General features: G+C 68.7%; 47 protein-coding genes and 3 tRNA genes (2 of these 50 only partly in view). 16 read left to right on the forward strand and 34 right to left on the reverse strand.

Going from position 1 to position 57408, the window contains the following annotated elements:
* From HEP74_RS07625 to HEP74_RS07740, 24 genes are all read right to left on the reverse strand, one after another.
* On the reverse strand, nucleotides 1-297 hold the 5' end (the start) of the coding sequence (locus HEP74_RS07625; protein ID WP_185815906.1) for a tetratricopeptide repeat protein. Its footprint begins 462 nt before the window's first position; only the first 297 of its 759 coding nucleotides appear in the window; it begins with the start codon at nucleotides 295-297; the stop codon falls past the left edge of the window.
* Nucleotides 298-321: 24 nt separating this feature from the next.
* Nucleotides 322-1281: an acetyl-CoA carboxylase carboxyltransferase subunit alpha gene (locus tag HEP74_RS07630; RefSeq protein WP_185815907.1), complete on the reverse strand. Its 960-nt coding sequence runs from the start codon at nucleotides 1279-1281 to the stop codon at nucleotides 322-324.
* Between the two features lie 196 nt (nucleotides 1282-1477).
* Nucleotides 1478-5068, reverse strand: coding sequence for a DNA polymerase III subunit alpha (gene dnaE / locus HEP74_RS07635; protein WP_185815908.1), 3591 nt, complete (start codon nucleotides 5066-5068; stop codon nucleotides 1478-1480).
* A 151-nt stretch (nucleotides 5069-5219) separates the two neighbouring features.
* Nucleotides 5220-5915, reverse strand: coding sequence for a ribonuclease HII (rnhB, locus tag HEP74_RS07640; RefSeq protein WP_185815909.1), 696 nt, complete (start codon nucleotides 5913-5915; stop codon nucleotides 5220-5222).
* Nucleotides 5912-7198, reverse strand: coding sequence for a lipid-A-disaccharide synthase (gene lpxB, locus HEP74_RS07645; RefSeq protein WP_185815910.1), 1287 nt, complete (start codon nucleotides 7196-7198; stop codon nucleotides 5912-5914). The genes rnhB and lpxB overlap by 4 nt, the downstream gene beginning before the upstream one ends.
* 23 nt (nucleotides 7199-7221) lie before the next feature.
* The gene (gene lpxA, locus HEP74_RS07650) at nucleotides 7222-8013 is read right to left on the reverse strand and encodes an acyl-ACP--UDP-N-acetylglucosamine O-acyltransferase (protein WP_185815911.1); all 792 of its coding nucleotides are present in this window, start codon (nucleotides 8011-8013) and stop codon (nucleotides 7222-7224) included.
* 19 nt (nucleotides 8014-8032) lie between these two features.
* On the reverse strand, nucleotides 8033-8488 hold the full coding sequence (fabZ, locus tag HEP74_RS07655; protein ID WP_185815912.1) for a 3-hydroxyacyl-ACP dehydratase FabZ: 456 nt from the start codon (nucleotides 8486-8488) through the stop codon (nucleotides 8033-8035).
* Nucleotides 8485-9507, reverse strand: a complete 1023-nt coding sequence (gene lpxD / locus HEP74_RS07660; protein WP_185815913.1) for a UDP-3-O-(3-hydroxymyristoyl)glucosamine N-acyltransferase — start codon at nucleotides 9505-9507, stop codon at nucleotides 8485-8487. The genes fabZ and lpxD overlap by 4 nt, the downstream gene beginning before the upstream one ends.
* A gap of 502 nt (nucleotides 9508-10009) precedes the next feature.
* A complete protein-coding gene (gene bamA, locus HEP74_RS07665) occupies nucleotides 10010-12376 on the reverse strand; it encodes an outer membrane protein assembly factor BamA (RefSeq protein ID WP_185815914.1) in 2367 nt (788 codons plus the stop codon).
* An 86-nt stretch (nucleotides 12377-12462) separates the two neighbouring features.
* The gene (gene rseP, locus HEP74_RS07670; protein WP_185815915.1) at nucleotides 12463-13827 is read right to left on the reverse strand and encodes an RIP metalloprotease RseP; all 1365 of its coding nucleotides are present in this window, start codon (nucleotides 13825-13827) and stop codon (nucleotides 12463-12465) included.
* Nucleotides 13828-13853: 26 nt separating this feature from the next.
* A complete protein-coding gene (gene dxr / locus HEP74_RS07675) occupies nucleotides 13854-15041 on the reverse strand; it encodes a 1-deoxy-D-xylulose-5-phosphate reductoisomerase (RefSeq protein WP_185815916.1) in 1188 nt (395 codons plus the stop codon).
* A 2-nt stretch (nucleotides 15042-15043) separates the two neighbouring features.
* Nucleotides 15044-15868 carry a phosphatidate cytidylyltransferase gene (locus HEP74_RS07680; RefSeq protein WP_185815917.1) on the reverse strand — a complete coding sequence of 275 codons (825 nt, stop codon included), beginning with the start codon at nucleotides 15866-15868 and terminating at the stop codon, nucleotides 15044-15046.
* The gene (uppS, locus tag HEP74_RS07685; protein ID WP_185815918.1) at nucleotides 15865-16623 is read right to left on the reverse strand and encodes a polyprenyl diphosphate synthase; all 759 of its coding nucleotides are present in this window, start codon (nucleotides 16621-16623) and stop codon (nucleotides 15865-15867) included. Before uppS ends, HEP74_RS07680 begins: the two co-directional genes overlap by 4 nt.
* A gap of 17 nt (nucleotides 16624-16640) precedes the next feature.
* Complete coding sequence (gene frr / locus HEP74_RS07690) at nucleotides 16641-17198, reverse strand: ribosome recycling factor (RefSeq protein ID WP_185815919.1); 558 nt, start codon at nucleotides 17196-17198, stop codon at nucleotides 16641-16643.
* A 202-nt stretch (nucleotides 17199-17400) separates the two neighbouring features.
* Nucleotides 17401-18123: a UMP kinase gene (gene pyrH, locus HEP74_RS07695; RefSeq protein ID WP_104558608.1), complete on the reverse strand. Its 723-nt coding sequence runs from the start codon at nucleotides 18121-18123 to the stop codon at nucleotides 17401-17403.
* A 92-nt stretch (nucleotides 18124-18215) separates the two neighbouring features.
* On the reverse strand, nucleotides 18216-19721 hold the full coding sequence (locus HEP74_RS07700) for a sensor domain-containing diguanylate cyclase (protein ID WP_185815920.1): 1506 nt from the start codon (nucleotides 19719-19721) through the stop codon (nucleotides 18216-18218).
* 114 nt (nucleotides 19722-19835) lie between these two features.
* A complete protein-coding gene (gene tsf, locus HEP74_RS07705) occupies nucleotides 19836-20714 on the reverse strand; it encodes a translation elongation factor Ts (RefSeq protein ID WP_185815921.1) in 879 nt (292 codons plus the stop codon).
* Nucleotides 20715-20862: 148 nt separating this feature from the next.
* On the reverse strand, nucleotides 20863-21666 hold the full coding sequence (gene rpsB / locus HEP74_RS07710; RefSeq protein ID WP_185815922.1) for a 30S ribosomal protein S2: 804 nt from the start codon (nucleotides 21664-21666) through the stop codon (nucleotides 20863-20865).
* Nucleotides 21667-21947: 281 nt separating this feature from the next.
* Nucleotides 21948-22658, reverse strand: coding sequence for a fimbrial biogenesis chaperone (locus HEP74_RS07715; RefSeq protein WP_185815923.1), 711 nt, complete (start codon nucleotides 22656-22658; stop codon nucleotides 21948-21950).
* Nucleotides 22659-22976, reverse strand: coding sequence for a hypothetical protein (locus HEP74_RS07720; RefSeq protein WP_185815924.1), 318 nt, complete (start codon nucleotides 22974-22976; stop codon nucleotides 22659-22661).
* Between the two features lie 82 nt (nucleotides 22977-23058).
* Complete coding sequence (locus HEP74_RS07725) at nucleotides 23059-24075, reverse strand: Csu type fimbrial protein (RefSeq protein ID WP_185815925.1); 1017 nt, start codon at nucleotides 24073-24075, stop codon at nucleotides 23059-23061.
* Nucleotides 24072-26435 carry a fimbria/pilus outer membrane usher protein gene (locus HEP74_RS07730; RefSeq protein ID WP_185815926.1) on the reverse strand — a complete coding sequence of 788 codons (2364 nt, stop codon included), beginning with the start codon at nucleotides 26433-26435 and terminating at the stop codon, nucleotides 24072-24074. Before HEP74_RS07730 ends, HEP74_RS07725 begins: the two co-directional genes overlap by 4 nt.
* The gene (locus tag HEP74_RS07735) at nucleotides 26389-27126 is read right to left on the reverse strand and encodes a fimbrial biogenesis chaperone (RefSeq protein ID WP_185815927.1); all 738 of its coding nucleotides are present in this window, start codon (nucleotides 27124-27126) and stop codon (nucleotides 26389-26391) included. The genes HEP74_RS07730 and HEP74_RS07735 overlap by 47 nt, the downstream gene beginning before the upstream one ends.
* A gap of 13 nt (nucleotides 27127-27139) precedes the next feature.
* The gene (locus HEP74_RS07740) at nucleotides 27140-27643 is read right to left on the reverse strand and encodes a Csu type fimbrial protein (RefSeq protein ID WP_185815928.1); all 504 of its coding nucleotides are present in this window, start codon (nucleotides 27641-27643) and stop codon (nucleotides 27140-27142) included.
* A gap of 226 nt (nucleotides 27644-27869) precedes the next feature.
* Between HEP74_RS07740 and map the strand changes: the two genes are divergently transcribed.
* From map to asnB, 6 genes are all read left to right on the forward strand, one after another.
* On the forward strand, nucleotides 27870-28646 hold the full coding sequence (gene map, locus HEP74_RS07745; RefSeq protein WP_255423717.1) for a type I methionyl aminopeptidase: 777 nt from the start codon (nucleotides 27870-27872) through the stop codon (nucleotides 28644-28646).
* 29 nt (nucleotides 28647-28675) lie between these two features.
* Nucleotides 28676-31282 carry a [protein-PII] uridylyltransferase gene (locus tag HEP74_RS07750; RefSeq protein WP_185816545.1) on the forward strand — a complete coding sequence of 869 codons (2607 nt, stop codon included), beginning with the start codon at nucleotides 28676-28678 and terminating at the stop codon, nucleotides 31280-31282.
* Complete coding sequence (dapD, locus tag HEP74_RS07755) at nucleotides 31282-32292, forward strand: 2,3,4,5-tetrahydropyridine-2,6-dicarboxylate N-succinyltransferase (RefSeq protein ID WP_185815930.1); 1011 nt, start codon at nucleotides 31282-31284, stop codon at nucleotides 32290-32292. The genes HEP74_RS07750 and dapD overlap by 1 nt, the downstream gene beginning before the upstream one ends.
* Nucleotides 32293-32454: 162 nt before the next feature.
* Complete coding sequence (locus tag HEP74_RS07760) at nucleotides 32455-32811, forward strand: Spx/MgsR family RNA polymerase-binding regulatory protein (RefSeq protein WP_185815931.1); 357 nt, start codon at nucleotides 32455-32457, stop codon at nucleotides 32809-32811.
* 155 nt (nucleotides 32812-32966) lie between these two features.
* On the forward strand, nucleotides 32967-34094 hold the full coding sequence (dapE, locus tag HEP74_RS07765; RefSeq protein WP_185815932.1) for a succinyl-diaminopimelate desuccinylase: 1128 nt from the start codon (nucleotides 32967-32969) through the stop codon (nucleotides 34092-34094).
* Between the two features lie 297 nt (nucleotides 34095-34391).
* Entirely contained in the window at nucleotides 34392-36083 is a 1692-nt protein-coding gene (gene asnB / locus HEP74_RS07770) for an asparagine synthase B (protein ID WP_185815933.1), read from the forward strand.
* Between the two features lie 149 nt (nucleotides 36084-36232).
* Here asnB and HEP74_RS07775 read toward each other — a convergent pair whose 3' ends face one another.
* From HEP74_RS07775 to HEP74_RS07785, 3 genes are all read right to left on the reverse strand, one after another.
* The gene (locus tag HEP74_RS07775) at nucleotides 36233-36688 is read right to left on the reverse strand and encodes a hypothetical protein (RefSeq protein ID WP_185815934.1); all 456 of its coding nucleotides are present in this window, start codon (nucleotides 36686-36688) and stop codon (nucleotides 36233-36235) included.
* Between the two features lie 73 nt (nucleotides 36689-36761).
* Complete coding sequence (locus tag HEP74_RS07780; protein ID WP_185815935.1) at nucleotides 36762-37802, reverse strand: right-handed parallel beta-helix repeat-containing protein; 1041 nt, start codon at nucleotides 37800-37802, stop codon at nucleotides 36762-36764.
* Nucleotides 37803-37909: 107 nt separating this feature from the next.
* A complete protein-coding gene (locus HEP74_RS07785; protein ID WP_185815936.1) occupies nucleotides 37910-40288 on the reverse strand; it encodes a penicillin acylase family protein in 2379 nt (792 codons plus the stop codon).
* Between the two features lie 221 nt (nucleotides 40289-40509).
* Between HEP74_RS07785 and bfr the strand changes: the two genes are divergently transcribed.
* Nucleotides 40510-41004: a bacterioferritin gene (gene bfr / locus HEP74_RS07790; RefSeq protein WP_185815937.1), complete on the forward strand. Its 495-nt coding sequence runs from the start codon at nucleotides 40510-40512 to the stop codon at nucleotides 41002-41004.
* A gap of 130 nt (nucleotides 41005-41134) precedes the next feature.
* On the opposite strand, the gene HEP74_RS07795 is transcribed toward bfr, so the two are convergent.
* On the reverse strand, nucleotides 41135-42028 hold the full coding sequence (locus HEP74_RS07795) for an SDR family oxidoreductase (RefSeq protein WP_185815938.1): 894 nt from the start codon (nucleotides 42026-42028) through the stop codon (nucleotides 41135-41137).
* A 98-nt stretch (nucleotides 42029-42126) separates the two neighbouring features.
* Here HEP74_RS07795 and HEP74_RS07800 point away from each other — a divergent pair, with 98 nt between their 5' ends.
* Nucleotides 42127-42999, forward strand: coding sequence for a helix-turn-helix transcriptional regulator (locus tag HEP74_RS07800; RefSeq protein WP_185815939.1), 873 nt, complete (start codon nucleotides 42127-42129; stop codon nucleotides 42997-42999).
* An 85-nt stretch (nucleotides 43000-43084) separates the two neighbouring features.
* On the opposite strand, the gene parC is transcribed toward HEP74_RS07800, so the two are convergent.
* Both parC and HEP74_RS07810 read right to left on the reverse strand, forming a co-directional pair.
* Nucleotides 43085-45328 (reverse strand): DNA topoisomerase IV subunit A, encoded by a 2244-nt coding sequence (gene parC, locus HEP74_RS07805; protein WP_185815940.1) that lies wholly within the window; start codon nucleotides 45326-45328, stop codon nucleotides 43085-43087.
* Nucleotides 45329-45385: 57 nt separating this feature from the next.
* Nucleotides 45386-46273 carry an AraC family transcriptional regulator gene (locus HEP74_RS07810; RefSeq protein WP_185815941.1) on the reverse strand — a complete coding sequence of 296 codons (888 nt, stop codon included), beginning with the start codon at nucleotides 46271-46273 and terminating at the stop codon, nucleotides 45386-45388.
* A 140-nt stretch (nucleotides 46274-46413) separates the two neighbouring features.
* On the opposite strand from HEP74_RS07810, the gene HEP74_RS07815 reads away from it, so the two are divergent.
* The 5 genes from HEP74_RS07815 to HEP74_RS07835 all read left to right on the forward strand — a co-directional run bounded on the left by HEP74_RS07815 (nucleotide 46414) and on the right by HEP74_RS07835 (nucleotide 52825).
* Nucleotides 46414-46863: a MarR family winged helix-turn-helix transcriptional regulator gene (locus HEP74_RS07815; protein ID WP_185815942.1), complete on the forward strand. Its 450-nt coding sequence runs from the start codon at nucleotides 46414-46416 to the stop codon at nucleotides 46861-46863.
* An 8-nt stretch (nucleotides 46864-46871) separates the two neighbouring features.
* Entirely contained in the window at nucleotides 46872-48356 is a 1485-nt protein-coding gene (locus HEP74_RS07820; RefSeq protein WP_185815943.1) for an efflux transporter outer membrane subunit, read from the forward strand.
* A 10-nt stretch (nucleotides 48357-48366) separates the two neighbouring features.
* Nucleotides 48367-49548, forward strand: coding sequence for an HlyD family secretion protein (locus HEP74_RS07825; protein ID WP_185815944.1), 1182 nt, complete (start codon nucleotides 48367-48369; stop codon nucleotides 49546-49548).
* Between the two features lie 8 nt (nucleotides 49549-49556).
* Nucleotides 49557-51134, forward strand: coding sequence for a DHA2 family efflux MFS transporter permease subunit (locus tag HEP74_RS07830; RefSeq protein ID WP_185815945.1), 1578 nt, complete (start codon nucleotides 49557-49559; stop codon nucleotides 51132-51134).
* Nucleotides 51135-51268: 134 nt separating this feature from the next.
* The gene (locus HEP74_RS07835) at nucleotides 51269-52825 is read left to right on the forward strand and encodes a GDSL-type esterase/lipase family protein (RefSeq protein ID WP_185815946.1); all 1557 of its coding nucleotides are present in this window, start codon (nucleotides 51269-51271) and stop codon (nucleotides 52823-52825) included.
* Nucleotides 52826-52954: 129 nt separating this feature from the next.
* Here HEP74_RS07835 and relB read toward each other — a convergent pair whose 3' ends face one another.
* A complete protein-coding gene (gene relB / locus HEP74_RS07840) occupies nucleotides 52955-53299 on the reverse strand; it encodes a type II toxin-antitoxin system RelB family anti-toxin (RefSeq protein ID WP_185815947.1) in 345 nt (114 codons plus the stop codon).
* Nucleotides 53300-53595: 296 nt separating this feature from the next.
* Here relB and HEP74_RS07845 point away from each other — a divergent pair, with 296 nt between their 5' ends.
* Nucleotides 53596-53793, forward strand: coding sequence for a hypothetical protein (locus HEP74_RS07845; protein ID WP_053834605.1), 198 nt, complete (start codon nucleotides 53596-53598; stop codon nucleotides 53791-53793).
* A 191-nt stretch (nucleotides 53794-53984) separates the two neighbouring features.
* Here the strand turns inward: HEP74_RS07845 and HEP74_RS07850 are convergent.
* The 3 genes from HEP74_RS07850 to HEP74_RS07860 all read right to left on the reverse strand — a co-directional run bounded on the left by HEP74_RS07850 (nucleotide 53985) and on the right by HEP74_RS07860 (nucleotide 55137).
* A tRNA-Leu gene (locus tag HEP74_RS07850) sits at nucleotides 53985-54071 on the reverse strand.
* Between the two features lie 431 nt (nucleotides 54072-54502).
* Nucleotides 54503-54589 (reverse strand) — tRNA-Leu (locus tag HEP74_RS07855).
* A 113-nt stretch (nucleotides 54590-54702) separates the two neighbouring features.
* Nucleotides 54703-55137, reverse strand: coding sequence for a VirK family protein (locus HEP74_RS07860; RefSeq protein ID WP_185815948.1), 435 nt, complete (start codon nucleotides 55135-55137; stop codon nucleotides 54703-54705).
* A gap of 435 nt (nucleotides 55138-55572) precedes the next feature.
* Between HEP74_RS07860 and HEP74_RS07865 the strand changes: the two genes are divergently transcribed.
* Together HEP74_RS07865 and rnr are read left to right on the forward strand one after the other, a co-directional pair.
* Nucleotides 55573-55659 (forward strand) — tRNA-Leu (locus HEP74_RS07865).
* A gap of 136 nt (nucleotides 55660-55795) precedes the next feature.
* Nucleotides 55796-57408, forward strand: partial view of a ribonuclease R gene (gene rnr / locus HEP74_RS07870; protein ID WP_185815949.1) — the 5' portion only. It continues 856 nt past the right edge of the window; only the first 1613 of its 2469 coding nucleotides appear in the window; it begins with the start codon at nucleotides 55796-55798; its stop codon lies off the right edge, out of view.

Below are 57408 nucleotides of genomic sequence, written 5' to 3' on the forward strand. Positions count from 1 at the left end.
CAGGTGCACCTCGGCCAGTTGCCGGCGGTTGTCCACGGTGTCGGCCAGTTCCAGGCGATTGCCGGCGGTGCGCTTGTCGCGGTTCGGATCGAGCGTGGCGCCGACCTTGCGTAGGTGGCGGCGTGCGCGCGGATCGTTGCGCCATTCCGGCAGCAGTTCGGCGATCACGTAGATCAGGATCCCCAGATACGAAAAGATCAGCAGGATGAAGATCCAGTACAGCGGGCGGCCGCTGCGCACCACGTGCACGCAGCAGGCCAGCTGCAAGGCCAGCGACAGCAGGACGATGGGATTCATGGACAACGCTTCCTTGTGTCGCGATCAGGCCGCTTCGTACGCCCCGTAGCCGCGCAGGCGCTCGTAGCGCTTCTGCAGCAGTTGCTCGACCGGCAGCTTTTCCAGCGCGTCCAGTTCGTTGAGCAGCACCGCCTTCAGGCGCTTGGCCATCTGCGTGGGGTTGCGGTGCGCGCCGCCGATCGGCTCGCGCACCACCTTGTCGACCAGGCCCAGCGCGGACAGGCGCTTGGCGGTCAGGCCCAGTTGCTCGGCGGCGTCCTTGGCCTTGCCGGCGTCCTTCCACAGGATCGAGGCGCAGCCTTCCGGCGAGATCACCGAATAGGTGCCGTACTCCAGCATCAGCGTGCGGTCGCCGACGCCGATCGCCAGCGCGCCGCCGGAGCCGCCTTCGCCGATCACGGTGCAGATCACCGGCACTTTCAGTTCGGCCATCTCCAGCAGATTGCGCGCGATCGCCTCGCTCTGCCCGCGTTCTTCCGCGCCGATGCCCGGATAGGCGCCGGGGGTGTCGATGAAGGTCAGCAGCGGCAGCTTGAAGCGCTCGGCCAGCTTCATCAGCCGCAGCGCCTTGCGGTAGCCCTCCGGACGCGGCATGCCGAAGTTGCGCGCGACCTTGGTCTTGGTGTCGCGGCCCTTCTGGTGGCCGATGATGACCACCGGGCGCCCGTCGATGCGGCCCAGGCCGCCGACGATCGCCTTGTCGTCGGCGAACGCGCGGTCGCCGGCCAGTTCCTGGAATTCGTCGCAGAACACGTTGATGTAGTCCAGCGTGTACGGACGCTGCGGATGCCGCGCCAGCTGCGAGATCTGCCACGACGACAGGTCGCGGAAGATCTGCGCGGTGCGCACCCGCAGCTTGTCCTGCAGCGCGCGCACCTCGGTCTCGACGTTGACCGCCGGGCCGGTGCTGGCGTTGCGCAGTTCCTGGATCTTGGCTTCCAGATCGGCGATGGGTTGCTCGAAGTCGAGGTAGTTCGGATTCATTGGAGGCCGTCGTGAACGTAAGGGGCGCAGTTTAGCCGAACCGATGTCCGGCACCCGTACGGGGCCGTGCGGTTTGAGTGCCGGGATTGGGGATTCGGGATTGGGGATTCGTGGGAGCGGGATCCGCGCTGTCCGCAGCGGCAAGAGTTGCCCGGCTTTTTCGAATCCCGAATCCCCAATCCCAAATCCCGGCCGTTCAAGCCCACGGCGGGTTGTACTTGACCTTCACCGCGCGCACGCCCGGATCGGCGCGCAGGGTGTCCAGCAGTTGCGGGTCCACGCGCACCGCGTGGTTGCCGTTGAGGTCGAGCATGCCGGCGACGGCGCCGTGTTCGGATTGCAGCAGCAGGTCCAGGCGCAGCGGCGTCTTGCCGGGGCGGTGGCGCGCCAGCAGCGCGTCGATGCGCTGCCAGGTGCTGCGCTGGCGCAGATCCAGGCGCAGCGACAGGCGCTGCGCGTGGTGGGTGCAGATCTGTTCGTAGTCCCAGCACTGGCGGATGCGCATCGCATAGCCGCCGTTGAATTCGTCCTCGCGCACGCCGCCCTTGACGATCAGGATGCGGTCGCGGGTGAGCAGGTGGCCGAACTCGGCGATGGCGTCGGTGAACGCGCTGCACTCGACCCGGCCGCGGCCGTCCTCGAGTTGCACGAACACCTGGCTGTCGCCCTTGCGCCGCACGCCGACCACCTGGCCGGCGAGGATCGCGCTGGTTTCCGGGCGCCAGGCGCGTTTTTCGCCGTCGCCGCCACCGCCGCGCCCGCCGCCGAATTGCGCGCAGATCTTTTCCAGCGCGCTCAGGTCGCAGCCGACCAGCTCGCGCACTTCCTCGCGGTAGGGATCGAACGGATGGCCGCTGAGGTAGAAGCCCAGCGTCTCGCGCTCGCCGGTCAGCAACTGGCCCAGCGGCCATTCCTTGCTTTCCGACAGATCCAGGTGCAGCGCCGGGGCGCTGGTGTCGGCGCCGCCGAACAGCGAGTTCTGCCCGGAGGCGCGCTCGCGCGCCATCTGCTCGGTGGCCTTCATCACCTCCGGCAGCTGCAACATCAGCGTGGCGCGGTTGCTGCCCAGCCCGTCCATCGCGCCGGCGTTGATCAGCGCTTCCAGGGTGCGCTTGTTGAGCTTGGCCGATTCCACGCGGGTGCAGAAATCCAGCAGCGAGGCGTATTCGCCGCCGCGCTCGCGCTCGGCCACGATCGCCTCGCAGGCGCCGCGGCCCACGCCCTTGATCGCGCCCAGGCCGTACTGGATGGTGTCCGGCGTGGCCGCTTCGAACATGTACGCCGAGGCGTTGAGCCGCGGCGGCAGCACTGTCAGGCCGAGGTTGCGCACCTCGTCGAGGAAGCCGACCACCTTGTCGGTGTTGTCCATGTCCGAGGACAGCGTCGCGGCCATGAACTCGGCCGGGTAGTGCCGCTTCAGCCACGCGGTCTGATAGCTGACCAGCGCGTAGGCGGCGGCGTGCGACTTGTTGAAGCCGTAGCCGGCGAACTTCTCCATCAGGTCGAAGATTTCGTCGGCCTTGGCCTCGCCGACGCCGCCCTTGGCCGCGCCCTCGCGGAAGATCTCGCGGTGCTTGGCCATCTCCGCCGGCACTTTCTTGCCCATCGCGCGGCGCAACAGGTCGGCGCCGCCCAGCGAGTAGGCGCCGACGATCTGCGCCATCTGCATCACCTGCTCCTGGTACACCATGATGCCGTAGGTGTCTTTCAGGATCGCTTCGGTGCGCGGATCGGGGTAGATGATTTCCTGCTGGCCGTGCTTGCGCGCGTTGAAGTCCGGGATCAGGTCCATCGGGCCGGGGCGGTACAGCGACACCAGCGCGATCAGGTCTTCGAAGCGGTCGGGCTTGGCATCCTTCAGCAGCCGGCGCATGCCCGAGGATTCGAACTGGAACACCGCGCCGGTGTTGCCCGAGGCGAAGATGCCCTTGTAGGTGGGCGCGTCGTCGAGCGGGAGCGCGGTGATGTCCACCGGCGGGATGCCGGCGCGCGCATGGCGCACGTTGATCGCCTTCACCGCCCAGTCGATGATGGTCAGCGTGCGCAGGCCGAGGAAGTCGAACTTGACCAGGCCGACCTGCTCGACGTCGTCCTTGTCGAACTGGGTGACCGGGTTCTTGCCCAGGTTGTCGACGTCGTGTTCGGCGAACAGCGGGCAGAAGTCGGACAGCGGCGTCGGCGCGATGACCACGCCGCCGGCGTGCTTGCCGGCGTTGCGGGTCAGGTCCTCCAGCTGCCGCGCCAGATCCATCAGGTCGCGGACGTCGTCCTCGCTCTGGTAGCGCTGGATCAGCTCCGGCGAGGCCATCTCGCTGTCCTTGCCTTCGCCCATCGCGTCCTTCAGCGTGATGCCGAGGATGTTGGGGATCAGCTTGGCCACGCCGTCGACCAGGCCGTACGGGAAGCCGAGCACGCGGCCGCAGTCGCGCACCACCGCCTTGGCCGCCATGGTGCCGTAGGTGATGATCTGGCTGACCCGGTCGCGCCCGTACTTGCGCGCGACGTAGTCGATGACCTCGTCGCGGCGGTCCATGCAGAAGTCGATGTCGAAGTCGGGCATCGACACGCGTTCGGGATTGAGGAAGCGCTCGAACAGCAGGTTGTACGGCAGCGGATCCAGGTCGGTGATCTGCAGCGCCCACGCCACCAGCGAGCCGGCGCCGGAGCCGCGGCCCGGGCCGATCGGGATGCCCTGGTTCTTGCCCCACTGAATGAAGTCGGCCACGATCAGGAAGTAGCCGGGGAAGCCCATCTTGATGATCGTGTCCAGCTCGAACTCGAGCCGGTCGACGTAGTCCTGGCGGGTCTTGCCCGGCGCCAGCGGATTCTTCTCCAGGCGCGCGGCCAGGCCGTCGCGCGACTGGCTGCGGATCCAGCTGTCCAGGGTCTCGTTGTCGGGCACCGGATACGCGGGCAGGAAATAGGTGCCCAGCTGCATCTCGATGTTGCAGCGCTGCGCCAGCGCCAGGGTGTTGTCGAGCGCGTCGGGAATGTCGGCGAACAGCGCGGCCATTTCCTCCGACGACTTCAGGTATTGCTGGTCGCTGTAGTCGCGCGGGCGCTTGGGATCGTCGAGCACGCGGCCGGAGGAAATGCACACGCGCGCTTCGTGCGCGGCGAAGTCGCTGGCGTACAGGAAGCGCACGTCGTTGCTGGCCACCACCGGCAGGCCGCGGGTGCCGGCGGCGTGCAGCGCGAACTGGTTGAACGCTTCCTCGCCGTCGCGGCCGGTGCGGGTCAGTTCCAGGTGCAGGCCGTCGCCGAAGATGCGTTGCCAGTCGGCCAGTTGCTGCTCGGCCAGGTCGTGGCGACCTTCGCTGGCCAGGCGCCCGGCCAGGCTGTCGCGCCCGGCCAGCGCGAACAGGTTGTCGCTGCCGGTCTGCAGCCACTCCGGGCGGATCGCCACGCCGCCTTCGTTGCGTTGGCCTTCCAGCCAGGCACGGGTCAGCAGGCGCGACAGGCTCAGGTAGCCGTCGCGGTTGCGGCACAGCACGGTAAGCCGCCACGGCGTCTCGGCGGCGCTGTCGGCGATCATCAGGTCGGCGCCGGCGATCGGCTTGATGCCCACGCCTTCGGCGGCCTTGTAGAACTTGACCAGCGCGAACAGGTTGTTCAGGTCGGTGACCGCGAGCGCGGGCAACTCCAGTTCGACCGCACGGCTGAGCAGGTTGGCCTGCTTGGCTTTCTTCGGGTCGGCCTGATCCGGTTTCTCGGGCACACGGATGGTCGAATCCGCCAGCGAGAACTCGGTGTGGACGTGCAGATGAGCGAAGCGGGAAGTGGACATGCGGAACCAGAACGATGCCTGGGCAGGTTAGCGGCGAGGGCGGGGACGGGCAAGGCTTGACAGCCGGGATTCGGGAGTCGGGATTGGGGATTCGTCGCGGTCTCAGGCAGTGCTGCGCCGCGTACCGTCGCTGCAGATCCAGCTTGCACGTCTAAGCGAGTTGCAGTGACTCCATCGAATCCCGAATCTCCACTTCCGACTCCCGGCCCGCCAGCGCCATCCTGACCGGCGCGAAGCTGCGCCGATGCTGCGCGCATGGGCCGTGCGCGGCCAGCGCGGCCAGGTGCGCCGGGGTGGCGTAGCCCTTGTGCAGGTCGAAGCCGTAGTGCGGATGCTGTTCGTGCAGGCGTTGCATGATGCGGTCGCGAGTGACCTTGGCCACGATCGAGGCGGCCATGATCGCGCGGTCCAGGCCGTCGCCGCCGATCAGCGCCTCGGCGGCGCAGGGCAGGCCCTTGGGCACCCGGTTGCCGTCGATGCGCGCGAACCCTGCCACGTGCGCCACGCCTTCGACCGCACGGCGCATGCCCAGCATGGTGGCCTGGTAGATGTTCAGCCGGTCGATCTCCTCGGCCTCGATCAGCACCACCTGCCAGGCCAGCGCGCGCTCGACGATGCGCGCGTACAGCGTCTCGCGGCGCGCGGCGGTCAGCTGCTTGGAATCGTCCAGGCCGTTGATGCGGGTGCGCGCCGGATCGAACACCACCGCGGCCACCGCCACCGGCCCGGCCAGCGGCCCGCGCCCGGCTTCGTCGACGCCGGCGTAGAACAGCCGGGATTCGGCATTCGGGATTGGGGATTCGCAGAGCAGTTCCCGCTGCGGCGATGGGGGATCGGAGCGCTTCATGCCGTTGCTTGTCCCGAATCCCGAATCCCCACTCCCGAATCCCGGCCCCCAAGCAACTCGAGCACCGCGTCGGCCGCACGCGCCGAGGCGTCCTGGCGCAGCAACTGGTGCAGGCGCGCGTACTCGGGCTGCAGCGCGGCCACCGCCTGCGGGTCGCGCAGCCAGTGCAGCAGCGCGGCGGCGAGCGCGTCCGGGGTGCAGGCGTCTTGCATCAGTTCCGGCGCCAGGTCGAGGCCGGCGAGGATGTTGGGCAGCGCGTAGCGGTCGACCTTCAGCAGGCCCAGCGCCTTGACGATGCGGTAGGTCAGCGGCGCGACCTTGTAGCCGACCACCATCGGCCGCTTCACCAGCATCGCCTCCAGCGTCGCGGTGCCGGACGCCAGCAGCACCACGTCGGCGGCGAGCAGGGCGGTGCGGGCCTGGCCGTCGAGCAGGTGCGAATACACCACCGGCAACGCCGAGCGCGACAGCTGCTCGGCCAGCAAGGCCTTGCATGCGGGATTGGCCGCCGGCACCACCACGTGCGCGCCCGGCGTCTGCTGCAGTACCTGCCAGGCGGCGGCGAAGAAGGTATCGCCGAGCCGGCCGATCTCGCCCAGGCGGCTGCCCGGCAGCACCGCCAGCACGGTCGCGCCGGCCGGCAGGCCGAGTTCGGCGCGCGCCGCATCGCGATCCTCGTCCAGCGCGATCGCGTCGGCCATCGGGTGGCCGACGAAGCGCGCATCCACGCCATGCCTGGCGTAGATCGGCGGTTCCATCGGGAACAGGCACAGCACCCGGTCGGCGCTGGCGCCGATCTTGGCCGCGCGCCGCTCGCGCCAGGCCCACACCGACGGGCTCACGTAATGCACGGTGCGGATGCCGCGCTGCTTGAGCCAGCGCTCCACGCCGAGGTTGAAGTCGGGCGCATCGATGCCAACGAACACGTCCGGGCGCCAGTCCAGCAGGCGCTGGCGCAGCTCGCGGCGCAGTTTCAGCAGCCGCGGCAGATGCCGCAGCACCTCCATCAGTCCCATCACCGCCAGTTCGCTGGCATCGAACCAGGTCTGGCAACCGGCGTTGCGCATCGCATCGCCGCCGATGCCGGCGAATTCGGCATCCGGATAGCGCGCGCGCAGCGCCTCGATCAGCCCGGCGCCGAGCTGATCGCCGGAGGCTTCGCCGGCGACCAGGGCGATGCGCAGCTTGGCTGCTGCGCCGGGAATCGGGAATGGGGAATGGGGAATGGGTGAGGCAAGAGCGGGACCGTGGCCGGGCGGGCTACCGCTCTTCCCATTCCCCATTCCCGATTCCCCATTCCCGGCACTCATCGCAACAACGGCCGCTCGCTGGCTTCGATGAATTCCAGCATCGCGCGCACGTCCTCGCTGCTTTCGGCCAGCACCGCCAACTGCTGCTTGGCCTCGGCCAGCGGCAGGCCGGCCACGTACAGCGCGCGGTAGGCGCGCTTGATCGCGGCCAGGCGTTCGGTGTCGAAACCGCGGCGCTTGAGGCCTTCGCTGTTGATGCCGCGCGGGCGTCCCAGCGAGTTGCCGCCGACCATGGTGAACGGCGGCACGTCGCCATTGATCAGCGCGCCCATGCCGAGGAAGGCGTGATCGCCGATGCGGCAGAACTGGTGCGCGCCGGCGAAGCCGCTGATGATCACGTGGTCGCCGACTTCGACATGCCCGGCCAGGGTGGTGTTGTTGGAAAACACGCAATGGTCGCCGACCACGCAGTCGTGGGCGACGTGGGTGTAGGCCAGGAACCAGTTGTCGCTGCCGACGCGGGTGATGCCGCCGCCGTTGCCGGTGCCGCGGCTGACGGTGACGAACTCGCGGATCACGTTGCGGTCGCCGACCACCAGTTCGGTGCGTTCGCCGGCGAATTTCTTGTCCTGCGGATCGCCGCCCAGCGCGACGTGGCCGACCAGGTGGTTGCCGCGGCCGATCTTGGTCGGGCCGACGATGCTGCAGTGCGGGCCGATCACGCTGCCTTCGCCGATCTCGACCTCGGCGCCGATCAGGGTGAAGGCGCCGACGCGCACGTCCGCCGCCAGCGTCGCCGACGGGTCGATCACCGCGGTGGGATGGATGAGAGGGGCGTTGTCGCTCATTGCAGGTCTCCTGCCTGGCTCATTCGCGGGTGCCGGCGCACAGCACCTCGGCGCAGGCGACGACCTTGCCGTCCACCTTGGCTTCGCCGTAGTACACGGCCATGTTGCGGATCACCCGCTTGATCTGCACGTGCAGCTCGAGCACATCGCCGGGCACCACCTGGCTGCTGAAGCGGGCGTTGTCGACCTTGACCATGTAGAACAGCTTGGACTGCGCATCGCGGCCTAGCGCGAGCTGGGTCAGTATCCCGCCGGCCTGGGCCAGCGCCTCGATGATCAGCACGCCGGGCATGATCGGCTGGCCGGGGAAATGGCCCTGGAAGAACGGCTCGTTCACGCTGACGTTCTTGTGCGCGACGATCTTGCGGTTCTCGAAGTCGAGCGACACCACCTTGTCCACCAGCAGGAACGGGTAGCGGTGCGGGATCAACTTCTGGATCTGCAGGATGTCCGGCAGGGTCTGGTCGTGGCTCATTGCTTCTCCTTGCTTACAGACAGGATGCGACGGGCCAGGGCATCGAGCTGCTTGAAGCGCGCGGCGTTCTTGCGCCACGTGCGGTTGTCGGTCAACGGAGTGCCGGAGGAATATTCGCCCGGCTCATGGATGGAATTGCGCACCACCGACTTGCCGGTGATCACCACCTTGTCGCAGATTTCCAGGTGGCCGACCACGCCGACCGCGCCGCCGAGCATGCAGTAGCGGCCGATCTTGGCGCTGCCGGCGATGCCGGTGCAGCCGGCGATCGCGCTGTGCGCGCCGATGTGCACGTTGTGCGCGACCTGCACCAGGTTGTCCAGGCGCACGTCTTCCTCAAGCGTGGTGTCTTCCAGCGCGCCGCGATCGACGCAGGCGTTGGCGCCGATCTCGCAATCGTCGCCGATCGTCACGCCGCCGAGCTGCGGCACCTTGATCCAGTGGCCGGCGTCCATCGCCAGGCCGAAGCCATCGGCGCCGAGCACCGCGCCGGGATGGATGCGCACGCGCTTGCCCAGGCGCACGCGGGTGACCAGGGTGACGCGGGCGATCAGTTCGCAGCCGTCGCCGACCTGGCAATCGTCGCCGATCACGCAGCCCGGACCGATCACGCAGCCGTCGCCGATCACGCTGCGCGCGCCGATGCTGACGAAGGCGCCGATATGCGCGCCGGCGGCGATCTGCGCGCTGGGGTCGATGCTGGCGCTGGGATGGATGCCGGGCGGACGCGCCGGCGCCACGTCGAACAGCGCGGCGATCTTGGCGAAGGCGACGTACGGATCGCGCGCGATCAGCGCAGTGCCGCGCGCGGCTTCGGCATCGTCAGCGCGCAGCACCACCACCGCCGCGGCGCTGTCGGCGAGCTGCGCGCGATAGCGCGGATTGGCGAGGAAACTGAGCTGGCCGGGACCGGCATGCGCCAGCGTGGCGACGCCATGCACGGCGACCGCGCCGTCGCCATGCACCTGCAGGCCGAAGCGCTCGGCGATCTCGTGTGCGGTATGGGAAGGAGTATTCACGCAGCGATTCTACCGTGTGCCATCGGCACGGTCATGCTGCCCCTGCGAGCAGGCACCGCGGTCCGCGTCAGCCGCCGCCCGCCGATTGCAGAAAAGACCTGTCATGTCCAGGCCAAGATCGCAGCCAACTGACCGCAGACAAGCCCCCTTTAGTAAAGGGGGCGCGCCGACAGGCGCGGGGATTTGGAAGAAAACGAGCCGGGGCCCGCGATTCGCGCAGCGAATCGTGGGGCGTCAGCGCGAATGCGTTGACGCGCTCCCCCCTTTAGTAAAGGGGGCGCGCCGACAGGCGCGGGGATTTGGGAGAAGACGAGCCGGGGCCCGCGATTCGCGCAGCGAATCGTGGGGCGTCAGCGCGAACGCGATGACGCGCTCCCCCCTTTAGTAAAGGGGGCGCGCCGAAGGCGCGGGGATTTGGAAGGCCAAGCCCCCGGGCCCATGCTCCCGCGCAGCGGGAGCATGGGGCCACCAGGGCAGCGCCCTGGCGGCGGGTGGGCAGTTCCTAGAACTGCCCACCAAAGGTGAACTGCAGACGCTCGATCTCGTCGTTGTCTTCCTTCTTCAGCGGCAGCGCGTAGCTGATCGAGATCGGGCCGACCGGTGCGCGCCACAGCAACGCCACGCCGGTGGAGGCGCGCAGTTCGTTGGTCTTGTAGTTATCGACGCCGTTGAACACGTTGCCGACGTCGACGAACGCGGAGACGCGCGCCGAAGGGCTGTCGAACAGCTTCGGGAAGTACAGTTCCGCCGAGCCCACGGTCTTGAACGAGCCACCCAGCGGCTGCCCGCGGCTGTACGAGGCGGTGGCTTCCGAACGCGGACCGAGGGTGTTGTCCTCGAAGCCGCGCACCGAGTTGGTGCCGCCGGCGTAGAAGTTCTCGTAGAACGGCAGGCCCGACGCGGTGACCGTGCGGGTGGTGCCGTCGGCGTTGGTGATGGTGCGGCTGACGTCGCTGCCGTAGCTGTCGCCGTAGCCGAACTCGGCGCGGGTGTTGAGCACGATCGACGGGATGATCGGCCAGTACTTGGAGATCTGGTAGTTCAGCTTCCAGTACTCGACGGTGGAGCCGGGCAGGGTGGCTTCCAGGCCCACGCGCTGGTACATGCCGCGGGTCGGCATGAAGTAGTCGTTGCGGGTGTCGCGCGCCCAGCCCAGTTCGCTGCGCCAGGCGTGGAAGGTCTTCTGCCCGATCGCGTCGATGTAGTTGATGATCGCCTGCGGCGTGTAGCCGGGATAGGTGGTGATCTGGTTGCTGTCGATGCCGAACATCAGCGAGACGGTGTCGTTCTCGGTGATCGGCACGCCGAAGATCATCTGCGCCGCGCCGTTCTTGCTGTTGTACTGGGCGGTACCGAAGTCGGAGTAGTCCAGCTTGCGGTAGGAGATGTTGTAGCCCAGCGACACGCCGTCGTCGGTGAAGAACGGGTTGGTGTAGGAGAACGCGTAGCGCTCCTGGTAGCTGCTGCGCGAGGCGTCCACCGAGACGCGGTTGCCGCCGCCCAGGAAGTTGTTCTGCGACAGCTGGATCGAGGTGGTGACGCCGTAGGTCTGCGAATAGCCCAGGCCGAAGGTGAAGCTGCCCGAGGTGGTTTCCTTGACGCTGTAGACCACGTCGACCTTGTCGTTGCTGCCCGGCACCGGCGGCGTTTCCACGTCCACCGCTTCGAAGTAGCCCAGGCGCTGCAGGCGGACCTTGGAACGGTCGATCGCGGCCTGCGAGTACCAGCTGTTCTCGAACTGGCGCATCTCGCGGCGCAGCACTTCGTCGGAGGTGCGGGTGTTGCCCTTGAACACGATGCGGCGGACCGACACGCGCGGGCCCGGCACCACCTGCAGATTGATCGCGACGGTGCGCTTCTCGCGGTCGGTGGTGGGGACCGGGTTGACCTTGGCGAAGGCGTAGCCGATGTTGCTCAAGGTGTTGGTGATCGCGTCGGAGCTGAATTCCAGCAGCGCGCGCGAGAAGGTGTCGCCCGGCTTCGGGATCACCAGCTTCTCGACCTCTTCCTGCGGCAGCACGGTGTCGCCGGTGACCTTGATGTCGGAGATCTTGTACTGCTCGCCCTCGGTGATGCCGGCGGTCAGGTACATGTCGCGCTTGTCGGGGCTGATCGCCACCTGGGTGGAATCGACGCTGAAATCGACGTAGCCGCGGTCCAGGTACCAGGAGTTGAGTTTCTCCAGGTCGCCGGACAGCTTTTCCTTGGAGTACTGGTCGTCGCGGCGGTACCACGACAGCCAGTTGTGCTCGCGCGACTCCCAGTTCTCCAGGATGTCGTCGGTGGCGAACTTCTCGGTGCCGATCAGGTTGACGTGCTGGATCTTGGCGGCCTTGCCTTCCTTGATCGCGATCGCCACGTCGACCCGGTTGCGGTCCAGCGGGCTCACCGTCGGGGTGATCTCGACGTTGTACTTGCCGCGGTTGTTGTACTGGCGGGTCAGTTCCTGGGTCACCCGGTCCAGGCTCAGCCGGTCGAAGGTACCGCCCTCGGTCAGGCCGATGTCGGACAGGCCCTTGAGCAGCTCTTCGCTCTTGATGTCCTTGTTGCCGGTGACGGTCAGCTTGTTGATCGCCGGACGTTCCTTGACCGTGACCACCAGGATGTTGCCCTGGCGATCGACCTGCACGTCCTCGAAGAAGCCGGTGCGGTACAGCGCGCGGATCGCTTCGCCGACCTTGGCGTCGTCGACCGTGTCGCCGCGTTCCACCGGAAGATAGGTGAACACGGTGCCGGAGGAGATGCGTTGCAACCCGTCGACGCGGATGTCGCTGGCGGTGAAGGGCTCCGTCGCCTGGGCCAGAACCGGCAAGCTGAGGCTGGCGGCAAGGGCGAGGGCTAGCAGGCGGCGAGTGGGAAATCTCGTCATGTCACGTCCGGTAGAGGTCGATATCGTTGTTGCATGGGCGCCGGCGTAAGACGACGACAGCGGGGTCGAGTGGATCAGCATCGGGTTCATCGCAGGACCTGGCCGAAGATGTCGTTGTAAAACGCCAACCCCATCAGCCCGGCCAGCATCGTCAGACCGACGAACTGCCCCGCAGCCATGGCACGCTCGCTCAGCGGGCTGCCCTTGACCAACTCAATAAGGTAATACAGCAAGTGCCCGCCGTCCAAGATTGGAATCGGCAGCAGGTTCATGATCGCCAGGCTCAGCGACAGCAGCGCCAGGAAATACAGGAACCAGTCCGGCCCCTGCTGGGCCGAGACGTTGGCCACCTTGGCGATGGTGATCGGCCCGGACACGTTCTTGATCGAGGCCTGTCCGGTCAGCATGCGCCGGATCAGCCCCAGGGTATCCCCGGCCAGCTTGCCGGTTTCGCGGAACGCGACCGGGATCGCCGCCAGCGGGCCGTACTGCAGCTTGGCGTCGAACGCCGGCGGCGGGCGGTCCTCCTGGCCGAGGTCCACGCCCAGCGACAGGCCCTTCAGGCGCGGGTCCTTGCTGGGGGTGAGACGCACCTCCAGCGCCAGCCGTTCGCCGTTGCGCTCGACCTCGACCAGGCCGCTGCCGCCGTTCTTGGCCAGCGCCCGGACCTGCGGCGCAACCTGGTCGGCACCGGCGACCGCGGCGCCATCCACCGCCAGGATGAGGTCGCCGGGGCGCAGCACGCCATCGGCCGCCGAACCCGGGGTCACCTTGGCGACGATCGCCGGCTGCAGGCTGAACCGCCAGGTGAGGCCGGCCAGGCGCGGCACCTGCTGTTCGTCGAAGCCGGCAGGCAGCTGCGACAGGCGCAGCGTATGCACGCGGCTGGCGCCGTCGCGCGTGTCCTCGGTCTGGATGCGCACGTCGGCGGCGTCCATCGCCGCCACGGTCAGCTGCATGCTGGCATCGCTCCAGCTGGAGACCTCGCGCTTGCCGATGCGCACGATGCGCTCGCCAGGCTGCAGCCCGGCCTGCAGCGCCAGGCCCTCGGCGCGGCCGACCACCGCCGCGTAATCCTGCTTGCCAATCACGAACATCGCCCACAGCAGCGCCACGCACAGCACCAGATTGGCGATCGGGCCGGCGGCGACGATGGCGATGCGCTGCCACACGCTCTTGCTGTTGAAGGCCCGGTCGCGCTCGGCCGGGGCGACCTCGCCCTCGCGTTCGTCGAGCATCTTCACGTAGCCGCCCAGCGGAATCGCGGCGATCGCGAACTCCGTGCCGTGGCGGTCGTAGTACGACCACAGCGGCTTGCCGAAGCCCACCGAGAAGCGCAGCACCTTGACCCCGCAGCGGCGGGCGACCCAGAAGTGGCCGAACTCGTGGAAGGTCACCAGGATGCCCAGGCTGACGATCATCCACCAGACGGACCCGATGAAGTCACCCATGCGCGTGGCTCATAGGGGCGTGCGTGTCAGACATGGGCAGGCTGGCGGGCAATGGCGAGTTCGGTGATCTTGCGCGATTGCGCGTCCGCCGCCAGCAGCGCGTCCAGGGAGTCGGCCGCGCCCGCGGGCAGCACGGTCAGGGCGTTCTCGACCAGCGCAGGAATCGATAGGAAACCGATACGGCCCTGAAGAAAAGCTGAAACAGCCACTTCGTTGGCCGCATTCAGGATCGCCGGGGCGCTGCCGCCGACCTGCATCGCGCGCCAGGCCAGGCCCAGGCAGGGGAAGGCGTCCAGGTCCGCGGGTTCGAAGTCCAGGCGGCCATGGGCCAGCAGGTCAAGTCCGGCGACCCCGGATTCGATCCGCTGCGGCCAGCCCAAACCCACCGCCAGGGTGGTACGCATGTCCGGCAAACCCATCTGCGCCAAGGTGGAACCGTCGATGAACTCCACCAGCGAGTGCACCAGGCTCTGCGGGTGCACCAGCACCTCGATGCGCGAAGGCGGCAGCGCGAACAGGTGGTGCGCCTCGATCACTTCCAGGCCCTTGTTCATCAGGGTGGCCGAGTCGACCGAGATCTTCGGGCCCATCGACCACTTCGGATGCGCCACCGCCTGCGCCGGGGTCACGCCCTGCAGCCGGCTGCGGTCCCAGCCGCGGAACGGGCCGCCGGAAGCGGTCAGCAGCACCCGCCGCACTTCGGCGCCGGTCTGGCGCGAGCGCAGGCACTGGAAGATCGCGCTGTGTTCGCTGTCGATCGGGATGATTTCGGCGCCGGCCGCGGCGGCCGTGGCGGTGACCAGTTCGCCGGCCAGCACCAGCGATTCCTTGTTGGCCAGCAGCAGGCGCTTGCCGGCGCGGGCCGCGGCCAGGGTCGAGGCCAGGCCGGCGGCGCCGACGATGGCGGCGACCACGCTGTCGCAGGCGTCGCTGGCCACCAGTTGCTCCAGCGCGGCGGCGCCGGCATGCGCTTCGGTGCGCAACCCGGCGTCGCGCAGGCCGTCGCGCAGCGCCGGGTACAGGGCCGGGTCGGCGATCACCGCGTGCGCCGGCCGGTGCGCGGCGCACAGCGCCAGCAGCCCGGCGACGTTGCTGCCGGCGGCCAGCACGCTGGCGCGCAGCCGCTGCGGGTGGCGCGCGATCACGTCCAGCGCGGAGGCGCCGATCGAGCCGGTGGCGCCGAGCACGGCGATGGAGCGGACGGCGTCGGCCATGTTCAGAATCCGAAGATCTCTTTACCCAGCGCGAAGATCGGCAGCGCCGCCAGCACGCCGTCGACGCGGTCCAGCACGCCGCCATGGCCGGGGATCACGTTGCCCGAGTCCTTGGCACCGACATGGCGCTTGAGCAGGCTCTCGAACAGGTCGCCGACCACCGAGGCCAGCACGCTGACCGCGGCCACGATCAGCAGGCCGGGCAGCTGCGGCAGGGTGACCCCGGCCAGCCAGCCGAAGCCGGCGGCGCAGATCAGGCCGGCCAGCAGTCCGCCGATCAGGCCTTCGACGGTCTTGTTGGGGCTGATCCGCGGCGCCAGCTTGTGCTTGCCGAACTGGCGCCCGGCGAAATAGGCGCCGGAATCGGCGGCCCACACCGTGACCAGCGCGGTCAGCAGCCAGCGGTGCCCGTTCGGCTCGCTGGCATGGATCAGGCCCAGCGCGGCCCAGGCCGGGACGATCGCCAGGGTGCCGGCAGCGAGCTTGAACACCCGCGCGTAGGTGGCGTGGTCGGAGCCGAACTGGAAGAAGCGCAGCCACAGCAGCGCCACGCACCACCAGCCGACGCCGACCAGGGTGGTCAGCTGGAACAGCACCAGCGAGCCGGCCGAGGCCCACACCAGCAGCACCATCAGCAGCAGGTTCAGCACCAGCAGGATGGTGCGCGGCAAGGTGTCGTCGACCTCCGCCAGCTTCAGCCACTCCCACAGGCCGATCAGGAAGATCAGCGCGGCCAGGGCCGCCAGCCATTGCGTCGGCAGCAGCAGGATGGCGCAAATGGCCAGCGGGGCCATGATCAGCGCGGCGATGACACGGGTACGGGTCATGCGGATGTGTTCTCCGTCGCCGGGGCGACTTGCGCGCTGGTCAGGCCGAAACGCCGCTCGCGGCTGGCGTAGTCGTCCAGGGCTTGTTGCAGCACCTCGGCGCCGAACTCGGGCCAGAGGGTCTCGGTGAACCACAGTTCGGTGTAGGCCAGCTGCCACAGCAGGAAATTGCTGATGCGCACGTCGCCGCCGGTGCGGATGAACAGGTCCGGCGGCGGCAGGTCGGCCAGCGCCATGTGCGCCGACAGCATGTTCTCGTCGATCTGCTCGGGGCGCAGGCGTCCGGCCGCGACCTCTTCGGCCAGCGCCCGCGCGGCCTGCGCGATGTCCTGGCGGCCGCCATAGCTGGCCGCAATCGACAGGTGCAGGGCCTGGTTGTGCTCGGTGCCGGCTTCGGCCTGGGCCATGCGCTGGCGCAGCGACGGCGCGAAGCGCGAACGGTCGCCGATGAAGCGCACGCGCACGCCGCGCCGCTGCAGTTCCTCGACCTCGCGATCCAGCGCGTGCAGGAACAGCTTCATCAGCGCGTCCACTTCTTCCTGCGGCCGGCCCCAGTTCTCGCTGGAGAAGGCGAACAGGGTCAGCGCGGGGATGCCGCGCTCCAGGCAGAAGTCGATGGTGCGGTTGACCGCGCGCGCGCCGGCGCGGTGGCCGATCACGCGCGGCCGGCGGCGGCGCTGCGCCCAGCGGCCGTTGCCATCCATGATGATGGCGATGTGGCGGGGCAGGGACATGGAAGAGGGGTCCGAAGGCATGGCCGCGAGGCGCAGGCTCAGACCGCCATCAGTTCCTGTTCCTTGCCCTTGACCACGTCGTCGACGTCCTTGATCGCCTTGTCGGTCAGCTTCTGGATGTCATCCTCGGCGGCGCGGGCCTCGTCCTCGGTGACATTCTTGTCCTTCAGCAGATCCTTGATCTGTTGGTTGGCGTCGCGGCGGATGTTGCGGATCGCGACCTTGCTGTCCTCGCCTTCGCTATGCACGACCTTGGACAGCTCGCGGCGGCGTTCTTCGGTCAGCGCGGGCAGGTTGAGGCGGATGGTGGTGCCGGAGGTGTTCGGGGTCAGGCCCAGGTCCGAGGCCAGGATCGCCTTCTCCACCGCGCTGACCATCTGCTTTTCCCACGGGCTGATGGTCAGCGAGCGGGCATCGGCCACGGCCACGCTGGCGACCTGGCTCAGCGGCATTTCCGAGCCGTAGTAATTGACTTTCAGGTGTTCGACCAGAGCGGTCGAAGCGCGGCCGGTACGCACCTTGATGAGCGTATGGCGCAGCGCATCGATGCTCTTGGCCATGCGGGTCTGTGCGTCTTGTTTGATTTCGTTGAGCATCGCCGGTGTCCGTGCTGAATCTGAATCGGACGATTATAGCCTGCTGGGAATGGGGAATCGGGAATGGGGAATGGCAAAGGCAGTTCCCCAGCACGATTGACTCAACCGCGCGCCGCGGGGAAGTAGCCTCGCGTCGATGTTGCAGCGCGCAACGCTCTTGCGATTCCCCAATCCCCAATCCCGAATCCCGAATCCCGGCCTCTCAGCTACGTCCCTTGACCAGCGTCCCGATCTCCGCGCCATGCAGGATCTTCAGCAGCTCGCCGGGCTGGCCCATGTTGAAGATGCGCAGCGGCAGGTCGCTGTCGCGGGCCAGCGCGAAGGCGGCGGTGTCCATCACTTCCAGGTTGCGCGCGATCACTTCGTCGTAGGTCAGGCTGTCGAAGCGCACCGCATCGGCGTGCTTCTTCGGGTCCTTGTCGTACACGCCATCGACCTTGGTCGCCTTCAGCAGCAGGTCGGCGCCGATCTCGATCGCGCGCAGCGCCGCGCCGGAGTCGGTGGTGAAGAACGGATTGCCGGTGCCGGCGGCGAAGATCGCGATGCGGCCCTTTTCCAGGTGGCGGATCGCGCGGCGGCGGATGAAGTCCTCGCACACGTCGTTGATCTTGATCGCGCTCATCACCCGCACCTTGGCGCCGAGCTTTTCCAGCGCGTCCTGCATCGCCAGCGCGTTGATGACGGTGGCCAGCATGCCCATGTGGTCGCCGGTGACCCGGTCCATGCCGCCGGCGGCTAGGCCGGCGCCGCGGAAGATGTTGCCGCCGCCGATCACCAGCGCCACTTCCGCGCCGGCCTGCTGCGCCTCGATCACTTCATGCGCCAGGCGGTTGATGACCTTGGGGTCGATGCCGTAATCCCCATCCCCCATCAGCGCTTCGCCGGAAAGTTTCAACAGGATGCGGCGATAGGCGAGCTGGGACATGGTGACCTCGTGGGGGACGGGCAAACCACGAGATTCTAGCCGAAGCGCGGCGCGGAATCTGCCGCGCGCACGCGTGCGTGCAGTGGCCCGGTTCAGGCCAGGGTGTCGCGGAACGAGCGCGCGGTGACGCGGTTGCGGCCGCCGTGCTTGGAACTGTAGAGCATGTCGTCGGCGGCCTGCAGCAGTTCCTGTGCGGTGCCGAAGCGCTCGCGCCCGCCCTGGGTGGCGACGCCGGCGGAGAAGCTGATGTGCAGCGGCCCGCTTTGCAATTCGACCATCGGCCGCTGCGCGATCTCGATGAGAATGCGCCGGATCACGCTCAGTGCGGCCTCCTCGCTGGTGTTGGGCAGCAGCACCAGGAATTCCTCGCCGCCGAAGCGCGCCACGGTATCGCTGCCGCGCAACAGCGGCTGCAGGGCCTGGGCGAACGCGCGCAGCACCTGGTCGCCGATCAGGTGGCCATGGGCGTCGTTGATCTTCTTGAAGTCGTCCAGGTCGATGAAGGCGATCGACAGCGGCCAGTCGTGGCGGCTGGCCAGGTCGAACTGCTGGCTGAGCAGGATGTCCAGCTGGTGCCGGTTGTACACCCCGGTCAGCGCGTCGCGGCTGGCCTGCTCGGCCAGGCGCCGCGCGCGGTTCTCCGATTCGTCGGCCTGGTGCCGGGCGAGGGTGGCTTCCTGGATCTGCCGCAGGTTGCGCAGCACCATCAGTTCGCGGGCATGGCTGATGATCGCGTCGATCCGCTCCGGCTGCGCGATGCGCACGTCGAAGATCGGGCCGATGACCGGTAAGGCTTCGGCCATGCCGGCGATCACCTCGTCGAAGCGGCGGCTGTCCAGCTGCAGTTCGCGATAGGCGCGCTCCATCGCCAGACAGCGCGCGGCGTCGACGTCTGTGCTCAGCCAGATGTCGGCGACGCTGCCGGACAGCAGCACGCACTTGCCGAAGGTGTCCGGCGCCAGTTCGGTGCCGGCGCTGTGGCCGATGCTGCGCTGCAGGTAGCCGGGCAGCTTCCACTTCTGCGCCAGCCAGGCGCCGACCTCGGCGTGGTCGCAGCCGAGTCGCTCGCGCTCCATGGCGATCAGGGTCTCGCTGCCGCTGCCGCCGGCTTCGCGCAGCAGCGGCGCGTAGTCGTCGTGGCAGATGTGCAGCAGGGCCAGCGCGCCCATGTCCTGCAGCAGCCCGGCCAGCATCAGTTCTTCCTGCTTGCGCAGGCCCATGGCCTGGCCGAGCAGGCGGCTGGCCAGCGCCGACAGCACGCTGCGCCGCCAGACCCGTTCCTGCAGGTCGCCGGCACCGGCACCGTCGCGCAGGCTCTGCACCATCGAGAAGCCCAGCGCCAGGCTCAGCGCGGCGTTGAGCCCGAGCATGGTCAGCGCCTGGCCGAGGTTGTCGATGCGGCGCCGGCTGGCGTACAGCGGCGAATTGGCGATGCGCAGCATGCGCGCGCTCAGCGCCATGTCCATCGCGATGGTGTCGGCGGTGGTGGCCAGATCGACGTCCGGATCCTGGGCCAGGTCGATGATGCGCAGCGCAATCCCGGGCGGCGAGGGCAGGTTTCGGGAGTGAGCCAGGATGGCTTCGAGTTCAGGGCGCATGCGGTTCCGCGGGAAGTGTGATGGGGACAGCGATGCGTCCCTGCCCGCAGAGCGTACCACTGGCGAAAAAAAAGCCGCGACATGCGCGGCTTTTTTTCTGCGGACGGGCCGGACTCAGGCCAGGCCGGCCTGCTTCATCACTTCGGCGGCGTAGTCTTCCACCACCTTCTCGATGCCTTCGCCCACGGCCAGGCGCTGGAAACCGACCACGTCGGCGCCGGCGGCCTTGACCGCCTGCTCCACGCTCTGGTCGGTGTTCAGCACGTAGGGCTGGCCGTACAGGGTGACTTCGTTGACGATCTTGGCGATCTTGCCGCTGATGATCTTCTCCAGGATGTCGGCCGGCTTGGCCTTGTCCTTTTCCGACATCTTGGCCAGCTCGATTTCCTTTTCCTTGGCGACGAAGTCGGCCGGGACGTCGGATGCCTTCACGTGCGGCGGGTTCATCGCGGCGATGTGCATGGCGATGCCGCGGGCCAGCTCGATGTCGCCGCCCTTGATCTCGACCAGCACGCCGATGCGGCCGCCGTGCACATAGGCGGCGACGTTGTTGACGCTGTCGATGCGTGCCAGGCGGCGCACCTGCACGTTCTCACCGACCTTGGCGATGACCGCGGCGCGGGCTTCCTCGACGGTCTCGCCGCCGGGCAGCTTGGCGCTCTTCAGCGCTTCGGCATCAGCAGCGCCGGAGTTCAGCGCAGCCTGGGACACGGCTTCGGTGAAGGCCAGGAAGTTGTTGTCCTTGGCGACGAAGTCGGTCTCGGAGTTGATCTCGACCAGCACGGCCTTGCCGCCGTCCTGGGCCATCGCGATGCGGCCTTCGGCGGCGACGCGGTCGGCCTTCTTGTCGGCCTTGGCCAGGCCCGACTTGCGCAGCCACTCGGCGGCGTTGTCGATATGGCCGGCGTTCTCGGTGAGCGCCTTCTTGCATTCCATCATGCCGGCGCCGGTGCGCTCGCGCAGTTCCTTGACCAGGGAAGCGGTGATTTCCACGGGGTGACCTCACAAAAGGTGGGAAAGGGCCGGTTTGCGGCCGGCCGGGAATTCTGGGAAACGGGCGCTTGCGGCGCCCGCGGACCCGGGCGCGCAGCGCGCGCCGGGTGGCGACTGCGCATGCTCGCGCAATCGCATGGCGCGCCGATTACTCGGCGGCGGGAGCGGCGGCTTCTTCGGCCTTCTTGCCGTTCTTGCGCGGGCCGCGGCCCTTGTCGTCGCCGGCTTCGCTGCTGAACTCTTCCTCGCGCACGCTGGCGGCGTTCGGCGCGGCGGCCTTGCCTTCCAGCACGGCGTCGGCGGCGGCGCGGGCATACAGCTGCACGGCACGGATGGCGTCGTCGTTGCCCGGGATGGCGTAGTCCACCAGTTCCGGGTTGTAGTTGGTGTCGACCACCGCGATCACCGGGATGCCGAGCTTCTTGGCTTCCTTGATGGCGATGTCTTCATGGCCGATGTCGATGACGAACAGCGCGTCGGGCAGGCGGTTCATTTCCTTGATGCCGCCCAGCGAGGCCAGCAGCTTCTCGCGCTCGCGGCGCAGGGTCAGCACTTCGTGCTTGACCAGCTTGTCGAAGGTGCCGTCGGTTTCGGCCGCTTCCAGTTCCTTCAGGCGCGCCACCGACTGCTTGACGGTGCGGAAGTTGGTCAGCGTGCCGCCCAGCCAGCGCTGGGTCATGAACGGCTGGCCGCAACGCTCGGCTTCTTCCTTCACCGAGTCGCGGGCGCTGCGCTTGGTGCCCAGGAACAGGATGGTGCCGCGCTTCTGCGCGACGCTGGAGATGAAGTTCATCGCGTCGTTGAACAGCGGAACCGTCTTCTCGAGGTTGATGATGTGGATCTTGCCGCGCGCGCCGAAGATGTACGGCGCCATCTTGGGGTTCCAGTAGCGGGTCTGGTGGCCGAAGTGGACGCCGGCTTCCAGCATCTGACGCATGGTGACTTGGGGCATTGCAGTGACTCCTGATAGGGAACCGGCCGTGCGCGGGCAAGTAGGGTGAAGCCGCGCATGGACATGCAGGCCTGCGACGGCGTGCACGACGATTCCGGGGTTGGGCCTCCCTGCAGCCTCCGTGACCGAACTCCTCGCGGAGCACCCCGGCACGGGCGATGGCAGCAGGTGTGTATTCGCCGGTGCGTCCGGCGTGGACGGTTCGCTGGCCCTGGCGGGCGCAACAAAGCAGCGGAACTATAACGGGCTGCGGCCTTGCGCGCAAATGCGCGCCGGCCGGGTCATTCGGCCAGCAGCGGCTGCAGCTCGGCCTGGTTGTCGAGCCTGGCGGCGAAATGGCCACCGCGCGCGGTCCCGAACTCGACCGGCAACGGCCAGCGCTTCTGTTCCCCGGCCAGCACGTAGCCGGCCAGGTTGTGGAACAGGGTCAGCTGGCGCCCGTCGGCACCGACATGGCTCAGGTCGCTGAGCCGCGCGTGGGCCTTGCCGCGGTTGCGCACCTGCAGTTCGGGGCCGTAGGCGCCGGCGACCAGGCTGGCGCTGAGCGCGGCGGCCGGCGCGGTGCCGGACGGGGACAGGAACACCGGGGTGGAATAGCGCAGCAGCAGGCGCGGATCGGCGGCTGCGTCCGCGTCCGGGCGTTCTTCCAGCACCAGGCGGTAGGCGAGCTCGCCGTCGGTCGCGGCCGGCCCGGTAAGCACCACCCGCAGCAGCTGCCGCCCCTGCGCGGGGATGTCGATCAGGCGCGGGCTGACCTGGACATCGTCGGTCGCCTGCAATTGCTCCATGCCTTCTGCCTGGTGCCAACGGTACAGCTTGGCCTGCGCCTGCCAGGTCCGGTCCTGGGTATTGCTCAACCAGATCTCGGCGGTCTGGGCGCCGGGCGGGATTTGCACGATGGTCGGGCTGATGCGCACGCCGGCGGCCGCGGCCAGGCTCGGCAGCAGCGCCAGCAGCAGGCCGGCGATCCAACCGCTAGGGCGGCCGCTCACTTAGAACGCGACCGTGGCGTAGCGCGAATCCTGGCGCGGCAATCCTTCGGCCAGACTCAGGCTCAGCGCCAGCGCGTTGGGCGCGGCGATGCCATCGATGTTGACCTGGTAGGGCAGCGGGCGGCTGCAGGCCACCTGCGCGGCGGCCGCGCCCGGCTGGCTGCGGCCGGCGGTGTCGATCTCGCAGCTGCCCATCAGGCGGATGCCGACCCGGAACGCCGTGTTTTCGTTCGCGCCGGGATTCTGCGCCGCCGCGCTCGCGCAGACGGCGCACAGGCCAGCGAGCAGCAGCGATTGCATGAACGGGCTGGCGGTCATGATGGTGGTATTCCCAAGAGGATGCGACAGATAACGGCGTGCCGTGCAGCAACTTTACCGCGTCCGCGCCGACGTTTATCTCTCAGTAGGTCACAGTCACCTTGACCACGTCGCTGTAGCTGCCCGGGGCCGGGGTCTGCGGGGCTGGCACCTTGCCGTACAGGGTCAGCGACTGGGTGCTGCCGGTGCCGGTGCCGGTCTGGGTATCGCTGTTCAGGGTGCTGCCCCAGCGCTGGCTGCGCGCCGCGTCGCGGTACAACTCGTAGGTCAGGTACTGGCCGGCGGCATTGCGCATGCGCCGGAGGTTGCCGCTGGCGTACTGGCCGTTGTCCAGGCTGACCTGCCAGGCGGTGCGCCGGACGCAGTTCATGCTCAGCGCGGTGGTGTAGTTCAATGCGGTATCGACGAAGCCGGATTGGCTGCCGAAGTCCAGGTCGGCGATGCTGGCGATGGTGCAGACCGGGGCCACATTGGCCGAACTCACGAATGGGAACTGCACTGCGCTGCCGCCGCCCTTGCCGCCGGTGGTGCAGGAGGCGGGCAGGACCGCGGGGGTGCCGATCAACGGTTCGTCGTAGCGGTACTGCAGGTTGGTGAACACCCCGCTGAAGCTGTTCTGGTAAAGCCCGGTGGCGATCCCGCTCTGCAGCGGGACGCGCCCGTAGATGGTGTAGCTGGCGCTGCCGGTGCCCCCGGTCAGCAGCGATGAGTAGGTCAGGTCCACCTGCAGCGGCGTAGAGGCGTTCAGCGAACTGCCCCAGATCAGGCTGCGGGCGCTGTCGCGGTAAAACTGGAAGCCGAGGCTGTCGCTGAGCGGATTGAGCATGCGCCGCGCCGCGATGCCCAAGCCGCCGCCTTGCGCGCCCTCGCCGATGTTCAGGCACATGCGCACATAGATCGTGCCCAGGATGCTGAGCGCGCCGGTCTGGCAGGTGACCGTGATCTGCGCGCTGCTGTCGGTGGCGGCGCTGGTGGAGACGTTGCCGAAATCCAGCGCGGTGGTCACCGCCGTGCAGGTGGTGGTGGCGGCGGCCGGCGCGGGCGCCAGCGCCGCGGCCAGCGCCAGCAGCGCGCCGCACTGCCATGCGCGACGGATCACGGCGCCGGCCCTGCGCTGCAGCGCAGCGGCCCCAGGCGGGCCGGGCGCCGTTGCGGCGTGTATTCGATCGTGACCCTGCAGCTGCCTGCGGCCATGTCCACCTCCAGTTCGTTGCGGCCGAGTTTCAGCCCTTCCAGGTAGGCCTCGCCGTCGTAGCCGACCACCGCGGCGATGCCCGGGCCGCGCACCCGGCTGCCGACCGGCAGCGGCGCGTCGCGCGCATCGTGCAGTTGCACCAGGACGCCGTCGCTGCTGCGGATCGGGAAGTCCACCACCACGCCGGTGCGGTCGCGCGGCACCACGATCTGGTCGACCCGCTCCGGACGCATCTGCGGCGGCAGCTGCATCGGATCGATCGATACCTGGTTGTGCTGCCAGCCCATCAGCGGCGTGATCAGCAGGAAGCCGCGTGCGTCGGTGACCCCGATCGGGCGGTTTTCCAGCAGCACCGGCACGTCGGCGATGCCGCCGGTGGAAACCAGGGCGAAGGCCTGGTCGAGATCGCGGCTGGGGAACCAGCCGCCGCCGATCCAGGCCAGGCCGCCGGAGGCTTCGGCATACCCATAGGCCTGGCCGCCGTAGCTGGCCAGGCCGGCGGCATAGCGTGCGGTGTCGCCCCGCCAGGTGGCCTCGGCCAGACCGCCGGCGCTGTCCTGGCCGCTGCGCGCCTGCAGCCGCCAGCCGCTGCCGCCGTCGGCGGCGGCCGAGCGGCTGAGATCGGCCGCCACGCTCATGCGCTCGCCGACCCGCTGCAGCGCGACGCTGGCCTGGCGCGCGCCGCTGAGCGCGATCGACCAGCCCAGGTACATGCTGCGATCGCTGGCCTGGTCCAGATTCTGGTTGACGCTCAGGTTCAGCGAGGACTGCCACGGCAGCGCGCGGGTCCAGAACAGGCTGGCATAGCGCACGTCGCCGCTGTCCGGGTAGGACAGGCGCACATAGCTCATCGACACGTTGCCCACCTGCTCCCAGCTGACCCCGGCCAGCGCGCGTTCGCTGATCCGCGGCGGCGGCGCGCCGTATTGCGAAGCCACGTCGCGGTAGCCGCGCTGCGCGCGCTGGGTATCCATCGAGACGTTGAAGCGGCCGTTGTTCCAGCGGTAGCTGAGCGCGTACTGGCGGCCGCTCAGGCCATTGCCCTGGCTGTGCGCCAGCGACGCGCCGACCACCCCGGCCCGCGGCAGCAGCCAGATGCCGCCGGCGCCGGCGTTGCGGATGCCGGCGCCGGCCTCGGCATGGGCCTCGGCGGTGAAGCCGGCGCTGAGGCCGCGGCGCCAGCTGGCGCTGCCGACGGTGTCGCCGGCGTAGGCGAAGGCGTCGCTGCCATAGCCTTCGCGAACCCGGCCCAGCGCCAGCGACCAGTCGTCCAGGCCATCGGCGAGCAGGTCCTGGGTGGCATAGAACGGAAATTCGACCGAACGGCTGCGGCCGTAGGCGTCGGTGATCACCAACTGCGCGTTGCCGGCGCCGTCCACGCCGGGCGCGGCGGACAACTGGAACGGCCCGGCCGGCAACTCCGAGCCGTACTGGCGGATGCCGTTGACGTACAGGTCCACGCTCGAAGGCACCGTCACTTCGCCGAGGAATTCCGGCAGCGGGGTGGTCACGCGGTACGGCTGCAGGCCGAAATCGCGGCCCACGCGCACGCCGCCCAGGCGCAGCGTGCGGCTCCAGCTGGTACTGCTGCTGAGCGTGTCGCCGAGCACCACGCTGGTCATGCGGTCGGGCAGCGACCACTGCCACTGCGTGTCCAGGCGGATCGCCTGGCTGCGCCAGTCGCGCTGCGGTTCGCGGTAGAGGCGGGCGACGAAGGACTGCCGGAACATGCCCTGGCCGAGCAGGCCGTCGCCCAGGCCGAAGGCGCGCACTTCGCCGCTGGTGGTGAGATTGCTGGCGCTGCCCTGGCGGCTGGCGTACACGTCGTAGTCGAGCAGGGCGCCGGGCGAACTGGTTGCCGGCAGCGCCGGACCGCTGTCCTGCGCATCGATGCGGGTCAGCGGCACGTCGAGCAGCGCCACCGGCGCATCGATCGCCAGTTGCTGCAAGCCGCTGTCGTAGCGGTAGCGCACCCCGTCCAGGTCTTCCAGGGCGATCGCCGCGGCGTCGGCGTCGGCGCCGATGCGCAGGCCCAGCTGACGCAGCGTGGCCGCATCGGCGAGCATGCGCGCGCCGTCGCGTTCGAAGCGAAACAGTCCAGGCTTGCGGGTTTCGTTCAGGGTGACCTCCAGGTACAGCGTTTCCTGGTCCGGGGGCGGGCCGCTGGGCTGGGCGGCGGCGAGGTGTGCGGCGCTCGCCCACAGCGCCAGCAGCAGCTCAAGGAGCCTGTGCGTCCAGCGCGAGCGACTGAGCAATGGGCTCACCGTTGATCGTGGCCTTGAACGTGCCGTCGGCACGCACCAGCGCAGGAGGGAGCGGCCAGCGCTTGTGTTGGCCCGGCAGCACGTAGCCGGCCAGACCGTCGGCGATCGCGGCACGGGTGCCGTCGCTGGCGACGAAATGCAGGTCCACCAGCTGCGCGTGTTGGCTGCCCTGGTTGATGACCTCCAGCGCCGGCGCGGCGGCGTCGCGGATCAGCCGTGCCTGCAGGGCGGGAGCCGCGGCTGCTGCGGGCTTGACGAAGATGGGTACCGAGTAGCGCAGCACGAACTGCAGGCCGGACGCGTTGGCCGTGGCGTCCGCCGACGGCAGTTCGTCGACCAGCACGCGATAGGTGTCCTCGGTGGTCTTGGGCGCATCGTCCAGGCGGATGATGCGCACCAGTTGTCGCGAGTGCGGCGCCAGTTCCAGCATCGGCGGGCTGATCGCGATCTTGTCGCTGGGGTCGAGCAGGTCCTCGCCGTCCTGCTGGCGCCAGCGGAATACCCGTACCTGGGCCTGCAGCGGCGTGTCGCCGCTGTTGCTCAGCCACAGGCCCTGCGCCGACTGTTCCGCGGTCAACTGCACCGAGGTCGGTGCGACCTGCAGGCTGGCGGCCTGGGCTGCCAGGATCGCCGCCAGCCACAGCGCGGCGGTGATCGGCAAACGAAACACGAAAGGTCGGCGCAAGGGCATGGGAACGCTCCGGTTACCAGGTCACAGTGGCGGTGACGACGTCGCTGTACGAACCGGCAGGGTAGTTGGTGCTGGCGACCTGGCCGTAGACGACGAGCGGTTGCACTGCACCATTGCCGGTACCGGCCTGGGTGTCGTTGCCGATGGTCGAGCCCCAGTTCTGCGTGCGCGCCGAGTTGCGGTACAGGGCGTACGGCACGCGCGATGTATTGCCGGCGTCGGCGCTGCCCATGGTGCGCGAGGACACCGTCGCCCCGGAGCCGCTGCCGGCGTTGAGCGCGATGTTGTACGGCGTGCCCGAGGTGCAGCGCACGTTCAAGGTGCCGGTGCTGTTGATCGAGGTCTGGGTGGAGTTGACGCTGCCGAAATCGACGTCGGTTGGTGCGGTCTGGATGTCGCAGACGCTGGTGATCACGATCTTGACGTTGAAGGTGCGCGAGTCGGTCTGGGCGGAAGCCACGCCGGTCCCGGCGGCCAGCAACGCGGTGATGGCGAGTGCGCGATGGAGTGCTTGCATGAGGTGAGGCTCTTCGGAATGACGGAGTCCGTCGGTACCGAAGTCAATGCAAAGTGTGGGCCAGTGCACATTTTTTTGGATGTTTATCTAGTTTTCACGTGGGATGCGCATCCCTGTTTTGCGGGTTGACTTTTGTGAAGACGGCGGCCTTATGGACAGGCGACAAAAAATCGGCAGCGCGCATGGACGCGTTCAGGAAAGCCCCGAATGAGCGATAATGGTGGGTATGACCGTCAATCTGAAAACCCCCCAGGACATCGAGAAGATGCGCATCGCCGGCCGCCTGGCCGCCGAGGTGCTGGACATCATCGGGCCGCATGTGAAGCCCGGCGTGACCACCGCCGAGCTGGACCGCATCTGCCACGACCACATCGTCAACGTGCAGCAGGCGGTGCCGGCCAATGTCGGCTATCGCGGCTACCCGAAGACGGTGTGCAGCTCGGTGAACAACGTGATCTGCCACGGCATCCCCAACGAGAGCAAGGTCCTCAAGGACGGCGACATCGTCAATATCGACGTCACCGTGATCAAGGACGGCTGGCATGGCGACACCAGCCGCATGTACTACGTCGGCACCCCGTCGGTGATGGCGCGGCGCCTGGTCGAGGCCACCTACGAGGCGATGTGGCGCGGCATCCGCGCGGTGCGGCCGGGCGCCACGCTCGGCGACGTCGGCCACGCGATCCAGCAGTACGCCGAAGGCGAGCGTTTCAGCGTGGTGCGCGAGTACTGCGGCCACGGCATCGGCAAGGTCTACCACGACGAGCCGCAGGTGCTGCATTACGGCCGTCCCGGCGAAGGCCTGGTGCTGAAGCAGGGCATGACCTTCACCATCGAGCCGATGATCAACGAAGGCTCGCGCTACACCCGCGTGCTGCCGGACGGCTGGACCGTGGTGACCAAGGACCGCAAGCTGTCGGCGCAATGGGAGCACATGATCGCGGTCACCGAGGACGGCGTGGAAGTGCTGACCCTGTCGCCCGGCGGCCTCGGCGAGCCGTGAGCCTGTTGCCGGCCGGTACCGATGCCGGCATGCCCGACGCGGCCGCCGACGATGCCGATTGGGCCGCGGCGGCCCGGCAACTGCTTGGCCAGGCCGACGCGCGGCTGTGCAAGCGCTTCGACCAGGGCGACGACATCGACCGCCTGCTGGCGCTGCGCGCGCGCGCGCTGGACCAACTGATCAAGCATGCCTGGAACCGCTGCCTGCCGCGCGACGCCGGGCTGGCGCTGTACGCGGTCGGCGGCTACGGCCGCGGCGAGCTGTTCCCGCGCTCGGACATCGACCTGCTGGTGTTCGGCGAACCCGAGCGCCAGCGCGCCCACGAGCAGGCGCTGGCGCGGCTGTTCGCGCTGCTCTGGCATGCCGGCGTGCCGGTCAGCCATGCGGTGCGTTCGGCCGCGCAATGCACCACCGCCTGCGCCGACCAGACCGTGCTGACCGCGCTGATCGAGGCGCGCCCGCTGCTCGCCGATGCCGCCGCGCGCGCGGCGCTGGCCGCGGCGATCGCGCCGCAGCGGGTTTGGACGCCACGCGCGTTCTTCCTGGCCAAGCGCGAGGAACTGCAGACCCGCCACCAGCGTTTCGGCGACACCGCCGACAACCTGGAGCCGGACATCAAGGACGGCCCGGGTGGCCTGCGCGACCTGCACACGCTGGGCTGGATGGCGCTGCGCGCGTTCGGCGTGCGCGACCTGGAAGCGCTGGTTGGGCTCGGCCACGTCGGCAGCGACGAGGCCGCGGCGCTGCGCCGCGAGCGCCGCGAGCTGGCCCGCTTGCGCTACGGGCTGCACCTGGTCGCCAACCGCCCGGAGGAGCGCCTGCGCTTCGACTACCAGAAGACCCTGGCGCAGCGATTGGGCTTCTGCGACGACGCCGAGAGCCTGGGCGTGGAGAAGATGATGCAGCGCTTCTACCGCAGCGCGGCGATCGTGCGCCGGCTCAGCGACCGCCTGCTGCAGCGCTTCGAGGAACAGTTCGACGGCGAGGCGCAGCCGCAGCCGCTGGGCGCCGGTTTCTCGCTGCGCCGCGGCTACCTGGCGGCCGATGCCGAGAGCTGGCCGCAGGCCGATCCGGTGCAGGTGTTCGCGCTGTTCGCGATCTGGGCCGCGCATGGCGAGGTGCGCGGCCTGCATTCGCTGACCGCGCGCGCGCTGGCCGAGGCGCTGCCGCAGTTGCCCGCCTACGGCAGCGCCAGCGCGCTGGCGCGCGAGCGTTTCCTTGCCCTGCTGCGCGGCCCGCGCGCGGTGCAGACGCTGACCCGGATGGCGCGACTGGGCGTGCTCGGGCAATGGATCCCGGCGTTCGCGCAGGTCTCCGGGCGCATGCAGTTCGACCTGTTCCATGTGTACACGGTGGACCAGCACACGCTGATGGTGCTGAAGAACATCGCGGTGTTCGCCACTGCCCGCGCCGACGACCGTTTCTCGATCGCGCACGAGGTGTGGCCGCGGCTGCGGAAGCCGGAACTGCTGCTGCTGGCCGGGCTGTTCCACGACATCGCCAAGGGCCGCGGCGGCGACCATTCCGAACTCGGCGCGGTGGACGCGCGCGCGTTCTGCGCCGGCCACGGACTCAGCGCGGCCGATACCGACCTGGTGGTGTGGCTGGTCGAGCAGCACCTGCGCATGTCGGTGACCGCGCAGAAGCAGGACATCTCCGATGCGGACGTGATCCACCGCTTCGCCACCCTGGTCGGCGACCGCGAGCGCCTGGACTATCTGTACCTGCTGACCTGCGCCGACATCGCCGGCACCAGCCCCAAGCTGTGGAACGCGTGGAAGGACCGGCTGCTGGCCGACCTGTACTTCGCCGCGCGGCGCGCGCTGCGCGACGGCCTGGAGCATCCGCGCCCGGTCGCCGAGCGGGTGCAGGAGGCGCGCGAGGCCACGCGCGCGCTGATGCATATCCAGGGCCACGACGACGCGGTCATCGACCGCCAGTTCGCCGGCATGCCGGACGAGAGCTTCCTGCGCTTCCGCCCCGAGCAGTTGGCCTGGCAGGCCAGCTCGCTGATGGAAGTGGAACTGGGCGGCACCCTGGTCAAGGTGCGCCCGGTCACCCCCGACGACGACGCGCTGGAAGTGTTCGTGTATTCGCCCGACCGCGACGGCCTGTTCGCCGCGATCGTGATGACCCTGGACCGGCGCGGCTACGGCATCCACCGCGCACGCGTGCTCGACGCGCCGCACGAGGCGATCTTCGATACCTTCGAAGTGATGCCGGCCGATGCCTTCGCCAGCGGCGATACCGCACAGCTGGAAGCGGCGCTGCGCGAGGCGCTGTCCGGCGACCTGACCCGGCTGCGCCCGGCGCGGCGCGTGGTGCCGCGCCAACTGCGGCATTTCCGCTTCGCCCCGCGCATCGAATTCCGCGAGAGCGTGGACGGCCGCCGCACCCGCCTGAGCCTGGTCGCGCCGGACCGGCCCGGGCTGCTGGCGAACGTGGCGCAGGTGCTGCGCCGCCAGCAGCTGCGCGTGCACGACGCGCGCATCGCCACCTTCGGCGAGCGCGCCGAGGACGTGTTCCAGATCACCGACGAGCACAACCTGCCGTTGCCCGACTCCTCCCGCCAGGCGCTGCACGCCGCACTGCAGGCCTGCCTGGACCCCGATACCCCGCCTGGAGAATCCCGCTAATGGCCACCAAGAAGCCTGCCGCCGCCAAGAAGCCTGCTGCCAAGACCGCCGCCGCCAGCAAGACCGCCGCGAACAAGGCGGTTGCCAAGAAGTCCGTCGCCAGCGCTGCCGCCAAGCCGGTGGCCGCGCCGAAAGCGCCGGCCAAGCCGGTGCGCGCCAAACCGGCCGCTGCGCCCAGCGCCGACGAACTGAAGTTCACCATCGACAGCGCCTTCGAGCGCCGCGCCGCGCTGACCCTGGACGAGATCGAAGGCTCGACCCGGCCGGTGGTCAACCGCGTCATCGACGGCCTGGAATCGGGTGAGTTCCGCGTCGCCGAGCCCGACGGGCACGGCGGCTGGAAGGTCAACGAGTGGCTGAAGAAAGCGGTGCTGCTGTACTTCCGGGTCAACGAGATGGCGGTGGTCGACGCGCAGCCTGCGCCGTTCTGGGACAAGGTCGAGTCGCGCTTTGCCGGCTACCACGAGGCCGAGTTCCGCAAGGCCGGCGTGCGCGTGGTGCCGGGCGCGATCGCGCGCCGCGGCAGCTATTTCGGCAAGGACGTGGTGCTGATGCCGAGCTTCACCAACATCGGCGCGCACGTGGGCGAGGGCACCATGGTCGATACCTGGGCCACGGTGGGGTCGTGCGCGCAGATCGGCAAGCACTGCCACCTGTCCGGCGGCGCCGGCATCGGCGGCGTGCTCGAACCGCTGCAGGCCAGCCCGACCATCATCGAGGACCACTGCTTCATCGGCGCGCGTTCGGAAGTGGTGGAAGGCGTGGTGGTCGGCCACCACAGCGTGATCGGCATGGGCGTGTTCATCGGCCAGAGCACGCGCATCTACAACCGCGCCACCGGCGAAGTCTCCTACGGCTACGTGCCGCCGTACAGCGTGGTGGTGTCCGGCCAGTTGCCGTCCAAGGACGGCTCGCATTCGCTGTACTGCGCGGTGATCGTCAAGCAGGTCGATGCCAAGACCCGCAGCAAGACCAGCGTCAACGATTTGCTGCGCGGCCTGGCGGATTGACGTATTTCCTTCCCCCTCCGGGGGAAGGTGGCGCGAAGCGCCGGATGAGGGTACGGGCGCAGCTCGCGCACCGAAATACCGCGAGACGCTTTCGCGCCGTACCCTCACCCCAACCCCTCTCCCAGCGGGAGAGGGGCTCTATTCGCTTGATGGGACACTGCGATGACCACGTTGTACGGATTGAAGAACTGTGACACCTGCAAGAAAGCGACGAAGTGGCTGGACCGCTTCGGCGTGGCCTATGCGTTCGTCGATTACCGCGAACACAAGCCGAGCCCGGAGACCCTGGTCGCGTGGGCCGGCAAGGCCGGCGGCTTCGATGCGCTGATCAACAAATCCTCGACCACCTGGCGGCAACTGCCGGACAACAAGAAAACACCGGGGTCCGAGTCCGAATGGAAACTGCTGCTGCGCGAATACCCGCAACTGATCCGCCGCCCGCTGGTGGTCACCGCCGACGGCCAGCTCAGCCAGGGATTCTCGGACAACGGCTTCAAGCAGCGCTTCGGCGTGGGCTGAGCGTCGGTCGCGCATTTGCGCTCCCTGTAGGAGCGGCTTCAGTCGCGACCATGACCTCAGAACTCTGCCGGACCTGGATCGTTCGCAATGGATGGCGTGCGTGACACTCTTACATTTTGTCGCGGCTGAAGCCGCTCCTACAGTGATTTCCCACCATGTCCGACGTCGTTGACCTCACCTGCGAATTGATCGCCCGCCCGTCGGTGACCCCCGACGACGCCGGTTGCCAGGAGCTGATCGCGCAGCGGCTGGCGCGTGCCGGCTTCGCCATCGAGCGGCTGCGCTTCGGCCAGGTCGACAACCTGTGGGCCACGCACGGCAGCGGCGCGCCGGTGTTGGCGCTGCTCGGCCACACCGACGTGGTGCCGCCCGGACCGCGCGAGGCCTGGGCCAGCGATCCGTTCGTGCCGCAGATCCGCGACGGCGTGCTGTACGGACGCGGCGCCGCCGACATGAAGAGCGGGGTGGCCGCGTTCGTGGTCGCCGCCGAACGGTTCGTCGCCGCGCATCCGCAGCACCCCGGCACGCTGGCGCTGCTGCTGACTTCCGACGAGGAAGGCGACGCGCTGGACGGCGTGCGCAAGGTCGCCGAGACCTTCCGCGCGCGCGGCGAGCGCATCGACTGGTGCATCACCGGCGAGCCGTCGTCCAGCGAGCGGCTCGGCGACCTGCTGCGCGTCGGCCGCCGCGGTAGCCTGTCGGCCACGCTCGCGGTGCAGGGCGTGCAGGGCCACGTGGCGTATCCGCACAAGGCGCGCAACCCGATCCACCTCGCCGCGCCGGCGCTGGCGGAGCTGGTCGCGCGGCATTGGGACGACGGCTACGAAAGCTTCCCGCCGACCAGCCTGCAACTCTCCAACGTGCATGCCGGTACCGGCGCCAACAACGTGATCCCCGGCGACCTGCAGGTGGCCTTCAACCTGCGCTACAACCCGCACTGGGACGCGCCGCGGCTGGAAGCGGAGATCGCCGCGCTGCTCGACCGCCACGGCCTGGACTACACGCTGCGCTGGCATCGCAGCGGCGAGCCGTTCTACACTCCGGAAGGGCGCCTGCGCAGCGTCGCGCGCGAGGTGCTTGGGGAGTTCGCCGGCGCGGCGCCGGAAGAGAGCACCGGCGGCGGCACCTCCGATGCGCGCTTCATCGCGCCGCTGGGCGCGCAATGCATCGAGGTCGGTCCGGTCAACGCCAGCATCCACCAGGTGGACGAGCACGTGCGCGTCGCCGACCTGGAGGCGTTGCCGGCGCTGTACCTGCGTCTGATCGAACGGTTGCTGTCGTAACAGTTGCGCCGTTGCGCCGCCCGGGTTACGTTCGCCGCATGACCTCGCTGTCCGCCCTCCGCCCGATCCACGCCAACGGCCGCAATAATGCGCTGGCGAATAATCGTGCGCGGCCGATGCGGGTCTGCGACTAGGCGCTACCGAAACACCACGCCCAGTCTCCAGAAAACCCGCATCGGCCGATGCGGGTTTTTTTATGCGTGCAATCTTTCGACGCAGCGCGGTGCCGGCCGGCAACCGCTGCAGACCATCGCCGCAACGACCTGTTACCCCCACACACCATCCAGGAGCTTTTTCATGTGTTCGATCTTCGGCATCTTCGGCCTGCAACCGGGCGACGACCTGCAGGCGCTGCGCCGCCAGGCGCTGGATTGCTCGCAGCGGCAGCGCCATCGCGGTCCGGACTGGAGCGGCGTGTATGTCGACGACGGCGCGATCCTGGTGCATGAGCGCCTGGCCATCGTCGATCCGGCCGGCGGCTCGCAGCCGTTGCTCTCCGAAGACGGGCAACTGGCGCTGGCGGTCAACGGCGAGATCTACAACCACCGCGAACTGAAGCAGCAGCTTACCCAGCCGTACGCGTTCCAGACCGGTTCGGATTGCGAGGTGATCAATGCGCTGTACCGCGAGCAGACGCCGGCCGCGCTGCTCAACCGGCTCAACGGCATCTTCGCCTTCGCGCTGTGGGACAAGGCCGCTGGCCGCGTGCTGATCGCGCGCGATCCGATGGGCGTGTGCCCGCTGTACTGGGGCCACGACACCCAGGGCCGCTTGCGCGTGGCCTCGGAGATGAAGTCGCTAGCCGACAGCTGCGCCGACGTCGCCCAGTTCCCGCCCGGCCACTACTACGACAGCGTCAGCGGCGAACTGCAGCAGTACTACCGCAAGCCGTGGCGCGACTACGACGCCGTGCAGGGCGTGCAGGTGAGCAAGCAGGAACTGCGCGAGGCGTTCGAGCGCGCCGTGCACCGCCAGCTGATGACCGACGTGCCGTACGGCGTGCTGCTGTCCGGCGGGCTGGATTCGTCGCTGGTCGCGGCGGTGGCGGCGCGTTTCGCGCGCAAGCGCATCGAGGACAACGACCAGGCCGAAGCCTGGTGGCCGCGCCTGCACTCGTTCGCGATCGGCCTGAAGGGCTCGCCCGACCTGGCCGCCGCGGCGATCGCCGGCGAGTCGCTGGGCACCGTGCACCACGGCTTCGAATACACCTTCGAGGAAGGCCTGGACGCGCTGCCGGAAGTGATCCGGCACATCGAGACCTACGACGTCACCACCATCCGCGCGTCCACGCCGATGTTCCTGCTGGCGCGGCGGATCAAGGCGATGGGAGTGAAGATGGTGCTGTCCGGCGAGGGCAGCGACGAGATCTTCGGCGGCTATCTTTACTTCCACAAGGCGCCGAACGCGCGCGAATTCCACGAGGAGCTGATCCGCAAGCTCGACGCGCTGTACAACTACGACTGCCTGCGCGCCAACAAGTCGATGATGGCCTGGGGCGTGGAGCCGCGCGTGCCGTTCCTGGACGTGGAGTTCCTGGACGTGGCGATGCGCATGGACGCGCAGTACAAGATGATCGACAAGACCAGCGGCGGCGCGATCCGCATGGAAAAAGGCGTGCTGCGCGAGGCCTTCGAAGGCTATCTGCCCGATTCGATCCTGTGGCGGCAGAAGGAGCAGTTCAGCGACGGCGTCGGCTACGGCTGGATCGATGGGCTCAAGGCGCATGCGCAGGCGCAGGTCAGCGACCGCGAACTGGCCGCGGCCGACAAGCGCTTCCCGGTCAACCCGCCGCAGACCAAGGAAGCCTATTACTACCGCACGCTGTTCGAGCGCGCGTTCCCCACGCCGGCCGCGGCCGAGACCGTGCCCGGCGGCAAGTCGATCGCCTGTTCGTCGCCGGCGGCGATCGCGTGGGATGCGAGTTTCGCCAACGCCGCCGATCCCTCAGGGCGTGCGGTGGCCGGGGTACACGAGCAGGCGCTGGGATGAAGATGGCATGCGGGAAGTGCCTCGGTGCTTCCCGCGTCATGCCCTCACAGCTTTATTTCTTACGATGGTATGCGATGAGCCGAGGTGGTAATTGCATCTGCATTATTGCTGGCGTTAGTAAAAAATCTGAAATCGAATTGGATATTGTTTCAAGACATCACTTTTAGCGTATTGTTTATCGATGTGATTAGTACTGCAATTAGAGATGTGTAGACGACTAAAACTGCCATCAATAGCGCTATAAATTTCTTCGGTTCTTCTATAAACAGCGTCTTTACTTTGCGATATAGGGCTGCCAGGGCATTCCAAATTCCGGGTGTTAGTCCGTTATCCTCCAGTGCATCGTTGGGCTCGTTCGCATTCGGCGACCTGGACTCCACGACGTTATCCAGGAATTGCCACATGTTCGCCAATATCGCAGTAATCAAAATCAGTATGAGTAGCCCGCACAGTACTGCCGCAAGCCATCCTTTGATGCTATGCGGATGTGCAGCATAAATAGAGCTCATGAAAATCGAAGCTGAGGTTAGAAGCACCTGTGGCGTCAGGTTGCGTAAGAACTCAAGAAAAGAACTGAGGTTGAAGAGGATCGGTGGTTTTGGCATGGTTTCGTCAAAGCATGGCTACTGAAGGCAAGCATATGTAAGCATCTTACGAACTGGAACTTTCGCGGAGGCTTCACTCGAAGCGCATGCAGCGCCCGTAGCGCTCCGGCTGGATGTCCACGCCGGAGGCGTCGGCCTGGTTGTTCTTGCGCCACAGGTTCTGGCGGAAGTCCGCGCCGCTGCAGTTGGCGGCGCGGTCCACGCCGATCGTGTAGGTGTAGGGGTTGCCCTGGAAGGTGTTGTTCTCGAAGGTGTTGTCCTGGCTCATGCTGTTGTCCCAGCACAGGATCTCCGGGGTGCGCTGGCGGATCGAGCAGGCCAGGTAGATGCCGGCGCCCTTGTTGCCGGTGAACTGGTTGCCGGCGAACAGGTTGCGCCGCGCATCGGCCAGGTACACGCCCTGGCTGCCGTTGCGTTCCAGGCGGTTGTTGCGGATCTCGCTGTCTTCCAGGTGCTCGGTGGTGATGCCGGCGGCGACGTTGTCGTGGATGTAGTTGTCGATCAGCTTGACCTTGGCGGTGCGGTTGAACGACACGCCGTCCCAGATCGCGCCGGACACGTCGTTGCGCTCGATCAGCAGGTCGCGGCTGTCGTACTCGCTGAGCAGGCAGGCGCTGCGGCACTTGCTCACGCGCAGCCCGGACAGGCGGATGTTCTGGCCGGCGCGCACCACCACCAGGCTGTTGCTCAGGTATGGGCGCTCGGGCATGAATTCCTTCTCGGCGCTGCCGCCGACGATCTGCAACTGCTCGACCACGACATCGCGGATCGGCCGCTGCGGGCGTTCGTTCTGGTAGTCGCCGACCACGATGACCGGCTGCTGCACGCCGTCCTGCATGCGCAGCACGGTGGCGTCGCCCTGGCCGCGCAGGCGCAGGCCGTCGCGCTGGATCGACAGCAGCTTGGTGACGTGGAAATCGCCGGCGGTCAGGCACACCGTGGCCGGCTTGCCGTCGTTGGGCACGCGGTCCACCGCGGCCTGCAGGTCGTCGCCCGGCTCGGCGCGCACGCTGCAGTCGGTGGCGGCGGAGGCGGGTGCGGCGGCCGTGGCGCAGCCGCTCGACAGGCAGGCAGCGAGCGGCAACAACAGGGCGAGCAGGGGACGGGCATTCATCGGATACAGGCTCCGCTTGGGGGGAGGAGGCGCCAGGACCGCAGGCGCCGCGCGCTGGGCGCGGCGGCAGGTCGGATCGCGTGGAGCGCATTGGCGCGACAAGGGGCTCATTGTCGCGCAGGTGGCCTTAATGTCAGCGTGTAGCGGGCCGGGCCGGGCAGGAACGGCGAGGCGCGGCCTTGCACCCAGTCGTCGTGGCCGGCACCCCAGAACGGCGACAGCGGATGCTCGCTCTGGCCGCCGGGCATGTGCGCGATGCCGTCGGCTTCGTGGCCGGGCGCGACCACCATGCGCTCGGAGGCGCCGAAGTCCGGACGCTGCACCCGCGGCATGTCGTTGTCGCCGGGCAAGGCCTCGGTCGGCATGCACAGCCAGCGCCGCAAGAATCCCGGCAGCGAGCGCGCCAGCGGATGGCAGATCGCGGCGGTGTTCTGCTCGCCCCAGCGGCGCTGCGGCAACGGCGCGTCCTGCTCGGGTTGGTCGCGGACCTCGGCGGCGGCGTCTTCCAGCAATGCCTGCCAGCTGGCGTAGCGGCGCGGCAGCAGATGCGGCGGTTGCTGCTGCAGCATCGGCCAGGCCACCGCTTCCAGCTGCGGCAGCGGCGGCATCGCGTAGTCGGCGCCCAGTTCGGCGCGGGCGGGGGCGATCAGGCCGTCGCGGATCCGGGTCAGCAGCGCCAGGCGCCAGGCGCGCACCAGCCGGTAACTCACCGAATCGGTGCTGGCGCGGCCCTCCCAATGCTTGCTGGCCTGGGCCAGCGCATGCAGCGCCGGGGTGGCGGCGCCGCCGTCGCGTTGCTGCAGCAACGTCCACCAGCGTTGCAACAGCAGCGCGCGATCGTCGAGCTGGATCGACAGCAATTGGCGTTCGTCCAGCCGCGGATGCAGGCGCAGGTCGTCGCGGATCTGCTGGGCGCGCGCGCCCAGCGCGTAGCCGCCATCGCCGAGCACGGCCAACTCGTCGCCGCCGACGACGCGCGCATTGGCGCTCCACAGTTGCCCGTCGGCAGGATCGATCCGTTGCGGCGAATGCGCCGTGGACACCGGCCACGGCGCGCAGCGCTGCGCTGCCGGCACCGCCGCGCTGACGTCGTGGACCAGGGCATCGCTGGGGCAGTTGGGTCCGCGCAGCGGCAAAGCACCGAGCACACGCCAGCCGATGCGCCCGGCGCTGTCGGCCAGCAGCATGTTCTGCGCCGGCGTGGCGATGTGCTGCGCGCTGGCGAAGCCGCTGGCCAGGGAATCGGCGCGAGCGAGGTCGGCCAGGCCCAGGTTCAGCGCGCCGGGCAACTGCGCCACCCAGCGTTGCGCCAGCGCGGTGCCGTCCGGCTCGTGCTTCAGGATCGGGCCGTACGCGGTGTCTTCCACGTCCAGCGTGACGTCCAGGCCGCCGGCCACCTCGATCCGTTCGCGGTGGTGGACGACCGCGGTGCAGCCGGGTTGCGGCGTGGCCGCGCAGGGCGTCAACCGGTACCAGTCGCTGGTGTCGGCGTAGCTGTTGGTGAAGCCCCAGGCGACGTGGCCGTTGCTGCCGACGATCACCGCCGGCAGGCCGGGCAGCGAAAAGCCGGTGACGTCCACGCGGCCGCCCGGCGCCTGCGCGTCGGCGTAGCGCAGGCGCACGCGGAACCACAGGCTGGGCGCGCCCAGCTGCAGATGCATGTCGTTGGCGACGATGGCGCGGCCGTCGGCGCTGCGGCTGCCGGCGATGGCCCAGTTGTTGCTGCCGGGTGCGGCATGGTCCGCGGTGCTGCCATCGCGCGGGGCGTCGGGCAGGGTGCGCAGGTCGACCTGGCTGGCATCGGGCAGCGTGGCGTCGCCGCGCGCCGGGGCATCCAGGGCCGCGTCCCAACTGCTGCCGTCGTGGCGCAGCAGCGCGAACAGCGGCGCCGGCAAGTGCTGTTGCAGGCGGTACAGCGACAGTTCGCGCTCGAGCTGGCGGCCTTGCAGATCGAAATACATCGCGTCGCCGGCCAGCATCGAGTCCACCGGTTGCCAGTCGCGCGGCGCCTTGACCAGCAGCAGGTAGGGCCACGGCCGCACCCGCAGCGCGTGCAGGCCGCGATTGACCCCGGCGCTGTAGGCCTGCAGCGCCGCGGCATGGCTGCCGCCGAAGCTGGCCAGTTGCGCGGCGGCGCGCGCGCGCAGGCGGTGCATGCGGCGATGCTTGTCCACTCCGAGCGTGGCGTTGCCGACCAGCTCCGACAGTTCGCCGGCCGCGGCGCGGCGCATCAGGTCCATCTGGAAGTAGCGTTCCTGCGCGTGCACGTAGCCGAGCGCACGCATCGCATCGGCCTCGCTGCCGGCGTCGATGGTGACCGTGCCCTGGGCGTCGCGCTGGATCCGCACCGGCGCCGCCAGTCCGTCCAGATCGACCTGGCCGTCGAGCGTGGCCAGGCTGCCGCGCAGCAGCAGCCATGTCGCCAACACCAGTCCGATCGCCAACACCGCCAGCCACAGCAGTCCCCGTTTCCACTTGCTCCGCATCCAAGCATCTCCGCCCGCCAATCCTGGATTCTAGACGCGACTGCGTGTCGTTCCTGCGTACATCCGGCGGGCGTTCGCGAGCGGTTGGGCCGAGGTCATCTTCGCTCGCGCCGCTGCACGCTCCGTGCCGATGGAAAATCGGGATGCTAATGATTCCGATTGGAACGCGGTGCGAGCGGCTCGGGCACTATGGCGGCCTTAGTTGAGACGGAGCCTGCCCCATGAAGGGACATCCTGAAGTTGTGCAATGCCTGATCGAGTTGCTGCGCGGCGAACTCGCCGCACGCGATCAATATTTCATCCACTCGCGGCGCTACGAGGACCAGGGCCTGCAGGCGCTGTACGCGCGGATCAACCACGAAATGGAAGAGGAGACCGAGCACGCCGACGCGCTGCTGCGGCGCATCCTGTTCCTGGAAGGCGACCCGGACATGCGTCCGCATGCGTTCGAACCGGGGCGCACGGTCGAAGAGATGCTGCAGAAGGACCTGAAGGTCGAATACGAAGTGCGCGCGAACCTGGCCGCCGGCATGAAGCTGTGCGAGGAGCACGGCGACTACGTCAGCCGCGACATCCTGCTCAAGCAGCTGCAGGACACCGAAGAAGACCACGCCTGGTGGCTGGAACAGCAGCTGGGCCTGATCAAGCGGCTGGGCATGGCGCTGTACCAGACCTCGAAGATTGGCGAAGGCGGCGTGTCCGGCAAGGACGCCTGAACCCAGCGTCCTCCTTGCTGGGCGCCCGCGAGGCGTCATGAAAGAAGTCGGTCGAGGCCGGCAGCAAGCGGGATGTCAGCGGGCAAGGAGCGCGCGCGCAACGCGATGCGCGCGCCGGCCCGAAAGGGGCTTAGGACTCGGCGAACTTGCCTTCGTCGAGGTCGGCGATCAGCGTGGGTCCGGTCGGCTTCCAGCCGAGCCTGGCCTGCGTCAACGCGCTCGAGGCCGGCATGTCGAGTTGCATGAACATCGCCATCCAGCCGAAATGCGCGGCCGCTTCGTCCGGCGCGATCGATACCACCGGCAGCTTCAGTGCGCGTCCGAGCGCCTCGGCGATCTCGCGGCTGGGGATGCCTTCCTCGCCGACCGCGTGATAGCGCGCGCCCGGCTGCGCTTTCTCGATCGCCATGCGGTAAAGCCGCACCGCGTCGGACAGATGGCCGGCCGCCCAGCGGTTGCTGCCTTCGCCGACATAGGCAACCACGCCCTTGTCGCGCGCGATGGCCGCCAGTGGCGAGATCAGCCCTTGCCGATACGGGTTGTGGACCTGCGGCAGCCGCATCACCGAGACATTGACGCTGGCCCCGAGCAAAGCGTTGCCGGCCTGCTCGGAGCCGATGCGCGGATTCGGGTGGCTGGCGTTGAAGACATCCTCGCTGGCCGGCTCACCGTGTTCGCCGCTGCCCACCCCGGTACCCGAGGTGATCAGCATCGGGCGATCGGAGCCCTTCAACGCCGAGCCGAGCGCCGCGATCGCGCGCTTGTCCTTCTCGCAGTTGGCGACGAAGTTGGCGAAATCGTGGTCGAAGGCCGTGTGGATCACGGCATCGGCCTGGGCGGCGCCACGACCCAGGCTGTCCGGATCCTCGAGCGTGCCGTGGTGGACCTCGGCGCCGGCCGCGCGTAGCGCCTGCGCACCTGCCTCCGAACGGGTCATGCCGAGCACGCGATGGCCGGCCTGAATCAGTTCGGGAACCAGGGCCGAGCCGATGAAACCGGTCGCGCCGGTCAGAAAGATACGCATGGTGCACTCCTTCGTGTCGTTGAGAGCGAACTCTCCGGCATCCGGTTATCCCGTTAAAGTAGTGACGTCATCGTAGTAAAGCGACTAACAGGCTTGCCATGAACTCCGGTCCCGCCCGTTCCCTGGGCGACTTCCTGCGCAGCCGGCGTACCCGGCTGGATCCCGCCAGCTTCGGCTTCTTGGGCCGCCGGCGCACGCCGGGGCTGCGCCGCGAGGAAGTCGCGCAGCGCGCCAACATCAGCCCGACCTGGTACACCTGGCTCGAACAGGGGCGCGGCGGTGCGCCGTCGGCGGAGGTGCTGGAGCGGATCGCAGGCGCGCTGCTGCTGACCGACGCCGAACGCGAACACCTGTTCATGGTCGGGCTGGGGCGACCGCCCGAGGTCCGTTACCGCTCGGTGGCGGGCGTCAGTTCGCGCCTGCAGCGCGTGCTCGATTCGCTGCAGTCGAGTCCGGCCATCGTCAAGACGCCGACCTGGGACGTGGTGGCCTGGAATCGCGCCGCGGCCGTGGTGTTGACCGACTACAGCCAGCTGCCGGTCGGCGGGCGCAACATCCTGCGCTTCCTGTTCGGCAATCCCGCCATGCGCGCCAAGCAGCACGACTGGGAGGCGGTGGCGCGCTTCGCGGTGGGGGCGTTTCGCGCCGATGTGGCGCGTGCAGGCATCGCGTCGGAGGTGGGAGAGCTGGTGGCCGAGCTGTGCGGGCTCAGCACCGAGTTCGAGGCGCTGTGGCACGAGAACGAGGTGTTGAGCCATGGCGAGGGCGATGGCGTGAAGCGTCTCAAGCATCCGTTGCTGGGCCCGATCGAGCTCGAATACTCGGCCTTCGCGGTGGACGGGCGGCCCGATCTGGGCATGATCGTCTACACGCCCGTCGATGCCGGCGTGGCCGCGCGGATTCACCAACTCGCGACCGCGCATGGCGCGGCCCCGGTCGCGCGCACGGACGCGGCGATGGGACCGGCATGAAATATCGAGTGCAACAAGAGGACGCGGCGCGCGCCCTGTCGCGCATGGCCGAGCCGGTCCCCAGGCCGTTGCCAGCGGGGAGCGCTTACTCCACCGCCAGGTCGTCCACCTTCTGCCAGCCGCGCGGCAGCAGGCCGCCGCGGCTGGCGCGCACGCCGAGGTAGGCGTCCAGGTCCTTGAACGACAGCGACATGGTGCGCTGCCCGCTCTTCACCAGCAGCGTGTTGCCCGGCGCGACCGCGGCGATCGCCACCACCCGCTCGGTGCCGAGCTTGGCCTTGGGGATGTCGATGATCTTGTTGCCCTTGCCCTTGTCCAGCTCGGGCAGGTCGGCGATCGGGAACGCCAGCAGGTGGCCGGCGCTGGTCACCGCGACGATGCGGTCGGTTTGCAGATTGCTCACCGACGCCGGCGTCAGCACCTTCGCGTTCGGGGTCAGGTTGAGCATCGCCTTGCCGGCCTTGTTGCGGCTGGTCAGGTTCTCGAAGCGGGTGACGAAGCCGTAGCCGTGCGAGGACGCCAGCACCAGCCGGCTGTCGTTCTCGCCGCTGGTCATGGCCTGGAACGAGGCGCCGGACGCGGGAGAGAAGCGTCCGGTCAGCGGCTCGCCGTTGCCGCGTGCCGACGGCAGCGAATGCGCCAGCGTGGAGTAGGCGCGGCCTTCCGAATCCAGGAACGCCACCTGCTGCGTGCTGCGCCCGCGCACCGCGGCCAGCAGGCTGTCGCCGTCGCGGTAGGACAGGCCGGCCGGGTCCACGTCGTGGCCCTTGGCCGCGCGGATCCAGCCCTTCTCCGACATCACGATGGTCATCGGCTCGCTCGGCACCAGTTCGGTCTCGTCGATCGCCTGCGCCGCGCCGCGCTGCACCAGCGGCGAACGCCGCGCGTCGCCGAACTTCTTGGCGTCGGCGACCAGCTCGTCCTTGATCATCTTCTTCAGCTTGGTCTTGCTGGCCAGCACCGCCTGCAGTTGTTCGCGCTCCTTGGCCAGCGCGTCCTGCTCGCCGCGGATTTTCATCTCTTCCAGCCGCGCCAACTGGCGCAGGCGGGTTTCCAGGATGTAGTCGGCCTGTTCCTCGCTGAGCGCGAAACGCGCGATCAGCGCAGGCTTCGGCTCGTCCTCGCTGCGGATGATGCGGATCACTTCGTCCAGGTTGAGGAACGCGACCAGCAGGCCTTCCAACAGGTGCAGGCGGCGCTCGACCTTCTCCAGGCGATGGTTGAGCCGGCGCACCACGGTGTCGCTGCGGAAGCGCAGCCATTCCTCCAGCAGGGTCTTGAGGTTCTTGACCTGCGGGCGGCCATCCAGGCCGATCACGTTGAGGTTGACCCGGTAGCTGCGCTCCAGGTCGGTGGTCACGAACAGGTGGTCCATCAGCTGCTCGGCGTCGACCCGGTTGGAGCGCGGCACCAGCACCACCCGTACCGGATTGGCGTGGTCGGACTCGTCGCGGATGTCTTCCAGCCACGGCAGCTTCTTGGCGCGCATCTGCTGCGCGATCTGCTCGATCACCTTCGACGGCGACACCTGGTAGGGCAGCGCGGTGATCACGATGTTGGCGTGTTCCTTCTGGAACGTGGCGCGCGCACGCACGCTGCCGTGGCCGGTCTCGTAGATCGCGCGCAGGTCGGCGGCGGGGGTGATGATCTCGGCGGTGGTCGGGTAGTCCGGGCCGCGCACGTGTTCGCACAGGTCGGTCACGCTGGCGTCGGGATCGTCGAGCAGGCGGATCAGCGCGCTGACGATCTCGTTGAGGTTGTGCGGCGGCACGTCGGTGGCCATGCCTACGGCGATGCCAGTGGTGCCGTTGAGCAGCAGGTGCGGCAGCCGCGCCGGCATCCAGGTCGGCTCGTCCATGGTGCCGTCGAAGTTCGGCGACCAGTCCACCGTGCCCTGGCCGAGTTCGCCGAGCAGCACTTCGGCGATCGGGGTCAGCTTGGATTCGGTGTAGCGCATCGCCGCGAACGACTTCGGGTCGTCGGTGGAGCCGAAGTTGCCCTGGCCCTCGATCAGCGGGTAGCGGTAGGAGAACGGCTGCGCCATCAGCACCAGCGCCTCGTAGCAGGCGCTGTCGCCATGCGGGTGGTACTTGCCGATCACGTCGCCGACGGTGCGCGCGGATTTCTTCGGCTTGGCCGTGGCGTTCAGGCCCAGCTCGCTCATCGCGTAGATGATGCGCCGCTGTACCGGTTTCAGGCCGTCGCCGAGGAACGGCAGGGCGCGGTCCAGCACCACGTACATGGAGTAGTCGAGGTAGGCGCGTTCGGCGTATTCGCGCAGCGGCAGCTGTTCGAAACCATGGAAGGCGGGGCGGGCGAGATCGGTCATGCGCAGGAAATACCTATAGGGGAACGCGGCGGCGGGCGCCGCAGGTCAGCCGGTCGATTATCCGGATGCGGCCGGCGATGCCAAGCCGCGCGTGCTGCCGGCGCGGCCGGTGCTGGCCAGGTAGCGGGCCGGAGGATGGCCGAAATGGCCGCGGAAGGCGGTGACGAAGGCGCTGGGGCTGCTGTAGCCGAGCCGGTGCGCGGCATCGGCGACGCTGGCGCCGTCGCTGAGCTGGCGCAGCGCTTCGGCCAGCCGCGCCTGCTGCCGCCAGCCGGCGAAGCCGAGCCCGGTCTCGTCGCGGAAATGCCGGCTCAGGCTGCGTGGCGACAATCCAGCCCAGCGCGCCCATTGCGCCAGCGAGCGATCGTCGGCGGGCGTGGCGAGCAATTGCCCGGCGATGCGCAGCAGGCGCCGGTCGCTGGGCATCGGCAGGTGCAGGCCCTGCAGCGGCGCTTTGCGCAACTCGTCCAGCAGCACTGCGCCGATCCGCTGCTGGTCCGCGTCCAGGGTCTCCGGAAGGTCCCACGAGGCCACCCGCAGCAGCAGTTCGCGCAGCAGGCCGTTGATGCCGATCACGCACGGGCGGTCGGGCAGGTCGGCGCAGACGGACGGCGCCACCAGCAGCACGTAGCCGCGCAACGGCCCGGAGATCTGCACCGTATGCAGCGCCTGCGGCGGCATCCAGCCGGCGCAACCGGGCGGCAGCGACCAGTGGCCGTGCTCGGTGCGGGTGCTCAGCAGGCCTTCTTCCACGCAGATCATCTGGCCGCGGACATGGCGGTGCCAGTCCACCTCGTGCTGCAGCGCGACCGGCTTGTGCGCCAGGAACGCGAGCAGCGACGGACCGTCGGCGCGCTCGAACCAGGCCTTTGCCCGCGGATCGAGCAGATGGGCCGGTTCGTGGACGGGCGGCGATGGCGACAATGGCGCGATTTCGATATTCATTGTCTCGATTGTAATACTTGGCCATGCCCGTGCGGGACTAGAGTGTGCGCTCGCCGGCGTTGCGTTGCTGCAACGCAGCATTTGTTTGTAGGTGCGATATTTCCTTGACATATATTTCCAAATGAAAATAATTAGCGCCCATGAACTGCGCTCCCTCCCTTCCCGGTCCACCGTCGTTCGGCCTGCTGCTGCGCCAGGTGCGCGACGGCCTGATGCGGCGCCTGGATGAGTCCATGGCCGAGCTCGAACTCGGCCTGGGCTTCAGCCACTACCTCGGCATGAAGGCGCTGGCCTACATGGCGCCGTGCACCGCAAACGAACTGGCCCAGGCCATCGACCAGAACCCCAGCGCGGTCACCCGCCTGCTGGACAAGCTCCAGGACCTGGGCTGGGTGCGCCGCGAAGCGCATGCGCAGGACCGCCGCGCGCTGCAGATCGTGCTCACCGACGAAGGCCGCGCGCTGTGGAAGCAGCTCAAGCGGCGCGGCGACGAGACCATCGCCAGCGCGCTGCGCGACCTCTCCGCCGACGAGCGCCAGCACCTCACCTCCTTGTTGACCCGCGTCCGCGACTCCCTCAATTCGCCGTGAATCCGCTTATGAACCTCTCCGCTTCGTCCCATCGCCTGCGCCCGTTCGCGGCCGCGGCACTCACCCTGGCGCTGGCCGCCTGCGCCAGCAGCCGTGGCCTGGAGCCGCAGGGCCGCCGGCTCGATGCCGACCAGCACCTGCAGGCCGGCAAGACCCTGGCCGCCGACCAGCTGGCGCCGGCTGCCTGGCCGCAGCAGGACTGGTGGAAGGCGCTGGGCGACCCGCAGCTCGACGCGCTGATCGCCGAGGCGCTGCAGGGCACGCCCAACCTGGAAGCGGCCGACGCGCGGCTGCGCCTGGCGCAGGCGCAGGCCGGTGCGGCCAATGCCGACCGCGGCGCCAAGCTGTCGCTGTCGGCCGGCTATACCGGGCTGCAGCTGCCCAAGGGCCTGGCCGGCGACGAGATCGGCGGCAAGTACATCCACAACGAGCAGGCGCTGCTGGACTTCAGCTACGGCTTCGACCTGTGGGGCGGCAAGCGCGCGGCCTGGGAAGCGGCGGTGGACCAGGCGCATGCGGCGCAGGTCGATGCGCAGGCCGCGCGCCTGGACCTGTCGGCCGGCGTGGCCCGCGCCTATGCGCAGCTCGGCTACGCCTGGCGCCTGTACGACCTGGCCGGCGAGGAGCTGGCGCGCTCGGACAACAGCCTGAAGCTGGTGCGGCAGCGCGTCGGCGCCGGCATCGACAGCAATCTGCAGCTGCGCCAGGCCGAGGCGCGGGTGCCGGCCGCGCGCCAGCAGCAGCAGGCGGCGCAGCAGCAGATCGACGAGGCGCGCACCGCGCTGGCGGCGCTGCTCGGCCGCGGCCCGGATCGCGGGCTCGAGATCGAACGCCCGCGTCCGCTCGACCCGGTGGCGGTGCAACTCCCGTCGGTGCTGCCCAGCGACCTGCTCGGGCGCCGCCCGGACGTGGTCGCCGCGCGCTGGCGGGTCGAGGCGGCGTCGCAGAGCATCGGCGCGGCCAAGGCGCAGTTCTATCCGACCATCAACCTGCTCGCGCTCGGCGGCGTCGCCGCGGCCAATCCCGCCGACCTGTTCAAGGGCGATGCACTGCTCGGCGTGTTCGCGCCGAGCGTGAGCCTGCCGCTGTTCGACAGCGGCCGCCTGCGCAGCCAGCTGGCCGAGCGCGATGCGCAATACGACCTGGCGGTGGCCACCTACAACCAGGCGCTGGTGGCGGCGCTGCGCGAGGTCGCCGACCAGGTCAACGCGGCGCGTTCGCTGGCGCAGCAGGCGCAACAGCAGGCGCAGGCGGTGGGCACCGCGCAGGCCGCCTTCGACCTGGCGCAGCAGCGCTACCGCGCCGGCATCGGCAACTACCTGGACGTGCTGAGCGTGCAGCAGCAGTTGCTTGAGGCGCAGCAACGCCTGGCCTCGCTGCAGTCCAACCAGATCCTGGTGTCGGTGCGCCTGAACCAGGCGCTGGGCGGCGGCTACGAAGTCACCTCCGCCGCCGATGCGCCATTGACCTCCTCCGCTTCCACGCATTCCTGAGACCGCTGCAATGAATCAGACAACGACCCCCGATTCCTCCGCTCCCGCCCCGAGCCGGCGCGGCATGCTGCTGCGCGGCCTGGCCGTGCTGGTGGTGCTGGTGCTGATCGCGCTGGCGATCTGGTACTTCGTCTCCGGCCGCTGGCACGAAGACACCGACGACGCCTATGTGCAGGGCAACCTGGTGCAGATCACGCCGATGGTGGCCGGCACCGTGGTCAGCATCGGCGCCGACGACGGCATGCGCGTGGAGCGCGGCCAGTTGCTGGTCAAACTCGATCCGGCCGACACCCAGGTCGCGCTGCAGCAGGCCGAGGCCAATCTGGCGCGCACCGTGCGCCAGGTGCGCGGCCTGTTCCGCAGCGTGCAAGGCGCGCAGGCCGAACTGTCGTCGCAGCAGGTGACCCTGCAGCGCGCCCGTGCCGACGTCGCCCGCCGCAGCAGCCTGGTCGCCACCGGCGCGATCTCCGCCGAGGAACTGGCGCATGCGCGCGACCAGCTGGCCGCCGCCGAAGCCGCGGTCAGCGGTTCGCGCGAGACGGTGGAGCGCAACCGCGCGCTGATCGACGACAACGGCGTGGCCCACCAGCCCGACGTGCAGGCCGCCGCCGCGCAGGTGCGCCAGGCGTTCCTCAACAATGCCCGCAGCGCGATCGTCGCGCCGGTGTCCGGCTATGTCGCGCGGCGTTCGGTGCAGGTCGGCCAGCGCGTGCAGCCCGGCACCGCGCTGATGGCGGTGGTGCCGCTGGAGCAGGTGTGGGTGGAAGCCAACTTCAAGGAAACCCAGCTCAAGCACATGCGCCTGGGCCAGCCGGTGGAACTGGAGTCGGACCTGTACGGCGGCGCGGTGCGCTACCAGGGCACGGTGCAGAGCCTGGGCCTGGGCACCGGTAGCGCGTTCTCGCTGCTGCCGGCGCAGAACGCCAGCGGCAACTGGATCAAGATCGTGCAGCGCGTGCCGGTGCGTATCGCCATCGATCCCAAGCAGCTGGCGCAGAACCCGCTGCGCATCGGCCTGTCGATGAAGGTGGACGTGAACCTGCACCAGCAGAACGGCGGCGTGCTGCCGACCAAGTTCGCCACCGGCACGCTGCTGGATACCGACGTCTATGCGCAGCAGTTGGGCCAGGCCGACGAGACCATCGCGCAGATCATCCACGCCAACCTGCCCGACGCCGCCAAGGCGAACTGAGTCCGGCCATGTCCAACCAAGCTGCCACTCCTGCCGCGCCCGGGGCTCCGGGCGCACCGGCCGCCGCGTTCCGCCCGCCCAGCGTGGCGTTGTGCACGGTGGGCCTGGCGATGGCCTCGTTCATGCAGGTGCTCGACACCACCATCGCCAACGTGTCGTTGCCGACCATCGCCGGCAACCTCGGCGCCAGTTCGCAGCAGGCGACCTGGGTCATCACCTCGTTCGCGGTCAGCAACGCGATCGCGCTGCCGCTGACCGGCTTTTTGAGCCGGCGCTTCGGCGAGACCAAACTGTTCGTGTGGGCCACGCTGTCCTTCACCATCGCCTCGCTGCTGTGCGGCCTGGCGCAGAGCATGGGCATGCTGGTGGTGTCGCGCGCGATCCAGGGCTTCGTGTGCGGGCCGATGTACCCGATCACGCAGAGCCTGCTGGTGTCGATCTACCCACGCGAGAAACGCGGGCAGGCGCTGGCGCTGCTGGCGATGATCACCGTGGTCGCGCCGATCGCCGGCCCGATCCTGGGCGGCTGGATCACCGACAACTACAGCTGGGAATGGATCTTCCTGATCAACGTGCCGCTGGGCATCATCGCCGCGATCGTGGTCGGCTCGCAGCTGCGCGACCGCCCGGAACCGACCGAGCGCCCGCGCATGGACTACGTCGGCCTGATCACCCTGATCATCGGCGTCGGCTGCCTGCAGCTGGTGCTGGACCTGGGCAACGACGAGGACTGGTTCAGCTCGACCAAGATCGTGGTGCTGGCCGCGATCTCGGTGGTGGCGCTGGCGGTGTTCCTGATCTGGGAGCTGACCGACAAGGATCCGATCGTCAACCTGCGCCTGTTCCGGCACCGCAACTTCCGCGCCGGCACCATGGCGCTGATCGTGGCCTACGCCGCGTTCTTCAGCGTGTCGCTGCTGATCCCGCAGTGGCTGCAGCGCGACATGGGCTACACCGCGATCTGGGCCGGCCTGGCCACCGCGCCGATCGGCATCCTGCCGGTGCTGATGACCCCGTTCGTCGGCAAGTACGCCTCGCGCTTCGACCTGCGCATGCTCGCCAGCATCGCCTTCATCTTCATGGCGGCGACCAGCTTCATGCGTTCGGACTTCAGCCTGCAGGTCGATTTCGCCCACGTGGCCGGGGTGCAGTTGCTGATGGGCGTGGGCGTGGCGCTGTTCTTCATGCCGGTGCTGCAGATCCTGCTGTCGGACCTGGACGGGCGCGAGATCGCGGCCGGTTCCGGCCTGGCCACGTTCCTGCGCACGCTGGGCGGCAGCTTCGCCGCCTCGCTGACCACCTACCTGTGGGCCAAGCGCACCCAGCTGCACCACGCGCACCTCACCGAGCACATCTCCACGTATACGCCGGGGATGCAGGAGCAGGTGCAGGCGATGGGGCAGGGCGATCTGCAGACCGGTGCTGCCTTCCTCAACAACACCATCAACCACCAGGCTTCGCAGATGGGCTTCAACGACATCTTCTACCTGCTGGGCTGGACGTTCCTGGGCATCATCTTCTTCCTGTGGCTGGCCAAGCCGCCGTTTTCCGGCGGTGGCGGGGCCGCTGCGGCGGGCGGTCACTGAGTCCGGCTTGCCGGCAACGACGAAACCCCGCCGCGTGCGGGGTTTCGTTTGTGCGGCGGATGCATGCGCGCTTGCCGCCGCGGCGACCGGCGGACCAGAATGCCGCTCCCTCGCACGTATCGGCAGGTTCGGACATGCAGCGTTTTCTGCGCGCCTTGTGGTCCCGCTCGGATTCCCCGCGGCCGCGCCGCGGCGCTGCACGCGCCCGGCAGCGTGCGGCGCTGTTGCTGTGTCTCGGCGCCCTCGGCGTCGCCAGCGTGCAGGCCGAGCCGAGCGTGGCGGCGATCACTCCGGCCGACCGCCTGCACGAAGCCTGGTGGGCGCAACGCCACCAGCAGGTGCTGGAGCAGGTGCGCGCGCATCCGGACACGCCGCTGCTGCTGATCGGCGACTCGATCACCCACAACTACGACAAGGCGAATGCGCCGGACGAGGATTTCCAGCCGACCTGGCAGACCTTCTACGGCAGCCGCGGCGCGCTCAACCTGGGCTTCAGCGGCGATGCCACCGAGCACGTGCTGTGGCGGCTGCAGCACGGCGAAGTGGATGGCCTGCAGCCCAAGGTCGCGATGCTGCTGATCGGCACCAACAACACCGGCCACGAACAGCAGAGCGCCGCCGATACCGTGCTCGGCATCGACGCGGTGGTGGCGACGCTGGAGCAGCGCCTGCCGAAGACGCGCATCCTGCTGCTCGGCCTGCTGCCCAGCGCCGGATCGGCGCAGAAGAGCGCGCGCGACACCGAGGTCAACCGTGCGCTGGCGGTGCGCTACGGCGACAATCCGCGCGTGGCCTATCTCGACATCGGCGCGGTGTTCCGCAAGGACGGCGCGCTCGACCAGGGCGCGCTCGACCAGAGCCTGTTCTACGACCCGCGGCTGCGTCCGCCGGGCGACGCCCTGCATCCGGACACGCGCGGCCAGCGGCGCATGGCCGAGGCGATCGAGCCGACCCTGGCGCGTTTGCTCGGCGAACCGCCGCGGGTGCCGCTGGCGGCGATGACCGAGATCAATCCCGCGCTGGTGCCGGTGCCGTGGCTGGAGCAGGATTCCTACGACTGGTACGCGCGCCACCACGCGGCGCTGGAGGCGGCGCGCGGGTTGCGTCCCGACGTGGTGATGCTCGGCGACTCGATCACCCACTTCTGGGGCGGGCCGCCGCAGGCCATCCGGGTCGGCGGCGCGCAGGCCTGGCAGCGCACCTTCGGCGCGGCCAAGGTGTTGAACCTGGGCTTCGGCTGGGATCGCACCCAGAACGTGCTGTGGCGGCTGCGGCAGGGCGAAGTGGACGGATTGGCGCCGCGCTGGGTGGTGATCAACATCGGCACCAACAACCTCACCGGTACCGAGAACGCGCGGGCCAGCACGCCGCAGGAAGCGGCCGATGGCGTGGCCGCGGTGGTCGCCGAGGTGCGCCAGCGGCTACCGCGCAGCAAGATCGTGCTGATGGGCATCCTGCCGCGCGGTTTCGCCGCCGACGCACCGCTGCGCGAGCCGATCGCGCAGACCAACCGCCTGCTCGCCGCGCGTTTCGGCCACGATCCGGCGGTGCGCTGGCTGGACATCGGCGCGCGCTTCCTGCAGCCCGACGGTCGCCTGCCGCAAACGCTGATGCCCGACAGCACCCATCCCAGCGAGGACGGTTACCGGATCTGGGGCGAGGCGCTGCGCGAGATCGGCGTCGGCGGTTGAAACCTGCAGGGACTGGCCAAGGTCAAGATCGACACTGTAGGAGCGGCTTCAGCCGCGACACGCGCTATCGGTAACGCGTGTCGCGGCTGAAGCCGCTCCTACAGGGGATGCCTTTTGGATGCGGCGCGCTCAGCCCTTGTCCGGCTTGAGCAGTTCCAGCACCGCTTCGCGGCGCCGCGCCGGCAGGTTGCGGTAGCGGGTCAGCAGCGCCTGTTCGTGGGTGTCGTGCGCCTGCAGCGCGTAGTCGGCCGGCAGGTCGTGCAGGCGTGCGCTGCCCTGGCCGCAGATCAGTTCGTCCAGCGAGCGCTTGAGCGCGCCGCGCAGGTTCGGCAACAGGCGGAAGCTCGGAGTCTCGCGATTGTTCTCCCACGCCGACACCGACGACTTGGTCACGCCCAGCGCGAAACCCAATTGTTCCTGGGTGAGCCCGGCGGCTTTCCTGGCTTCGCGCAACCGGTCGCCGAAGCTTTTCATCGCGGTGGGCCTTGCAGTTACGGGGCCTACCAAGATATGGAGCATCCGTAACCTTGTCGTACAGCCATGCTTGACTCTAGATGTTCGGAGATTCGATACTTTGGCGGTGCGGGCCACGCTGACGCGTGAGGGCGCGCACGGCGGACACGGACGACCGAGGAGTGCATGGTATTTCGCCTAGTTTCCATTGCCGTTGCAGCGGCGGCGCAATGGCGCCGCGTGGCGTTGTTTCCCCGGGCAGGCAGGGCCGCGGCGCGCGAACGTCGTGCGTCCGCAGCCGCGGCGGAGGGTGGGGCATGGCCACCTACGAAGTGAAGCTGCGCCGGGTGGCGCACCTGGAGCCGGCACTGTACGTGCTGGTCCACGCCGCCAACGCGTATCTGGCGGCGCGCGCCGCCGAGCGCCACAACCCGGGCTATCGGGCGTACATGGTCGCGGTGTGGGTGGACGGCGTGCGCGTGGACATCGGCGCGTTCCGCCCACCGGATCGTTGAGTGCGCGGCGGCTGATTGCGTGTGGGGCGGTGCCGTGCGGCTGCCAGGGCGTGATCGCGTACGTCGCGGGGATGCGGGCGCGGAATCCTGGTGAGTTAGTTCGCCGCTGCCGAGTGGCGGCATCGCCTGGCGCCGCAGGCAACAAAAAACCCGCCGGAGCGGGTTTTTGTTTACAACGCTTGCCGTATCGATGGTGCCCAGGAGAGGACTCGAACCTCCACGAAGTTGCCCCCGCTAGCACCTGAAGCTAGTGCGTCTACCAATTCCGCCACCTGGGCGATACAGGCGCGGAATTCTGCTGGCAGTGCAGGGGACTGTCAAGCAAGTTTTTGCGGGCGCGGCGCGGCGGCCATGCGACAGCGGCTGTCGCTCGTCGAATCGCTCACGCCACTGGCCGCGCATGCCGGACCATTGGCGGCATGACGCTTCGGTCGCGACACTGCGAACAGGAGTAGGGAATGTTGGCCGTACCGGCGATCGCGGAGGGACTGTGCGGCATCGACACTTCAGCGGCTGACCTTGGTGGAAGCGACTTCAGTCCTGACACGCCATTGCCGGCGGAGCGTTGCGACTGCGGCAGAACATCCACGCAGGCCTGCACGGAGGCCGTGCGCTGGCCGCGGCGCTGCACGAAGCATCGCGTCACGGCAGCAAACGGCAGGCAAAAAAAATCCCGCCGGAGCGGGTTTTTCTTTGCTGCTGTATCGAATGGTGCCCAGGAGAGGACTCGAACCTCCACGAAGTTGCCCCCGCTAGCACCTGAAGCTAGTGCGTCTACCAATTCCGCCACCTGGGCGATACAGGCCGAGAATTTTGTCGGTTGCGCGCGGCGCTGTCAAGCGGCGTTTTGCATGCGCGTTTCGGCGGTACGCGTGCCGTGCCTGCGGCGCACGTACCGCCTGCGGCGCATCAGCTGGCGGTGAAGCGCAGGCCCTGGTTGATCGCGCAGCGGTAGCCGAGCGTGGCGCCGTTCTGCTGGTAACCGGGCAGGGCGAACACGGCCATGCTGAAGTCGATGCGGCTGTCCGGGTGCACCTGGTAGCGCAGGAACTGCTGGATCGGCTTGCCGTCGCGGCCCACGGTGAAGTGCTCGTCGGCGAAGGACAGGGTGCCGTCTTCGGTCACCCGGTAGGCGCCGATGCGCAGGCCGCCGCGGGTCTGGGTCGGGGTGGCGCCGCCGGCACTGGGCGTGCACTGGCTCAGGTCGATCGCGACCGCGACCGAGGCGCCGCTCTCCAGCGAGCGTTCGATCTCGGCGAGCGAACCGAGCGGCGTGGCAGCGCCGGCTGGGTGGGCGAAGGCGAGCAGCGAGGCGGCGAGCAGCGAGAGGGGCAGGGACTTCATGCGGAACTCCGGAGCGTGGGGGAAGGGGCGGTGCGCCGCACGCACGCTAGCCCTTTGCGCTGCGCGGTCAACCGACAAAATCGCGTTCTCCTGGCTGCGTCACAGCGCTTGTTCGAAGCAGGTCCGTTCGCCCTGGCGCGGGTTTCGCGTCGTGTCCGGATCCGCGCCAAACATGCGGTTTTCTGCAGAATGCGCGGTGCTCGCGGATGCCGATGCCGCCACGCGGTTGCCGCGCGTGGTCCGGCGCCGCGCCGCGGCCTTGCAGGCGCCGCCGTCGCCATCGCATGCCGCAGGCGAATGCGCGTCGCCTGGCGTGGCGATCGGGGGATCGCGAAATGCGGGCTGCGTCTGGCGGTGGCGCGCGCCGCCGGACCGCGCGTCGCGCGCCGGCATTGACAAGGGCGCGCGCTGCCCGCAGAATTCGCCGCCTTCAGCGCCCAGATGGCGGAATTGGTAGACGCACTAGCTTCAGGTGCTAGCGGGGGCAACTTCGTGGAGGTTCGAGTCCTCTTCTGGGCACCACATGCAACACGCGGGAGCGCTGAACTCCCGCAACGACCGGCCCGCTGACGCGGGCCTCGTCGTTTCTGGGCCACTCCGCCGCCGGGTCCGGTCGCCGGTTTGCCTGTGTTGACGACCCAGCGAGTACCATGGGCGGATGACCAATAGAAAAACCAAGTCCGGCAAGCCCGGCAAATCCGCATCCAACGACACGCCCGCCAGCAAGGCCGGCGCCCCGGCGGCTCCGCCTCCGCCGAAGAAATCCAAGATGCCGTCGTGGATGCCCAGCCTCCCCAGTTTCCTGCGGCGCAGCCCCAAGCCGCCGTTGCAGCCGCTGCATCCGCCTGAGCCGGTGTCCGCACCGTCCTCGCGCAAGAAGCCGGCCGCTGCGGTGGCCGATCCGTTCGCCGCCCGCGAGGCCGAGCGCTATGCCGAGCCGATCGCTAGCCGCGAGGCGATCCTGCAGTTGCTGGACCGCTGCGACGGCCCGCAGACGCTGGAAGAACTCGCCGGCCAGCTCGGCCTGACCGAACCTTCGCGCATGGAGGCATTGAGCAAGCGCCTGGGCGCGATGCTGCGCGAGGCGCAACTGGTGCAGAACCGCCGCGGCGGCTACGCGCCGGTGCAGCAGACCAACCTGATCCCCGGTGTGGTGATCGCCAATCCCGACGGCTTCGGCTTCCTGCGTCCGGACGAGGGCGGCGACGACCTGTTCCTGCCGCCCTATGAAATGCGCAAGGTGCTGCATGGCGACCGCGCGCTGGCCAACGTCACCGGCATCGACCGCCGCGGCCGCCGCGAAGGCAGCATCGCGCGCGTGATCGAGCGCGGCCTGAGCCGGCTGATCGGCCGCTTCAGCATGGAAGGCGGCATCGCCTACGTGGTGCCGGACGACAAGCGCATCCAACGCAACATCCAGATCCCGACCGATGCGATGGGCGAGGCCCGCGACGGCCAGTTGGTGGTGTGCGAACTCACCTCCACCCCGGACGGGCGGCGCCCGCCGATCGGCAAGATCATCGCGGTGCTCGGCGACAAGCTGACGCCGTCGCTGGTGGTGGAAACCGCCATCCACGGCCGCGAGCTGCCGTACGAATTCCCGCAGGCGGTGCTCGACGAAGCCGCGGCGGTGCCGATGACGGTGGAGCCGGCCGCGATCAAGGGCCGCGTTGACCTGCGGCAGACCCCGCTGGTGACCATCGACGGCGCCGACGCCAAGGACTTCGACGACGCGGTGTTCTGCGAGCCGAACGCCGAAGGCTTCCGCCTGGTGGTGGCGATCGCCGACGTGTCGCACTACGTGCGTCCGGGCACGCCGCTGGACGTGGAAGCGATCCGCCGCGCGACCTCGGTGTATTTCCCCGGCTTCGTGGTGCCGATGCTGCCGGAGACGCTGTCCAACGGCATCTGTTCGCTCAATCCCAAGGTCGACCGCATGTGCTTCGTCTGCGACATGCAGATCGATCGCCAGGGCGAGGTGGCCGGCGCGCGCTTCTACGAGGCGGTGATGAATTCGCACGCGCGGCTCACCTACGACCAGGTGTGGCAGGCGGTGGGCGAGAAAGACGAGCAGGTGCGCAAGGACGTGGCCGCGGTGCTGCCGCAGATCGAGCGCCTGTACCAGCTGTTCCACGTGCTGGCCAAGGCGCGTTCGCGCCGCGGCGCGATCGAGTTCGAGACCTCGGAAGTGCGCTTCGTGCTCGACAACACCGGCGAAGTGACCCAGGCCGGGATGCTGGTGCGCAACGACGCGCACAAGCTGATCGAGGA

The sequence above is a fragment of the Xanthomonas sp. SS genome, assembly GCF_014236835.1.
Taxonomy (GTDB): domain Bacteria; phylum Pseudomonadota; class Gammaproteobacteria; order Xanthomonadales; family Xanthomonadaceae; genus Xanthomonas_A.

Coding starts and splice junctions, on each gene's coding strand:
- HEP74_RS07630 (WP_185815907.1), bottom strand. CDS start 1,281: ATGAATCCGAACTACCTCGACTTCGAGCAACCCATCGCCGATCTGGAA.
- dnaE (WP_185815908.1), bottom strand. CDS start 5,068: ATGTCCACTTCCCGCTTCGCTCATCTGCACGTCCACACCGAGTTCTCG.
- rnhB (WP_185815909.1), bottom strand. CDS start 5,915: ATGAAGCGCTCCGATCCCCCATCGCCGCAGCGGGAACTGCTCTGCGAA.
- lpxB (WP_185815910.1), bottom strand. CDS start 7,198: ATGGGGAATGGGAAGAGCGGTAGCCCGCCCGGCCACGGTCCCGCTCTT.
- lpxA (WP_185815911.1), bottom strand. CDS start 8,013: ATGAGCGACAACGCCCCTCTCATCCATCCCACCGCGGTGATCGACCCG.
- fabZ (WP_185815912.1), bottom strand. CDS start 8,488: ATGAGCCACGACCAGACCCTGCCGGACATCCTGCAGATCCAGAAGTTG.
- bamA (WP_185815914.1), bottom strand. CDS start 12,376: ATGACGAGATTTCCCACTCGCCGCCTGCTAGCCCTCGCCCTTGCCGCC.
- rseP (WP_185815915.1), bottom strand. CDS start 13,827: ATGGGTGACTTCATCGGGTCCGTCTGGTGGATGATCGTCAGCCTGGGC.
- dxr (WP_185815916.1), bottom strand. CDS start 15,041: ATGGCCGACGCCGTCCGCTCCATCGCCGTGCTCGGCGCCACCGGCTCG.
- HEP74_RS07680 (WP_185815917.1), bottom strand. CDS start 15,868: ATGACCCGTACCCGTGTCATCGCCGCGCTGATCATGGCCCCGCTGGCC.
- uppS (WP_185815918.1), bottom strand. CDS start 16,623: ATGCCTTCGGACCCCTCTTCCATGTCCCTGCCCCGCCACATCGCCATC.
- frr (WP_185815919.1), bottom strand. CDS start 17,198: ATGCTCAACGAAATCAAACAAGACGCACAGACCCGCATGGCCAAGAGC.
- pyrH (WP_104558608.1), bottom strand. CDS start 18,123: ATGTCCCAGCTCGCCTATCGCCGCATCCTGTTGAAACTTTCCGGCGAA.
- HEP74_RS07700 (WP_185815920.1), bottom strand. CDS start 19,721: ATGCGCCCTGAACTCGAAGCCATCCTGGCTCACTCCCGAAACCTGCCC.
- rpsB (WP_185815922.1), bottom strand. CDS start 21,666: ATGCCCCAAGTCACCATGCGTCAGATGCTGGAAGCCGGCGTCCACTTC.
- HEP74_RS07720 (WP_185815924.1), bottom strand. CDS start 22,976: ATGACCGCCAGCCCGTTCATGCAATCGCTGCTGCTCGCTGGCCTGTGC.
- HEP74_RS07735 (WP_185815927.1), bottom strand. CDS start 27,126: ATGCCCTTGCGCCGACCTTTCGTGTTTCGTTTGCCGATCACCGCCGCG.
- HEP74_RS07740 (WP_185815928.1), bottom strand. CDS start 27,643: ATGCAAGCACTCCATCGCGCACTCGCCATCACCGCGTTGCTGGCCGCC.
- map (WP_255423717.1), top strand. CDS start 27,870: ATGACCGTCAATCTGAAAACCCCCCAGGACATCGAGAAGATGCGCATC.
- HEP74_RS07750 (WP_185816545.1), top strand. CDS start 28,676: ATGCCCGACGCGGCCGCCGACGATGCCGATTGGGCCGCGGCGGCCCGG.
- dapD (WP_185815930.1), top strand. CDS start 31,282: ATGGCCACCAAGAAGCCTGCCGCCGCCAAGAAGCCTGCTGCCAAGACC.
- HEP74_RS07760 (WP_185815931.1), top strand. CDS start 32,455: ATGACCACGTTGTACGGATTGAAGAACTGTGACACCTGCAAGAAAGCG.
- dapE (WP_185815932.1), top strand. CDS start 32,967: ATGTCCGACGTCGTTGACCTCACCTGCGAATTGATCGCCCGCCCGTCG.
- asnB (WP_185815933.1), top strand. CDS start 34,392: ATGTGTTCGATCTTCGGCATCTTCGGCCTGCAACCGGGCGACGACCTG.
- HEP74_RS07775 (WP_185815934.1), bottom strand. CDS start 36,688: ATGCCAAAACCACCGATCCTCTTCAACCTCAGTTCTTTTCTTGAGTTC.
- HEP74_RS07780 (WP_185815935.1), bottom strand. CDS start 37,802: ATGAATGCCCGTCCCCTGCTCGCCCTGTTGTTGCCGCTCGCTGCCTGC.
- HEP74_RS07785 (WP_185815936.1), bottom strand. CDS start 40,288: ATGCGGAGCAAGTGGAAACGGGGACTGCTGTGGCTGGCGGTGTTGGCG.
- bfr (WP_185815937.1), top strand. CDS start 40,510: ATGAAGGGACATCCTGAAGTTGTGCAATGCCTGATCGAGTTGCTGCGC.
- HEP74_RS07795 (WP_185815938.1), bottom strand. CDS start 42,028: ATGCGTATCTTTCTGACCGGCGCGACCGGTTTCATCGGCTCGGCCCTG.
- HEP74_RS07800 (WP_185815939.1), top strand. CDS start 42,127: ATGAACTCCGGTCCCGCCCGTTCCCTGGGCGACTTCCTGCGCAGCCGG.
- parC (WP_185815940.1), bottom strand. CDS start 45,328: ATGACCGATCTCGCCCGCCCCGCCTTCCATGGTTTCGAACAGCTGCCG.
- HEP74_RS07810 (WP_185815941.1), bottom strand. CDS start 46,273: ATGAATATCGAAATCGCGCCATTGTCGCCATCGCCGCCCGTCCACGAA.
- HEP74_RS07815 (WP_185815942.1), top strand. CDS start 46,414: ATGAACTGCGCTCCCTCCCTTCCCGGTCCACCGTCGTTCGGCCTGCTG.
- HEP74_RS07820 (WP_185815943.1), top strand. CDS start 46,872: ATGAACCTCTCCGCTTCGTCCCATCGCCTGCGCCCGTTCGCGGCCGCG.
- HEP74_RS07825 (WP_185815944.1), top strand. CDS start 48,367: ATGAATCAGACAACGACCCCCGATTCCTCCGCTCCCGCCCCGAGCCGG.
- HEP74_RS07830 (WP_185815945.1), top strand. CDS start 49,557: ATGTCCAACCAAGCTGCCACTCCTGCCGCGCCCGGGGCTCCGGGCGCA.
- HEP74_RS07835 (WP_185815946.1), top strand. CDS start 51,269: ATGCAGCGTTTTCTGCGCGCCTTGTGGTCCCGCTCGGATTCCCCGCGG.
- relB (WP_185815947.1), bottom strand. CDS start 53,299: ATGAAAAGCTTCGGCGACCGGTTGCGCGAAGCCAGGAAAGCCGCCGGG.
- HEP74_RS07845 (WP_053834605.1), top strand. CDS start 53,596: ATGGCCACCTACGAAGTGAAGCTGCGCCGGGTGGCGCACCTGGAGCCG.
- HEP74_RS07860 (WP_185815948.1), bottom strand. CDS start 55,137: ATGAAGTCCCTGCCCCTCTCGCTGCTCGCCGCCTCGCTGCTCGCCTTC.